The organism is Cytobacillus massiliigabonensis (assembly GCF_900199725.1).
GTDB classification, from domain to species: Bacteria; Bacillota; Bacilli; order Bacillales; family Cytobacillaceae; genus Cytobacillus; species Cytobacillus massiliigabonensis.
Genome location: NZ_LT904903.1, coordinates 404,708 through 462,378, shown reverse-complemented (window position 1 = coordinate 462,378; position 57,671 = coordinate 404,708). Strand labels below are relative to the sequence as shown.

Annotated in this window: 55 protein-coding genes and 1 riboswitch (1 of these 56 cut by a window edge); of the genes, 6 read left to right on the top strand and 49 right to left on the bottom strand. The window is 38.8% G+C overall.

The annotated features are described in order from the left end of the window. The 7 genes from C1726_RS08400 to C1726_RS08370 form a co-directional block, all read right to left on the bottom strand. On the bottom strand, window positions 1-1,888 hold the 5' portion of the coding sequence (locus C1726_RS08400) for an LTA synthase family protein (protein WP_102272733.1). It extends 65 nt beyond the left edge of the window; the window shows 1,888 of its 1,953 coding nt (coding positions 1-1,888); the start codon lies at window positions 1,886-1,888; its stop codon lies off the left edge, out of view. Window positions 1,889-2,138: 250 nt separating this feature from the next. After that, on the bottom strand, window positions 2,139-3,596 hold the full coding sequence (locus C1726_RS08395; RefSeq protein WP_102272732.1) for a SulP family inorganic anion transporter: 1,458 nt from the start codon (window positions 3,594-3,596) through the stop codon (window positions 2,139-2,141). Window positions 3,597-3,816: 220 nt separating this feature from the next. Continuing rightward, on the bottom strand, window positions 3,817-4,233 hold the full coding sequence (locus C1726_RS08390) for a CBS domain-containing protein (RefSeq protein ID WP_180968141.1): 417 nt from the start codon (window positions 4,231-4,233) through the stop codon (window positions 3,817-3,819). A 53-nt stretch (window positions 4,234-4,286) separates the two neighbouring features. Further along, window positions 4,287-4,757, bottom strand: a complete 471-nt coding sequence (locus C1726_RS08385) for a VOC family protein (protein ID WP_102272731.1) — start codon at window positions 4,755-4,757, stop codon at window positions 4,287-4,289. 130 nt (window positions 4,758-4,887) lie between these two features. Beyond that, window positions 4,888-5,751 (bottom strand): AraC family transcriptional regulator, encoded by an 864-nt coding sequence (locus C1726_RS08380; protein ID WP_102272730.1) that lies wholly within the window; start codon window positions 5,749-5,751, stop codon window positions 4,888-4,890. 77 nt (window positions 5,752-5,828) lie between these two features. Beyond that, window positions 5,829-6,251: a fosfomycin resistance protein FosM1 gene (locus C1726_RS08375; RefSeq protein ID WP_102272729.1), complete on the bottom strand. Its 423-nt coding sequence runs from the start codon at window positions 6,249-6,251 to the stop codon at window positions 5,829-5,831. Window positions 6,252-6,255: 4 nt separating this feature from the next. Further along, complete coding sequence (locus C1726_RS08370; RefSeq protein ID WP_102272728.1) at window positions 6,256-6,738, bottom strand: GNAT family N-acetyltransferase; 483 nt, start codon at window positions 6,736-6,738, stop codon at window positions 6,256-6,258. A 294-nt stretch (window positions 6,739-7,032) separates the two neighbouring features. On the opposite strand from C1726_RS08370, the gene C1726_RS08365 reads away from it, so the two are divergent. Further along, the gene (locus C1726_RS08365; RefSeq protein ID WP_102272727.1) at window positions 7,033-7,587 is read left to right on the top strand and encodes a GNAT family N-acetyltransferase; all 555 of its coding nucleotides are present in this window, start codon (window positions 7,033-7,035) and stop codon (window positions 7,585-7,587) included. Window positions 7,588-8,044: 457 nt separating this feature from the next. Here the strand turns inward: C1726_RS08365 and C1726_RS08360 are convergent, their stop codons facing one another. The 15 genes from C1726_RS08360 to C1726_RS08290 form a co-directional block, all read right to left on the bottom strand. Continuing rightward, on the bottom strand, window positions 8,045-8,656 hold the full coding sequence (locus tag C1726_RS08360) for a histidine phosphatase family protein (protein ID WP_102272726.1): 612 nt from the start codon (window positions 8,654-8,656) through the stop codon (window positions 8,045-8,047). A 1-nt stretch (window position 8,657) separates the two neighbouring features. Continuing rightward, a complete protein-coding gene (locus C1726_RS08355) occupies window positions 8,658-9,365 on the bottom strand; it encodes an ATP-binding protein (RefSeq protein ID WP_102272725.1) in 708 nt (235 codons plus the stop codon). After that, window positions 9,362-9,856: an ECF transporter S component gene (locus tag C1726_RS08350; RefSeq protein ID WP_102272724.1), complete on the bottom strand. Its 495-nt coding sequence runs from the start codon at window positions 9,854-9,856 to the stop codon at window positions 9,362-9,364. Before C1726_RS08350 ends, C1726_RS08355 begins: the two co-directional genes overlap by 4 nt. After that, window positions 9,856-10,440, bottom strand: coding sequence for a cob(I)yrinic acid a,c-diamide adenosyltransferase (locus C1726_RS08345; RefSeq protein WP_102272723.1), 585 nt, complete (start codon window positions 10,438-10,440; stop codon window positions 9,856-9,858). The genes C1726_RS08350 and C1726_RS08345 overlap by 1 nt, the downstream gene beginning before the upstream one ends. Window positions 10,441-10,456: 16 nt before the next feature. Then, window positions 10,457-10,891, bottom strand: a complete 435-nt coding sequence (locus C1726_RS08340) for a bifunctional adenosylcobinamide kinase/adenosylcobinamide-phosphate guanylyltransferase (protein WP_102272722.1) — start codon at window positions 10,889-10,891, stop codon at window positions 10,457-10,459. Beyond that, the gene (locus C1726_RS08335) at window positions 10,843-11,460 is read right to left on the bottom strand and encodes a histidine phosphatase family protein (RefSeq protein ID WP_102272721.1); all 618 of its coding nucleotides are present in this window, start codon (window positions 11,458-11,460) and stop codon (window positions 10,843-10,845) included. Before C1726_RS08335 ends, C1726_RS08340 begins: the two co-directional genes overlap by 49 nt. Continuing rightward, window positions 11,418-12,206, bottom strand: coding sequence for an adenosylcobinamide-GDP ribazoletransferase (gene cobS, locus C1726_RS08330; protein ID WP_102272720.1), 789 nt, complete (start codon window positions 12,204-12,206; stop codon window positions 11,418-11,420). The genes C1726_RS08335 and cobS overlap by 43 nt, the downstream gene beginning before the upstream one ends. Further along, window positions 12,193-13,707, bottom strand: coding sequence for a cobyric acid synthase (locus C1726_RS08325; RefSeq protein ID WP_102272719.1), 1,515 nt, complete (start codon window positions 13,705-13,707; stop codon window positions 12,193-12,195). Before C1726_RS08325 ends, cobS begins: the two co-directional genes overlap by 14 nt. Next, window positions 13,622-14,284, bottom strand: coding sequence for a bifunctional adenosylcobinamide kinase/adenosylcobinamide-phosphate guanylyltransferase (locus C1726_RS08320; protein ID WP_102272718.1), 663 nt, complete (start codon window positions 14,282-14,284; stop codon window positions 13,622-13,624). Before C1726_RS08320 ends, C1726_RS08325 begins: the two co-directional genes overlap by 86 nt. Further along, on the bottom strand, window positions 14,263-15,339 hold the full coding sequence (cobD, locus tag C1726_RS08315; RefSeq protein WP_102272717.1) for a threonine-phosphate decarboxylase CobD: 1,077 nt from the start codon (window positions 15,337-15,339) through the stop codon (window positions 14,263-14,265). Before cobD ends, C1726_RS08320 begins: the two co-directional genes overlap by 22 nt. Next, window positions 15,314-16,279, bottom strand: coding sequence for an adenosylcobinamide-phosphate synthase CbiB (gene cbiB / locus C1726_RS08310; protein ID WP_102272716.1), 966 nt, complete (start codon window positions 16,277-16,279; stop codon window positions 15,314-15,316). Before cbiB ends, cobD begins: the two co-directional genes overlap by 26 nt. After that, entirely contained in the window at window positions 16,276-17,745 is a 1,470-nt protein-coding gene (locus C1726_RS08305; protein ID WP_102273240.1) for an adenosylcobinamide amidohydrolase, read from the bottom strand. Before C1726_RS08305 ends, cbiB begins: the two co-directional genes overlap by 4 nt. Before the next feature lie 3 nt (window positions 17,746-17,748). Further along, window positions 17,749-18,726: a FecCD family ABC transporter permease gene (locus C1726_RS08300; protein ID WP_407642022.1), complete on the bottom strand. Its 978-nt coding sequence runs from the start codon at window positions 18,724-18,726 to the stop codon at window positions 17,749-17,751. A 46-nt stretch (window positions 18,727-18,772) separates the two neighbouring features. Continuing rightward, window positions 18,773-19,750, bottom strand: coding sequence for an ABC transporter substrate-binding protein (locus C1726_RS08295; protein WP_102272714.1), 978 nt, complete (start codon window positions 19,748-19,750; stop codon window positions 18,773-18,775). Between the two features lie 114 nt (window positions 19,751-19,864). After that, window positions 19,865-20,052, bottom strand: a riboswitch (cobalamin riboswitch). Window positions 20,053-20,257: 205 nt separating this feature from the next. Further along, entirely contained in the window at window positions 20,258-21,034 is a 777-nt protein-coding gene (locus C1726_RS08290) for a hypothetical protein (protein ID WP_102272713.1), read from the bottom strand. 188 nt (window positions 21,035-21,222) lie between these two features. Between C1726_RS08290 and mgtE the strand changes: the two genes are divergently transcribed. After that, a complete protein-coding gene (mgtE, locus tag C1726_RS08285; RefSeq protein ID WP_102272712.1) occupies window positions 21,223-22,581 on the top strand; it encodes a magnesium transporter in 1,359 nt (452 codons plus the stop codon). Window positions 22,582-22,919: 338 nt separating this feature from the next. Then, complete coding sequence (locus C1726_RS08280; protein ID WP_102272711.1) at window positions 22,920-24,104, top strand: FtsW/RodA/SpoVE family cell cycle protein; 1,185 nt, start codon at window positions 22,920-22,922, stop codon at window positions 24,102-24,104. Between the two features lie 40 nt (window positions 24,105-24,144). On the opposite strand, the gene C1726_RS08275 is transcribed toward C1726_RS08280, so the two are convergent. Continuing rightward, window positions 24,145-25,017, bottom strand: coding sequence for a sulfite exporter TauE/SafE family protein (locus C1726_RS08275; protein ID WP_102272710.1), 873 nt, complete (start codon window positions 25,015-25,017; stop codon window positions 24,145-24,147). 188 nt (window positions 25,018-25,205) lie between these two features. Here C1726_RS08275 and C1726_RS08270 point away from each other — a divergent pair, with 188 nt between their 5' ends. Beyond that, the gene (locus C1726_RS08270; RefSeq protein ID WP_102272709.1) at window positions 25,206-25,643 is read left to right on the top strand and encodes a Dps family protein; all 438 of its coding nucleotides are present in this window, start codon (window positions 25,206-25,208) and stop codon (window positions 25,641-25,643) included. Between the two features lie 141 nt (window positions 25,644-25,784). Next, window positions 25,785-26,411: a pyridoxamine 5'-phosphate oxidase family protein gene (locus tag C1726_RS08265; RefSeq protein WP_102272708.1), complete on the top strand. Its 627-nt coding sequence runs from the start codon at window positions 25,785-25,787 to the stop codon at window positions 26,409-26,411. A gap of 344 nt (window positions 26,412-26,755) precedes the next feature. Here C1726_RS08265 and C1726_RS08260 read toward each other — a convergent pair whose 3' ends face one another. The 26 genes from C1726_RS08260 to C1726_RS08135 form a co-directional block, all read right to left on the bottom strand. Then, on the bottom strand, window positions 26,756-27,799 hold the full coding sequence (locus C1726_RS08260; protein WP_102272707.1) for a siderophore ABC transporter substrate-binding protein: 1,044 nt from the start codon (window positions 27,797-27,799) through the stop codon (window positions 26,756-26,758). A gap of 259 nt (window positions 27,800-28,058) precedes the next feature. Continuing rightward, window positions 28,059-28,826, bottom strand: a complete 768-nt coding sequence (locus C1726_RS08255; protein WP_102272706.1) for an iron ABC transporter ATP-binding protein — start codon at window positions 28,824-28,826, stop codon at window positions 28,059-28,061. Next, window positions 28,823-29,779, bottom strand: a complete 957-nt coding sequence (locus C1726_RS08250; protein WP_102272705.1) for an iron chelate uptake ABC transporter family permease subunit — start codon at window positions 29,777-29,779, stop codon at window positions 28,823-28,825. Before C1726_RS08250 ends, C1726_RS08255 begins: the two co-directional genes overlap by 4 nt. After that, window positions 29,766-30,722, bottom strand: a complete 957-nt coding sequence (locus C1726_RS08245; RefSeq protein WP_102272704.1) for an ABC transporter permease — start codon at window positions 30,720-30,722, stop codon at window positions 29,766-29,768. The genes C1726_RS08250 and C1726_RS08245 overlap by 14 nt, the downstream gene beginning before the upstream one ends. Window positions 30,723-30,995: 273 nt before the next feature. Next, on the bottom strand, window positions 30,996-31,787 hold the full coding sequence (locus C1726_RS08240; protein ID WP_102272703.1) for a serine hydrolase: 792 nt from the start codon (window positions 31,785-31,787) through the stop codon (window positions 30,996-30,998). Continuing rightward, window positions 31,784-32,794 (bottom strand): ABC transporter ATP-binding protein, encoded by a 1,011-nt coding sequence (locus C1726_RS08235; protein ID WP_102272702.1) that lies wholly within the window; start codon window positions 32,792-32,794, stop codon window positions 31,784-31,786. The genes C1726_RS08240 and C1726_RS08235 overlap by 4 nt, the downstream gene beginning before the upstream one ends. A gap of 18 nt (window positions 32,795-32,812) precedes the next feature. After that, complete coding sequence (locus C1726_RS08230) at window positions 32,813-33,754, bottom strand: C40 family peptidase (RefSeq protein WP_102272701.1); 942 nt, start codon at window positions 33,752-33,754, stop codon at window positions 32,813-32,815. Beyond that, window positions 33,711-34,820: a dipeptide epimerase gene (locus tag C1726_RS08225; protein ID WP_102272700.1), complete on the bottom strand. Its 1,110-nt coding sequence runs from the start codon at window positions 34,818-34,820 to the stop codon at window positions 33,711-33,713. Before C1726_RS08225 ends, C1726_RS08230 begins: the two co-directional genes overlap by 44 nt. A gap of 29 nt (window positions 34,821-34,849) precedes the next feature. Next, entirely contained in the window at window positions 34,850-35,770 is a 921-nt protein-coding gene (locus C1726_RS08220) for a S66 peptidase family protein (RefSeq protein WP_102272699.1), read from the bottom strand. A gap of 136 nt (window positions 35,771-35,906) precedes the next feature. After that, a complete protein-coding gene (locus tag C1726_RS08215) occupies window positions 35,907-37,511 on the bottom strand; it encodes a peptide ABC transporter substrate-binding protein (protein WP_102273239.1) in 1,605 nt (534 codons plus the stop codon). A gap of 112 nt (window positions 37,512-37,623) precedes the next feature. Next, complete coding sequence (locus C1726_RS08210) at window positions 37,624-38,622, bottom strand: ABC transporter ATP-binding protein (protein ID WP_102272698.1); 999 nt, start codon at window positions 38,620-38,622, stop codon at window positions 37,624-37,626. Between the two features lie 5 nt (window positions 38,623-38,627). Continuing rightward, window positions 38,628-39,581, bottom strand: coding sequence for an ABC transporter permease (locus C1726_RS08205; protein WP_102272697.1), 954 nt, complete (start codon window positions 39,579-39,581; stop codon window positions 38,628-38,630). Next, a complete protein-coding gene (locus C1726_RS08200; RefSeq protein ID WP_102272696.1) occupies window positions 39,581-40,513 on the bottom strand; it encodes an ABC transporter permease in 933 nt (310 codons plus the stop codon). The genes C1726_RS08205 and C1726_RS08200 overlap by 1 nt, the downstream gene beginning before the upstream one ends. 13 nt (window positions 40,514-40,526) lie before the next feature. Beyond that, a complete protein-coding gene (locus C1726_RS08195) occupies window positions 40,527-41,351 on the bottom strand; it encodes a M55 family metallopeptidase (RefSeq protein WP_102272695.1) in 825 nt (274 codons plus the stop codon). 155 nt (window positions 41,352-41,506) lie between these two features. Then, a complete protein-coding gene (locus C1726_RS08190) occupies window positions 41,507-41,824 on the bottom strand; it encodes a DUF3870 domain-containing protein (RefSeq protein ID WP_102272694.1) in 318 nt (105 codons plus the stop codon). 160 nt (window positions 41,825-41,984) lie between these two features. After that, a complete protein-coding gene (locus C1726_RS08185) occupies window positions 41,985-43,202 on the bottom strand; it encodes an alanyl-tRNA editing protein (RefSeq protein ID WP_102272693.1) in 1,218 nt (405 codons plus the stop codon). Between the two features lie 161 nt (window positions 43,203-43,363). Next, entirely contained in the window at window positions 43,364-44,713 is a 1,350-nt protein-coding gene (dsdA, locus tag C1726_RS08180) for a D-serine ammonia-lyase (RefSeq protein WP_102272692.1), read from the bottom strand. Window positions 44,714-44,842: 129 nt separating this feature from the next. Continuing rightward, window positions 44,843-46,543 (bottom strand): methyl-accepting chemotaxis protein, encoded by a 1,701-nt coding sequence (locus C1726_RS08175; RefSeq protein WP_180968140.1) that lies wholly within the window; start codon window positions 46,541-46,543, stop codon window positions 44,843-44,845. A gap of 181 nt (window positions 46,544-46,724) precedes the next feature. Beyond that, a complete protein-coding gene (locus C1726_RS08170; protein WP_102272690.1) occupies window positions 46,725-47,702 on the bottom strand; it encodes an agmatinase family protein in 978 nt (325 codons plus the stop codon). 2 nt (window positions 47,703-47,704) lie between these two features. Further along, a complete protein-coding gene (hutI, locus tag C1726_RS08165; protein WP_102272689.1) occupies window positions 47,705-48,964 on the bottom strand; it encodes an imidazolonepropionase in 1,260 nt (419 codons plus the stop codon). Between the two features lie 2 nt (window positions 48,965-48,966). Beyond that, a complete protein-coding gene (hutU, locus tag C1726_RS08160) occupies window positions 48,967-50,640 on the bottom strand; it encodes a urocanate hydratase (protein ID WP_102272688.1) in 1,674 nt (557 codons plus the stop codon). A 209-nt stretch (window positions 50,641-50,849) separates the two neighbouring features. After that, entirely contained in the window at window positions 50,850-51,203 is a 354-nt protein-coding gene (locus C1726_RS08155; protein ID WP_102272687.1) for a hypothetical protein, read from the bottom strand. Window positions 51,204-51,261: 58 nt separating this feature from the next. Then, window positions 51,262-51,942, bottom strand: a complete 681-nt coding sequence (locus tag C1726_RS08150; RefSeq protein WP_102272686.1) for a PadR family transcriptional regulator — start codon at window positions 51,940-51,942, stop codon at window positions 51,262-51,264. A gap of 18 nt (window positions 51,943-51,960) precedes the next feature. After that, complete coding sequence (locus C1726_RS08145; protein WP_180968139.1) at window positions 51,961-53,184, bottom strand: MFS transporter; 1,224 nt, start codon at window positions 53,182-53,184, stop codon at window positions 51,961-51,963. 139 nt (window positions 53,185-53,323) lie between these two features. Next, window positions 53,324-54,799: a response regulator transcription factor gene (locus tag C1726_RS08140; protein ID WP_102272684.1), complete on the bottom strand. Its 1,476-nt coding sequence runs from the start codon at window positions 54,797-54,799 to the stop codon at window positions 53,324-53,326. A 203-nt stretch (window positions 54,800-55,002) separates the two neighbouring features. Then, the gene (locus tag C1726_RS08135; RefSeq protein WP_102272683.1) at window positions 55,003-56,256 is read right to left on the bottom strand and encodes a murein hydrolase activator EnvC family protein; all 1,254 of its coding nucleotides are present in this window, start codon (window positions 56,254-56,256) and stop codon (window positions 55,003-55,005) included. A 322-nt stretch (window positions 56,257-56,578) separates the two neighbouring features. Between C1726_RS08135 and C1726_RS08130 the strand changes: the two genes are divergently transcribed. After that, window positions 56,579-57,505: a nuclease-related domain-containing protein gene (locus tag C1726_RS08130; RefSeq protein ID WP_102272682.1), complete on the top strand. Its 927-nt coding sequence runs from the start codon at window positions 56,579-56,581 to the stop codon at window positions 57,503-57,505. Window positions 57,506-57,671 lie beyond the last annotated feature (166 nt).

The following is a 57,671-nucleotide window of genomic DNA, read 5'->3' as shown; positions in this document are numbered from 1 at the left end:
AACCCTCAGGCTCATAGAAACGCAATAGATCCCCATTAACGACTCTATCAGAAAGCGATAATTTATGACTCGCACTTTCCTGTAACTTTTCTGCCTCAGGCAATCTGTCTTCTTCCAGCAGCAAACCTGTCTTTGAATCATAGAATTTCCCATCAATAGCGGTTATCGTCGAACTTACAAAGTTGCCATTTCGGAAAGGGACAAGATCATCATGCTGTTCGGATAGTAGATCTGTTCCGAACTGTACATAATCCTTTGTTTCTATTCCCAGCAAATGAAGAAGTGTAGGGAGTATGTCCATTTGTCCGCCATACTCATGGTTCACTCCGCCTTGCATGCCAGGCACTCGAATAAACAACGGCACTCGTTGTAAACCAGTGCTCTCGAAAGACGTAATTTCTTTTCCTAACACTTTTTCCATTGCTTTATTATGATTTTCTGAAATTCCATAATGGTCTCCATACATGATAATAATCGAATTGTCATATAATCCGGATTCCTTCAGGTAATCAAAAAATTGCTTTAATGCTTCGTCAGCATAACGAGCTGTCTGGAAGTAGCGATCAACTGATTTATCTCCAGTTGTATGAGGGGCAATTGTCGCATCTTCCTCTTTAATCGGATATGGATAATGATGTGTTACCGTCATAAATTTTGTATAAAACGGCTGCGGCAATGATTCCAATAGCGGAATAGATTGCTCAAAGAAAGGCTTATCCATCAACCCATAATCAGCTAAGTCTTCAGGCTTCATATCATAATAGCTAGAATCAAAAAACTTGTTAAAGCCAAATGATTTATAAATTTCATTGCGATTCCAGAAACTTCCTGAGTTTCCGTGAAATACTGCAGACGTATAGCCCAGCTGACCAAGAATAGCTGGTGCCGCTTGGAACGTATTTAATCCTTTTGTTGTAAATGCTGAGCCCGATGGCAATCCATACAATGAATTTTCCAGCATAAATTCTGCATCAGCAGTTTTGCCTTGTCCCGTTTGATGGAAGAAATTATCAAAGTAAAGCGTGTTTCCTTCACTCGTCAATGAATTTAAAAACGGTGTGACCTCTTCCCCATGCAGCTTGTAATTTATCAAGAAGTTTTGAATCGATTCAAGGTGCAAATAGATGACATTCATTCCTTCTGCCTTACCAAAAAATGCCGGATTTGGCTTAGCATAATTCGATTGAGTAAAGTTTATAACTTCTGTAATGTCATTGCTATCTGCCATAACCCTTTGGGCAGATGCTTTCGTGCTTTGAACTGCATCATAAATTGTATAATTGTACATCCCCAAATACTTTACAATGTAGTTTCGATCAAATCCTCTTGTTAATAGCTGAGGACGGTCTGCTTCTGCTAAAGCAAGATTTAAACTTGAAATTCCTAACGCTAATGATAATAATGCAGCTACTTTCCTGCGGCCAATATCTTTCACTTCAATTTTCACAAGTTTAAAAGATAGCAAGCCAATCAAAAGAATTAGATCAATAAAGAATAAGAAATCATATGGTTTTAAAAGAGAAGTAATGCTTCCACTTACATCTCCAAAATTTTGCGTCTGCGTTAAAGTTGGCAATGTAATAAAATCGTTAAAGAACCGATAAAATAATACATTGGCAAATAAAAGAAATGATAATAGAAAATCAATAATCATCAGGAAAATATACTTTTTTCTTCCTTTGAAGAAGAAAGCTAGTCCCAAAAATAATAAGGATGACCCTAATGGATTTAAAAATAAAAGAAAACGCTGCATGGAATTTTCAATACCTAAGTCAAACTGTGTGGATTGTACAATATATGTTTTCATCCATAAAAGAACAACTGCTAAAAAGAAAAAGACCACAAATTTATTTAATATATTTTGATCTTTTTGTAATCGAATATTCATTTTTACACCTTCCCCTATTCTTTGCATTACCGTTTGAACATAACTAAGATCGATTAAACCGAAAACTCAAAGAAAGGTTATTTATAAATTGATTGATTATTTTTTTATAATTTTAACCGCGATAAACAATATATCATGTTTTACTAAAAAAATGAACCATTTTGATCTATTTACCAATATCCAGATTATGTCCTAAACATTGAAGAAATGTCCAAATCTCCAAAAAAAACCACGTGAAATAACGTGATTTTTAATGATTTGCTCCAGCTTTAGGGTGAGTGGCTAATCGATCAATTAAGTTCGAGCTGGGTTTATTTAACCCTGATAATTGGACAGTTACACCATGATCTCTCAGCTTTAAAACGATTTTATCAATCGCTGCAACCCCTGAGTCATCCCAAATATGTGCGTGGGTGAAATCTATTTCTACTTCTTTTACATCTCCGTTATATTCAAAAGAAGAGACAAGTTCGTCCACTGAAGCAAAAAATACTTGTCCTTTAACTGCATATATCTTCTTATTTCCTTCTATTTTTGAGTTTACCTGAACTTTAGAGATTTTTGCGACAAAGAAAATGGCACTTAGAACAATTCCTGCAAATACCCCTTTTGAAAGATCGTGGGTGAACACAGTCGTTACCGTTGTCGTGATCATAACAATGGAATCTGTAATAGGCGTTTTAGCTAATCCTTTAAATGATGCCCAATCAAATGTCCCAATTGAAACCATAATCATCACACCAACTAGAGCAGCCATCGGGATCTGAACAACAATATTTCCAAGAACTAAGATCAAAAACATTAAAAATGTTCCAGCTACAAGAGCAGAAAGCCTTCCTCTTCCACCAGATTTTACATTGATAACAGATTGTCCAATCATTGCACAGCCAGCCATCCCGCCAAATAATCCAGCAACAATATTCGCCATTCCCTGACCGCGGCTTTCACGATTTTTATCACTTGCTGTATCTGTCATGTCATCTACGATAGATGCAGTTAATAATGACTCTAATAAGCCGACAATAGAAAGAGCTAATGAATAAGGAAAAATAATCTTCAACGTCTCAAAATTAAATGGCACATCTGGAAAGAAAAATGAAGGAAGAGCAGACGTTAAATGACCCATATCACCTACAGTTTTCACATCACTCTTTGTCATAATTGCAATTATAGTGATAACAATAATAGCAACTAATGGAGATGGAACAGCCTTTGTTATTCTTGGAAAAAGATAAATGATCGCTAATGCGCCAGCTGCCATTGTATACATAACCCATGTTGCACCAGCAAATTGTTCAAGCTGAGCCATAAAAATTAAAATAGCTAATGCATTAACGAAACCAATCATAACGGATCTCGGAATAAATTTCATAAAACGAGCTAATTTCAACACACCAAATAAAATTTGCAGAATACCGGTCAGAATCGTGGCAGCAAACAAATATTGCATCCCATGGTCAGCAACTAATGTAACCATGAGCAATGCCATTGCCCCAGTCGCTGCAGAAATCATTCCAGGTCTGCCACCTACAATGGAAATCGTTACGGCAATACAGAAAGAAGCATATAACCCGACCATTGGGTCTACTCCAGCAATGATAGAAAATGCAATAGCTTCTGGAATAAGTGCTAACGCCACAACAATTCCAGCAAGTATATCTCCTTTAATATTGCCTAGCCATTGTTCTTTAGTTGTCAGTACTTTCAAATAAACACCTCATTCTTAATCATTTTCCAAAAAAAAATGACTTTGAACTCGCATCAAAGTCGGGACCGTTAAAAACATATTGAATCATATCATATTTACGAAGAATGACAAGACTTGATGAAAGCGCTTATTTATCTGCAATTTTTCAATTTCCTTCGTTTTTCTCCTATATACTATAATAAATACCTAAATAATAAAAAAGAGACACGTAAACGTGTCCCTAGGATAAATCACTTTTTGAAATTTGGGTAAGTGCCTGACCTGCCTTTTGATCAGCTTGTTCACGAATCGCAAGATCTCCGAGGGAGACCATCCCAACCAAATTTCCATTATCAACAACAGGCAGACGCCGAACTTGGTGCTGAGACATTAATTGTGCCGCTTCTTCTAAAGATGATGAAGATGAAACAGTTATGACGTTATTAGACATAACACTTTGAATGGAATCATTTGGAGCCCCATTTGTTAACCCTCGGACAACCATATCCCTGTCAGTAACCATTCCTACCACTTGGCTGTTTTCTACTACTGGCATTGATCCAATATTTAATTCCTGCATTTTAGAAGCTACTGTGCTTAAATTGTCTTGGTTGGAACAGCTTTGCACGTTTGTGCTCATAACATCTCTTACTTGCATTGTACTGTACTCCCTCCATTGGTAATGAACCTTACTGGAGTATTATTTGCAAGTTAAGAATTACTATTCAAATGAATGATCTGTTCGTTCCCCCGAAGAAAATATTGACTGATTACATGTGAAATTTCTCCCTTAAACTTAGGACTTAACTCGCTCCAAACATCAAATAGATTGCCCTCTAAATCACTGAATATAAAGTTTTTTCCTGCATGACCTCTATCCTCTATATCCCCAACCTTCATATCGCTTTTAAGAAATTCCGTATGCAATTCCTCTAAAGCAGATAATCCGTTGACCTCGAACGTAAGTGAAAAACGTTTCTGGCCATGATAATCATAGAAATTAGCCGTTTCCTTATCTTTTGCTCGCACCAGAAAAAAACTTTGATTCGCAAAATTAAGAATGGCCTTATCGTCATCTTTATAGCTAAGCTCCGCCCCTAATTTACTGATATACCAGCTCGATGATCTCTCAATATTTCGGACTGGAATATAGGTGGTTCCTACTCTTAAAATTTTTCCCATTCATCTAAACCCTCCGATTAAAATTGATTTCTATCATAGTTCTCTTCGGACCACACAAAAACCTTTTTCATGACATAAAAAAAAGACTGCACTGAAAACAGGCAGCCTTTTTATAATCCTTGAGTGGTGATTATTTTAAAGGGATCCAAATCTCAGAATATAGATCTGGGCTTGAAGGATCTTCATCTGAGTAAACTTCCAATTCAGGCGTTCCCGCATGCTCATATTGATTGGAAGGGAACCACTCTGAGAAAATTTGCTTCCATACTTTTGGCATTGCACCTGGCATAGGTCCATGCACCTCAAATACCCCCCATTTTGATGCTGGGATTTCTAAGGTTAGAAATTCCTCTGTTGCATCTCCTATATGTTCTGTAGCAACCCAGTAATCAATGGATTGTTCGGACTGCGTTAACCTCTTATCTACGCAGACCCCAAGAATCCCTTTAATTTCCCCATTATTTAACTTTGCTAATTTGCCAACCGTTCCATCCCCATTTACTTCATCCCACATTTTAGGGATTCCCTTTAGATTTTCCTCATTTTTTAATGAAAACTCTCTTTTAATGCCTGCCACTTGAAAACTGTCTCTTTCCACAATTTTGTACCTCATCGGTTCCGCTCCTTTCAAATTCACCTGGATGACCAGGCGGTTATAGCAATTTAGCTTTCCATCGTTCTTTCTCGCTTCGCTAGGTGTAATTCCGTGCTGCCTGCGAAATGCCTTTGAAAAAGCCTCGGGAGTATCATAGCCATACTTAAAGGCTAGATCGATGATCTTATGATCCGTATTGGATAACTCTTGTGCAGCTAAAGACAATCGTCGTCGTCGAAGATATTCACCCACAGAGACATCTGTTAGTATCGCGAAGGTTCGCTGAAAGTGAAATTCAGAAGTGTTTGCCTGCTTCGCAATACTTTCAATTGTAATATCCTCTAATATGAATTCTTCCATATAGTCAATAGCCTTCTGTAATGATTCAACCCAGCCCATTTCGCTCACTCCCTAATGAAATAATAGCAACCGCAATACATTGCTTCCTGTCATTTCATGCTTTGTTCTGACCATTTTTAATTAAAAAACTCCATATGCTTTTTTTCCTGTTGATAATAAGCCAATCGATCCTGTAATGTACCTGTATGGAATTCAAATTTATGCCCATCCGGATCGGTAAAATAAATCGACTTTTTATCTTTTACATCTCTTTCGCGGCCTGTAAGAATATGTACATGTAATTGCTTTAATTTTTCATATACTTTTTCAAAGTCACCTTCCTCTATTGAAAAAGCGATATGTGTATAGGATTGGTTTATTTCATTTCGAGGAATATCTATTTCTTCATTTAGCGCAAGCCATATCCCATTCAAATCAAAATATGCCGTGCTTGTCCCTTTTACTAAAAGCTTTGCATCAAAAACACTCTGATAAAATTTGATAGATTCCTCTAAATTGGATACTGAAAATAAGAAGTGATTAATGCCTTTTATATTCACTCTATCACCTCATAACCGGAAAACTTAGTATGAATTGCTCCCCATTTTTCCCCATCTTCCGGCGTCCTGTATCTTTATAACCGACTTTCTCATAAAGTTTCTGGGCAGCAATATTCCTTTTATTCACCGCTAATACAATTTCATCGCATTTTGCAAATTTCTGATTGACAAAATCTTTTATTTGCTCCATTCCTTTTTTCGCAAATCCTTTTCCCTGGTGAGAGTGATTAATGGAAAATGCCGTTAGTAACATGGCATTGGGATTCTCAGAATACTCTTTTACCCGATCACTTGAATGAAGTACAAAAAAACCAACCGGATCATTATTGTTTAAAATGACAATCGGGTGCCGTTCATGAGTCATTTCTAGAGAATGAATAGGTAATGCAGTAAATTGTTCCTGTTCTTCAGGTAATTCAAATCGGCTTAACGATTCTAAGTATTCAGATTTAAAAAATTGCAAATTAACCTTTTTTATAGAGTGCATAAAGGAGACCTCCTATATCTATCTGATAATACCTATTTTAACACAAGAACATTTGTTTGGCGTTGGGTTTTTAAGACATTTTCAAAAATATATAAATTTTACAAAACCACACTTTTGATTAACTAGTTTGATGTTCATTCATCCAACATGGCGGTTCTCTTAAACGGTTGCTAATTATCTGTTAAAAGATTGTACATTCGTATTCACCTAACTAGTTTTCCGCCATTTTAATGCAAATATTTACAACATTCAAACAGATATTGATACAATAGGTATACAGATAGGAGTGGGAATATGGCAAAAATACTTACAGGTAGAAAAGTAACAATACGTCCTATATTGGATGATGATCTAGAGCCGCTATGGGATTATATTTATGGAACAGAAAATCCAGAATGGAAAAAGTGGGATGCCCCCTATTTCCCTCTTGAATTTAAAGAATATGAAGACTTTAAGAAGGATTTCATCAAGATTCCAGACAATGACCCGGTACCAAGAATGGCGATAGAAGCCCATGGGCATTTGATTGGAACAGTAAGCTACTATTGGGAGCATCGCGAGTCCAATTGGCTGGAAGCGGGAATTGTTATCTATGATCCGCAGTATTGGAATGGCGGCTATGGAACAGATGCCCTCTCTCTCTGGATTGAGCACCTCTTTGCATCGCTTCCACTAGTAAGGGTTGGGATCACGACATGGTCGGGCAACAAAAGGATGATGCGCGCTGCTGAAAAAATCGGGATGAAGCTTGAAGCCCGGCTGAGAAAATGCCGGCTGTACAATGGGGAATACTATGATTCTATTCGAATGGGGATATTAAGAGAGGAATGGGAAGAGCAACACCAATAAGCGATGGTCTTTCTCAAATACGAGACTGTTCTACATTTTTGAAGGCTTCAACATTCATTCCATTGGCGACTGTTTTTTCTCTTTTCTGCTTTTTACAGTCGCCAACCTGCTCTATTGGTTACAATACCTTCTCATTTCCTTCTTTTTCGGTAGCTAATTAACCCTATTGGCTACCGAAACTTTCTTTTCCTGCCTTTTTCGGGAACCAATCAACGCTATTAACGACCTTAACTCCCCTTTTCCTCCTTTTTCGGGAACCAATCAACGCTATTGACGACCTTAACTCCCTTTTTCCTCCTTTTTTGGGAACCAATCAACGCTATTGACGACCTTATCTCCCTTTTTCCTCCTTTTTTAGGAACCAATCAACGCTATTGACGACCGAAACTTTTTTCCCTATCTCTTACGGTCACCAACAGTTTTTATAAAAAAAGACCCGCTTCAATTATGAGCGAGCCTAACGGCAATGAGCCATACATCCTTCCAGTATGAGCTCTTTCTCTCCATTATTATGAAGCTTTACAATCGTAAGACTTGTTCCATGTATAAAAGGCGGATCCCATAGCTGATCAATCGATGCATCTCGGCAGAGCAAGTAGAGTGTTTTCAGCACAACCCCATGTGTAACGACAAGCACATTTCCTGACGGATTTGTGTCCATTAGCTCTTCTAAAAAGCTAGCAACCCGATTCATTACATCAATGAAACTTTCACCTTCTGGATTTTCATACATAGAGGGATGATTCCAGTATAAATCGTGCTGTGCAGGAAATAGTGCCTTAATTTCATCCTCTGTTTTTCCTTGCCAAGCACCTAAGGCAATTTCCATTAATCTCTCATCAGTTTCTATCGGAATATGCCTTTTCCCGCAAACATGCATAGCTGTATCCACCGTTCGCTGACTAGGCGAAGAAATAATCCGCTCGAAAACCGTATCCTTCAGCCTCTCTCCCAATAACAGCGCATCATTCTTGCCCTTCTCTGTCAAATCCGAATCGAGGCGCCCTTGCATTCTTTTTTCTATATTCCATTCTGTTTCACCATGTCTAATAATATATAAATGCAGCATTTTATCCCCTTAACTCGTAAAAATATCGACCGGCAATAGCCATCACTTCATCCTTTTTTTCTACTGGATAAGCTACGATAAAGCATGTAGAAGGACCAGATGATTTAAGAAGGTCCAGGTTCGTATCAATCTCATGCGCGGCAAATACTTTATTTGAAAATAAGCCATTCAATTCAAATAAGATGCCTTTCGATCCGACTGGCATGGCAATAACATCCGGCAGCGCACAAATTTGCTTAAACAGCGACAACGGAGCGGCTTCCTCTTCCCTTTCAACTAACTCATTTCCTACTAATGGAACACCGATTACAGCCAGCCTCGTTTGTTCCGAGTACATAGGCTCACACATATTCTCCCTCGTTTTCCCGAGAACTGTAATCCCAATTGCTGACTGGTTCAAGGAAAAATTACTCTCTGTACTTCCGGTAATAGAAATTCCATCTCGTTCAAGTTCAGCAAGACCCTTCCTAACTCCAACTATCAATGCCTGCCATGCCTCTTCCCCGCAAAAATTCTGCAATGTAACAGCAAATGGCTCAGCTCCCGCCGCCATACATTCCATAACTGCCACTCGAAAAGAGTAATAGGAAACCATATCATAGGGGACCTTTACAGCATCTGCCGCTTTCAGACCGATTGCTCCGCTATTATCACTCGCAATAACAACTGATTCTTCATTATTAAAAGGGATAAAAAGAACATCCCTCATTGGCTTGCCCGCTCCTTAGAAATCATTAATTCAACAACTGGAAAGAGCCGTGGAATAATAAGTAAAGCGATGATTGTATTTAAAACAGAGCCAATAAAAAGAGATGGGACAATCGATAAATAAAATGCTTTTCCCATTAAAAATAAAAATGGCAGCGGCGCAGCAAATGTATTTCCTAAAATAAAGAGAATTCCTGCCAGCCATCTTTTCCCGTTCCGATAAAGGAGAGAAAAAACGAAAGCTAAGAATGCCATTTCAATCGCCACAACAAAATGCAGCGGACCAAGTGGCATGCCGCCTAGAAGTGCAGACAGCAAATGCCCCATCCCGCCGACAATCGCTCCAGATGAACCTCCTAAAAGAGCAGCAGCAAGCAAAGCCGGGAAGGCATCTAATGCCACACTTCCGAGGGGGGCAGGTATCTTTATCGCCGCCCCGATGGCAGTCAATGCAACAAGCAGGCTAATTAATGCCAATTTCCTTGATTTCATTATTTATCCTCCTTGCGCTTCCCCTCACGAAAAACCTTCGCACTGCGGATGTACTCGACATCTTTTGTATTCAAACGGAAGTTAATGACTCTTGCAAGAGCAAAAAAATAATCAGATAAGCGATTAATGTATTTTAGGGAAACTTCAGATACTTCAGGGTCTGCCTTCATCAAGGAAACAACTAATCTTTCCGCTCTCCTTGTAACCGTTCTTGCAATATGAATGGATGCAGATGCAGGCGTCCCGCCCGGCAAAATAAACCTTTCTATCTTAGGAGCCTCTTCAGTGAAAGCATCAATTCTTTTCTCTAAATGCTCCACTGCTTCCATCGTTAACTTTAACTCACGTTTTTTTGTTACATTCGCTAAATCCCCGCCGCAATCAAAAAGCTCATGCTGAATCTTCTCCAAGTCTTCCAAAACGTCTTGAAAAACCGCTGGATCTAATTGTGTCATCGCTTGCCCGACAAAGCAATTTGCTTCATCAACCGTCCCATACGCTTCTACACGAATATCATCTTTGTCTACTCGTCCGCCAATAATGCTTGTTTTTCCTTTATCCCCAGTTCGTGTATAAATTTTCATTCATCCCATCCCCTTTTTATTTGATTTTTTGACTGATCCCATACCAGATTAAGTCGACCTTTTCTGCCGTTTCTGCTATATCTTGATAGACCCAGCCAGTTACATCCCGCCATTTACGTTCTTCGGCAAGCATAGGCACAATTCCTTTTGATATATCCGTACCAATTAAAATTAATTTCCTATTCACTGCTTCTTTCTCCCATTGAATCCAACTTTTCAATAGCATTCGCCATTTTTCCCTTATCTCATGAATCGGTAGTTGACCATTCCATTCCTGAATCCATTTTTCAAGCCCTTCAAGGATCACAAACTCCAGCCAGTTTTCCTTATTCTCAGGAACAGGCTTGCCTTGATAGGCTGAAAACCATAAATGAGGAGCAGCATTCAGTTCGTATTGTTCCTTCACCCATTTGGACTTGCCATTAAAGGCACCTCCTGTAACAAAATGCATCGCTCACCCCTCCTTAATCCATCCCGTGTCCAAATCAGTTCGTATCCTTTCCCATGTGGAATATTCCACTCCCAAAAGTCCTTCACATAAGAAGCATTCTTTGTTAAATAATAGCGAATAACCCCTCCATGTGTGATAACAGCAGCTCTATGAATATTCTCTTCCATTATTCTTTTAACTGCCTTTTCCCAGCCACTTTCCACTCTCTGAGAAAATTCTGCAAAGGACTCTCCTTTAGGCGGTTTAATTGTAAACGGAGCATCAAGCCACTTCTGATAATAGGAATCATCCTTTAAATCATCATAGGTCTTCCCTTCCCATTCTCCAAAATTCATCTCTCTCAGTTCGGCTAATTGAACGGGGTAACAGGTTGGGAAAAGGATCTCTGCTGTTTTAAGACATCTGTTCAAATCACTAGAAAACATAAGCTCATAGTTTTCTGCCCGGCAAACCAGTTTCTCTTTTTCTATTAGGCAAAGCGGTGAATCTGTCCATCCAAGATAGGCATGACGTTTATTTGCTTCCGTCAGCCCATGGCGAAATAATGCAATAGCCACAGTGTCATCCATAGCACAAGCTCCATCCCTTCTACACTCGCACCAAGCACATCCCCTGTCATGCCGCCAAACCAGCTGATAATTTTCTTAGAAAGAATGAACAGGAACAGTGTCGATACAATCATGAAAACAATCATTCCGAATAAAAGTTGATTGAATACTATGCCTGCTGCAGCAAGAAGAATGATATAAATCGGATAAATGACAAGTGTTCTTTTATTCGATGCATTTTTAAACAATGTACCTAACCCTTCTTTTTTAGCTGCTTTTACCTTTAAAAGTAAAACACCCATCACCATTTTGCTAAAAAAAGGGATTGTTACAATGAAAAGATACGTTGCAGGAAGAGCCTGCTGCGCAATTTCATTCATAAAGAAAAACTTGGCGGCGAGCAAAACAATGACAGAAAGGACACCAAATGCGCCTGTTCGCGGGTCCTTCATAATTTCTAGCCTTTTCTCCCGATCTCTATATGAAAAAAAAGCATCGCTCGTATCCATCCAGCCATCAAGATGAATTCCTCCGGTGGTAATGATTCCTGCAAGCCAAAGCACCATAGCTGCAGTTAAAACAGAAAACGGCGTCCAATGAATAATCGCGAAAAACAAAAATGCATAAATTCCGCCTTGTATCAAACCTAGCAGCGGAAAGGTCTTAATCGCTTTTTCAAGATGATCCTTATCCATGGGCAGCTCGATTGGAACAGGAATGGAGGTGAAAAACTGAAAATTAATTAATAATCCTTTAATCCATTTCATTTTTAGTTCTCCAGCTAAAAATAATCTCCTTCAGCTTTTCCCAATTAAGATGTTCCACTAAGTGGGCGGCCAGTTCATCATACTTTTGATCCTTCAGCTCACTAATATGAACGGTTCCCTTCAATGGAAGCCCCTTAGCTTGCCTTAGTCCATTCAGCCATTTATTTCTCCACTCATCATTATGAAAAAGGTGATGCAAGTACGTACCGATGATTTTGCCATCTTTCCCGTAATATCCTTCTTCAGTGCCATTATTTAATAGGAGAAAACGATTTTCTTCCTCTTCATCCAGTTTTGTTTTACCTAAGTGAATTTCGTATCCTGAAATCTGCTGCTGAATGCCTGTTCTCGGATGCAAGGTTCCCTCTGCTCTCACTGTAACCTTCTCTTTTAAAAAAGTAGTTGTTGCTGGGATTAGGCCTAAACCTATTTCCTTTAAACCAGCAACTCCGGTATCAGAGCCCTTATCATCTATTAGTAACTTTCCAAGCATTTGATACCCGCCGCATATGCCAACAATATGCCCTCCCCTGCTACCAAATGTGTTCAGCCAATCATTAAATCCAGCGTTCTTAAAAAATTGCAAATCCCGAATGGTGCTTTTTGTCCCTGGCAGTATAACCGCATCTGGATGACCTATTTCGTCAAGACGGCTTACCCAGCGGATTGAAACATCATCTTCACAGTAAAAAGGCTCAATATCACTATAGTTGGATATATATGGCGGCTTAAGGATTACAATATCAAGAAGACCTCTCTCCATCTTTCCTGAAGAAGCAGGCATCGATAGAGAATCTTCTCCATCAATCATATGATTGTCGATATGAGGGACTACTCCAAGTACGGGGATTCCTGTTTTTTCCTCAAGCCACTGCACTCCATCCTTGAACAGCGAAAGGTCACCGCGAAACTTATTAATGACAATGCCTTTAACTCTTGTTCTTTCCTCTTCCGTTAAGAGAGCCAGCGTACCAACAATACTGGCAAAGACGCCTCCCCTATCAATATCTGCAACCAAAATCACCGGAATATCAGCCATCTGTGCGACCTTCATATTCACAAGCTCTTTTTCTTTTAAATTAATCTCTACTGGGCTCCCTGCACCTTCCATAACAACAACATCAAATTGCTGACTTAAGTGGTGGATGGCGGTTTGAATCGCCTTCAGTCCTTTTTCATAGAATAAATCTCGATATCCTCTTCCAGAAAATGTTTCAGCTGCTTTGCCGAATAGTACAACCTCAGATTGCTGATCAGATCTTGGCTTTAACAAAATAGGATTCATCCATACGGTCGCTTTTATTTTTGCCGCCTCGGCTTGAATCCCTTGTGCTCGCCCAATTTCCTTCCCATCAATGGTTACATAGGAGTTATTGGACATATTTTGTGACTTGAACGGTGCCACCCGAATTCCTTCATTGGCAAAGGCCCTGCAAACCGCTGTCGCAATCAGGCTCTTCCCAACATCTGATGCCGTCCCTTGAATCATGACTCCTTTCATGTCCCTCTGCTCCTTTCATTCGTATCGGAATTCCTGCCTCCACAAGATATGCCTCGTTCGCACTTGCTACTATTCGCTGGTGGAGCCTGCCAAGCATTCTTCCATATGTAAAAACAAGCTCATTATTACTGATCTTTTCATTAAGAACTTCATTACTTACAACAATTAGCACTCTGCAGCTCTTCCTAATATGCTCTACTCCTTCGATAATTGAACACAAGATTTGATCTTGAAAGAGAGCTCCCTTCCATTGATCTTCGTTAGTAAAAAATTCATTATTCAGCAATGTTGTTAAACAATCAAGGAGGACAACATCATTAGAAGTAAAAACGCTAGAAAGCCCATTTAGATCCCTTGACCGCTCCCATGTCTTCCAATTTAAACCGCTCTTAGACCGATCCTCTTGATGACGGGCAATTCTTCTCTCCATCTCAGGATCACTCGATTGCCCTGCAGCAATATAATGGAGACTTCCCGCAGTTTGATTTACGATATTGGCAGCAAGCCGCTCCGCAAATCTGCTTTTTCCGCTCCGAACGCCACCGCTTATGAAGATTAAAGATGACTGCTTCGCCATTCTTCAATCGCCCCCATCAATCGGCTATTGTCTTCAGAACCCTTAATCGCAAACCTTAGCCACTCGCCTCTAAGACCTGGAAAGTTCATTGTGTGCCTTGGAATGATGCCTCTCTCAATTAAAAATTGAAACAGCGGCAGCTGATCCTTTAATGCAGGATCCTTAAGCAAGTAAAAATTAATTTGGGAAGGAGAAAATAGAAACCCATTTTCTTTATAAAATGCGAAAAGACGCTTACGCTCTTGTTTGATCATACCTCTCGTTTTACTCATATGCGATTCACTTTCAAGACACCATTCACCAGCCTTTAGCGCCAGCGCATTTATGCTCCATTGAGGCTGAAGATCCGACAGCTTCTCAATCACTGGCGGAGCTGCTATTAAATAGCCAAGTCGTAATCCGGGAATCGCAAACATTTTTGTCATTGATCGAATAATAAGCAGGTTAGGGTAGGGACCTATGTAAGGAACGATGGATTCATAGTCAATAAGAAAATCATAAAAAGCTTCATCTACAATCATAAGACAGTCATTTTTCTCACAAGCTTTAATTAAATCAAGCACCAGCGTTCTCGGATAAAAAACACCCGTTGGATTGCTCGGATTGCAGAAAAATAAAGCATCCGCCTTTTTCAATTTAGCAGTTATTCCTTCCTGCCACTCCCAGCTATCAGGTTCCAATTGGTAATAGTCAATAGAACAGCCATTGATTCGGCATGCTTCCTCATATTCCGAAAAAGCAGGCTGAACGATCACGACTCTTTTCCCAGCCAGCATTCTTCCGATTAGTGAGATGATTTCCGCGCCTCCATTACCGATCAGCAACTGGCATTCATCGATTCCTTCATTTCTAGCAAGCTTTTTCTTTAATTGATTTCCTTTAGGATCAGGATATTCACTAATAACATCAAAAAGCTGATGCCAGTTTTCTTTCAAAATCCCCGGCGGTCCAAGAGGATTAATATTTGCACTGAAATCTATCTTTTGGTCAGGCATCGATATTTGTAATGCTTCAAATAAATATTGCGGGTTAGCCCCATGTGCAGGCCATTTCAATAAGCATCCCTCCTACCCATAAAAGTATTAGAAAAATAGGAACCGTGCGTGCAACAATTGTATTCGCTTTAAGAATATGATTCTTTTCTAAACGAACAAGAGGGTCACCCATCTTTGCCCGGTTAGAGACAATCCCTTTATAATAATTAATGCCTCCTAACTGAATGCCAAGGATTGCCGCAACAGCTGCTTCTCCCCAGCCGCTATTCGGACTTGGATGCCTTTTCGCATCACGCCAGACAATTTTCCATGCCTCTCTGACATTCATATGTTCAGGTTGATTGCTGGCAAGCATACAGATGGAAGTGATTCTGCTCGGAATCCAATTCACTGTATCATCTAAGCGCGCCGAAGCCCAGCCAAATTCTTGGTACTTTTCATTTCGATAGCCAACGATGGAGTCACATGTATTAATTGCCCGGTACATTAATGCAAAAGGTGCCCCGCCAATCAATGCCCAGAATAATGGTGCTGTAATCCCGTCACTTGTATTCTCAGCGACAGTTTCAATTGCTCCCCTTACGATTTCAGGCTCATCTAGAGTTTCTGTATCTCTTCCGACAATATATGACAGCTTGAGTCTTGCCTCTTCCATATCTCCTTTTTTTAGAGGAGCATAGACGGAAAGAGCAGCCTCTTTCAAGCTTTTCTGTGCGATAGCAGCAGAGATTAAAATTCCTTCTGCCACGATTCCAGCAAGCGGATGAACCAAATAACAAAAACAAACGATTAGAAGGGAGACTCCGCCAACAACAAGCAGAACTATCAGCAGCATGCTGATTCCTTTCCTTCTTCGTGATGTTCCCTTATTCCAGCTTTTTTCGAGTTTATAAATCAAAGAACCGATCCAGCGAACCGGATGCGGCCAATTCACTGGATCCCCAATTATTCGATCTAGTAAACAGGCTAATGTGATAGCAAATAAATGATAAGTGATCATTTCTTTTTCCTTTTTCTAGACTTTTGGATAGCTTTCATTGTACATTCATAGACGCCTTTTCCAATCAATTTTCCTAGCGGTGTAATCGTTCCTGCATAATCCTGTCTCTGCCCATTTTGAGTAGCTGCAATTAATATGCTATCCGTTGAGGTTCCTGTAGCAATTGTTCCTGTTACAGCATCCATAACCTCTAAATCATGCATCGCTTTTGCCTTTGCCTCAGTAGCAGTCATAATACTTTGGATGAAGGATTCTTCTGTTAATTCCCCATTAACAAACACCCATGTATTAATTGTTCCTGGTGTCATTTGAAAGGAATGCTCCTCACTTCGTGCTGCATCAACAGCATTCCCAACTCCTGCAGTCACAACAATAAAGACAGATAAGCTTTCCGATTGATAGCGTTGATAGCAAACATCCTCGGGGTAAACGGCTGTCATCATTCCAACTGTTTCTCCAGGCTCAAAGTTTTGAGATATTAAATACTCTGCCATTTCTTTTCGATGGTCACTGCAATCATAATCCTTATTTACATGCCTATTTACAAATAGTTGATGCCAGCCCGTTCCGGATCCCGCAACTCCAGAAGACATCGTTCGAAGCGGAATCGGACTCTTAAGTGCAATATATTCCTCTGATACTTCTAATAATAATTCATCAATTGTAAAGTCATCTTTTTCCTCGGATAGTTCTTTTGGGAGCAGGACCATTTGCGGTGCAGGTACTTTTGGATGCGGCTGTTTCTGAATTTTTGTTTGATAGACCTTCCTTATTCGTTCCTCACGGAGAACTTCATTTGGAATATGGTTAATATTAATTTCGCCTTCTTCTAATAGCAGCAGCCGATCACAATACAATCCTGCTAAATTTAAGTCATGGAAGATGGAAATGACGGTTAGTCCTTTTACCTTCGTCCATTCCTTCAGTAAATCAAGCAATTCTTTCTGAAAGGAAAGATCTAGGTGATTCGTTGGTTCATCAAGCAGTAAAATTTCTGGTTCCTGCGCGAGTGCCTGAGCAAGAAAAACCCGCTGCCTTTCCCCGCCTGATAACTCATGAATAGGATGCTCTTCAAAATGAGCGATGCCCGTTTGTTCCATTACCTGCCTCACGATTCTTTCATCATCTGGGGACCATGTTTGAAACCAGCCCTTTTGATGTGCATACCTGCCAAGCGAAACCGTTTCCTTGACAGTATAAGAAAAGCTTTGAGATGTATGCTGAGGAAGAACAGCTATGACCTTTGCTAATTCCTTGGCCGTATACGCCTTAATCGGGATTCCTTTTAAAGAAATTGTTCCTTTGGAAAAAGGCAGTATCCCGCTTAGCATTTTAAGCAAAGTTGTTTTCCCGCTTCCATTAGGTCCTAGGATTCCAAACAATTCTCCCCGTTCCAATTCAAAGGAGACATTTTTCAAGACTGAATCACTTGAATATCCGCCTGTTAATTGCTGTACACTTAGCATCATCTACCCTCTTCTTTCCTTTCTTCTATTCATTAATATAAGCCCAAATACAGGTGCGCCAATTAGTGCTGTAATTACCCCAATTGGCAGTTCAGCAGGAGAAATGATCGTACGGGCCACAAGATCAGCCAAAATGAGAAACCCTCCCCCTGTTAGAATGGAGAGCGGCAATAAATGCCTATGGTCGGGTCCCCATAACAGTCTTGTTAAATGCGGAATAACAAGCCCAACAAACCCAATTGTTCCTGAAACGGCTACAGCAGCACCTGTTAATATAGAACCCGCAATTAATATAATCATTTTTCTTTTTTGGACATTTACCCCGATATGCTGAGCTCTCTCTTCCCCAAATGACATCGCATTCAATTCCCTGCTGTTTATGAGCAAAAGAATCGAACCAATGATAAAGAAAGGAAAGATAATTTTAATATATGTCCAGCCTCTCATTGAAACACTGCCTAGCAGCCAGCTGATAATTTGTCTTAATTCCTCACCCGTAAGCGCAATCATAAGTGAAATAAGCGATCCTAAAAAGGAACTAAATATAATACCGGTTAGAATGATTGTTTCCACTTTCATCGAACGGTCAATTTGCCGTGCAAAAATTAATACCAGAAAAATAGTAATAAATGCGAAGAGAATACTGAATAACGGCAAAGTAAACATGCCTGCAACAGGAATGGAGATACTAAAGAATAATGTCAATACCGCACCAACTGATGCTCCAGAGGAAACACCTAATGTATAAGGATCTGCAAGAGGGTTCCTTAATAAACCTTGAAAGGCGGCTCCCGCAATTGCGAGAGACGCCCCAACTAACCCTGCTAAAATAACCCTTGGCAGCCGAATATTTAAGACAATATTCGTATACATCGGATCCATATTTTCATTTGGTGACATACGAAAAATTTCTGCACCGACAATTTTAATAATGTCCATCACCGGAACGGAAACCGTTCCTATTGATATCCCAAGAAGCATCGCAATGAATAGAAAAGCTGCTGCAATTAAATAGGCAGCAAATTTATTATTTAAATACTTCAGGGTAAATAGCTTTTGCAAGTTCCTCTACTCCTTCAACAAGCCTTGGGCCTGTGCGGGTAACCCTATCATTGTCTACATTCACCACTTGCTTATTCTTAACAGCAGTGATATCCTGCCAGCCATCTCTGCTAGTTACATTTCCAACCGGGTCTTCTGTATAATATCCGTGAGTTGTGATGATTACATCCGGATTTCTTTCAATAATGGCTTCTGGATCCATTTGCAGCCAGTCATCTTCTGTTACAATATTCTTTGCATTGATGATTTGCAGCATTTCATCCATGAACGTATTTTTCCCAGGTGTATAAATTTGTGGAGCAGGTGATACTTCAACAAATACAGTTTTCTGATCCTCTGCTTTAATTTCCTGTGCTTTTGCCTTAATATCTTCAAGGTTACCCTTCATCTCGGCAACAATTGCTTCTGCCTTATCTTCTACGCCATTTGCTTTCCCGATCATTTCAATTGATTGATACACTTCATCGAAGTTCATCGCATCATTCACAACTAGTACCGTAATCCCAGCATCTCTAAGCTGCTGGAGACCCTCAACCGAATTGTGTGCACTTGAAGCATGCGCGAGGACAAGATTCGGTTTTAGAGAAATAATTTTCTCTACATTAAATTCCATGCTGCCAATCTTTTCAATTTCATTTACTTCCTCAGGGTAGTTATCGTAATCATTCACCCCAACAACTTGTTCTCCTAATCCTAATCCAAACGTAATCTCCGTATTACTTGGAATCAAGGAAACAATTCTTTCCGGCTTTTCTTCTATGACAACCTCATTATCAAGCGCATCCTTGATCGTAACTGGAAATGCTGATTCTTCTTTTGTTGCTTGTGACTCCTCACCTGAGGGATTTTCATTTACCTTTTGATTGTCTAAACTTTCTCCACACCCAGCTAACAAACCAACTGCCAGCAAGAGTGCAAATAATAGTGAATAAAGCTTCTTCATTTTCTCTTTCCTCCTAAAACTAAAAAACATCTCCACAATTGATATGGAGATGTTTGAAAAGGCATATCTTCAAAAGAGGTATGAGTCCAGTCAAACACCTCCTATCCTCGTAGGGCGTGGTGTAAAAGATCAGGCAGGTCTCCTGGCTCATGGTCATTGCTTTTCTGCGCCTTCCCATACATGCTCGTACAGTGGCAATTGCAGTAGCTCCCATTTACAGTGGCGGGACCGCGTTGGAATTACACCAACTTCCCTTTTAAGTCTTCAATTCATTGAAAGACACCTATCTTTAAATTTATATATAATTTTCCGCTAATTCCGATTATACACGATACTTTTTAGTATTTGCGATAAATTTATGATTTTGTCCAATAAAAATGTGTTTTGTCCAATATATTCGAAAGAACGGCGAATATAATATATTTTTTGTCCAATATATTCGAGAGAACGGCGAATATAGAAGGTTTTATCGGTCCATACGGTTTATAAAAAGGCCGGCTGCCTTTCTTATCGGCCGTAAATTTTCCATTCCCGTGATTTTTTATCAAAAACAAGCTTGGCTTCACAAGGTTCTTTTACAATATTCTCATATTCTTCGTACATATCGTCCATATTTGAAAAGTCACCAATGGTCCATATCGGTATTTCTATTCTTGTACGATTTTGTTCGATATCTTTAATGGATAAAAGAGCACCCTCTCTCATCAGTGGTTTCAATAGTCTGAGTATATCGCTTGAAATCGGCGGATACGACCTTTTCTTCTTTAACCCAAGCAATGACTTTTCAACCTTAGTCTGCCCCATTTTTTCTGGAATGACTTCACCTAATAAGGAATAAAAATTGCTGAAATCTCTGTAATATGTCTTATTGTACCAACCATCATCATGTGCCAAATAAACATAGTGATTGCTCAGATGATTATAAAAAGGCAGCTTTAGATGTTCTTTTAAATGACCAAGGTAAAGGAGCTCAGCTATTGCCTGACTCGGCAGTTCATTTAATGCCTCTTCCTCCTCAAAATCAATCCAGCAAAAGTCGCCATAGCCATAAACATCGTCTTCCATAAGCTTTTTCAATTTTTCTTTTGGTACAAACTCATGCAATGTATGCATATTAAAATCTCCATCATCATAGCGATGCTTCAGTAATAGGAGATTATTTAGTGTGGAGAACAGCGAATGGGCAAACTGGGCAAACTCAATACCATAGGTAATTGTATAGTGTTCACGTTCATTTATATGAATATAAATAATATCACGAACCCCTTGATTCCTCTTTTTCAATGGTGAAACCTCCGTACAGTTAAGTAACTAATCATAATGATCATATCAAAGTATAGCTTATTATTAATCTAATAATGAATATTTTTATTTATATTAACCATAACACATTTTATTCTGCGGCAAAATTTTTTATAATAAGCGTGGCATTATAATATAGATAAAGGTCCGGCGGAAGGAGTGTGAGAAGTTTGATACACAGCATGACAGAAAATCAGATTACTCTTCACATTATAAAAACATTAAAAGAGAATAAAAAAAAGGATTTTGAATTAATTCTCGATGAACTGCAGCCATATGATATCGCACATATTTACGAAAACCTGCCGGAAAAGCATAAAACTCGCTTTTTACTATTTATGAATATAGATTTAATTGCTGATTTACTCGAAGAGCTGAATAAAGATCGGCAGCTTGAAGTATTAAATAAACTGGGGATTGAAAAAACAGGGAAAGTCCTTGATTTAATGGACAACGATGACTTAGCTGTTCTCTTAGACGATTTATCACCAGAAAAAATCGCTTCTCTTCTTTCCGGCATGAAGAAAAGTGAATCTGACATTGTTCAGGATATTATGAAGTATCCCCCTGAAACAGCGGGGCGTTTAATGACAAACCGCTTCGTATGGATAAGGGATTACTATTCGGTAATCGAAGCTGTTGGAAAACTGAAGTCCTTTGCCGAATTTGCTGAAACAATCAATTATTTATACGTGATTGACCAAGACAGGAAGCTTGTTGGGGTTGTTTCTTATCGGGATCTCCTTATCGCAGAACCAGATGAACCCATTCGAAATGTAATGTATGAACGTGTGATATCAGTAACAGTCACAACCGATCAGGAGGAGGTAGCTAGACTAGTTGAAAAATATGACTTTCTGGCTATTCCTGTCGTAAACGACGATCATGTCCTGATGGGAATTGCGACAGTTGATGATATTATTGACGTCGTTATTCAAGAAGCAAACGAAGATATTGAAAAACTTTCAGCATCGGGAAAATCGATTGATTTTGAAACAAAGGCTTTTGTAGCTGCTTATCGAAGGCTCCCCTGGCTGATTTTACTATTGTTCATCGGATTAATATCGGGAAGTATTATCGATGGATATAAGGATGTTGTTCAAAAAGTAGTCGCACTCACGTTTTTCATGCCAATGATTTCAGGAATGACTGGGAACACCGGAACACAATCACTCGCTGTTGTTGTTAGAGGACTTGTATCAAATGATATTGATAAAAAGGTCATTTTTAAGCTTATCATGAGAGAATTTGGTGTTAGCTTAATAATTGGTACGATTTGTGGAATCTTAATTTCACTTATTGCTTTCTTCTGGCAAGGAAATGCTGTATTAGGTCTAGTTGTTGGCAGCTCCCTGTTTCTGACATTAATCATCGGAACACTTGCGGGGACAATTATACCAATCATTCTATATCGGTTGAAGATTGATCCTGCCGTGGCATCTGGACCACTCATTACAACATTGAATGATATTTTCTCACTTGTCACCTATTTTGGAATTGCTACGATGTTTATTAATCACTTGATGTGAAAAGTTTAGGAAACCATCTCTCTTCTTATTACGTCTTATATAATGTGATTAAATTTACTAAAAAGGAAAACGAAATACATTGAAAGGCTTTTTTTTCTTTGTTACGATGATAGAAAAGCAGAAGTGGCTTGATCATCGCCGTACAAACACAGAAGGGTCGCCCGATATGATATAGGAAACACGAAGAGCGATAGCGCATTCGTGCTTGACTTATCTTAGGAAGGGGACCTGTAGTTTGATAGGCGATAGGCTACTTACGCTAGACAATTCTCCCACTCTAATGTTTGTATTTTCCTATCTGAGAGCAAAGGAATTGAACGGAAATAGGTGCATGGTAAATGAATAAGCCAAAAAAAGTTGCGGAACGATTTGATTGGACACTATGTCTGCTGTTATTTTTATTTTTCCTTATTAGCTGTGTTGCTATTTACAGCGGCCAAGCATCAGGACAATATGAAGGAAACTTTGTACTTGGACAAATAAAAAACTATGCTGTAGGTATTTTTATAGTTGCTGTTGTCATGTATTTTGACAGCGAACAAATTAAACGGCTCTCTTGGGTATTTTATGGGATTGGCATTTTACTACTTATCGGGCTATTTGTACTTCCAGATAGCATTGTTCCTGAGAAAAAGGGTGCATCTCTCTGGTATGTCACTCCATTAGGGCAAATTCAGCCATCTGAATTTGTTAAGGTCTTTTTAATTATTGCTTTAAGCAAGGTTGTCGTTAGTCACCATGAAAAAATTACAACGAAAACGGTAAAAACGGATTTCCTCCTTCTCCTCAAACTCGGAATCGTTACAATCGTGCCTTTAGGATTGATTATAGTTGATGATTTGGGTACGGCACTTGTCATCATTGCGATCTTAGTCGGAATTATTATGGCGTCTGGCATCACTTGGAAGATTATCGTTCCAATGTTCGGAGTAGGAGGAGTTTTTGCTGGAATCATTCTTTATATGGTTATCTATGCCCCTAAAATTCTTGAAAAATATGTTGATACATATCAACTCTTTCGGATTTATTCCTGGCTTGACCCAGTAAGCCATAAACAAGGGGCAGGTCTGCAGCTCTATAATTCATTGCTTGCTATTGGATCCGGGCTTATTACTGGAAAGGGCTTTGGCGACAGACAAGTTTATATACCTGATAGCCATACAGACTTTATCTTTAGTGTAATAGGCGAGGAATATGGCTTTATCGGCGGCAGTATTGTGATTAGTTTATACTTCCTGCTTATTTATCACTTAACCAAAACAGCACTTGATACGAAGGATCCCTTCAGTACGTATATTTGTGTTGGTATCATAAGTATGATTACCTTCCATGTTTTCCAAAATGTCGGGATGACTATACAGGTATTGCCAATAACCGGAATTCCTTTGCCGTTTATCAGCTATGGGGGCAGCTCCTTAATGGGCAATATGTTTGCTATGGGTCTAATCTTCAGTATTAAGTATCACCAAAAATACTATATGTTTGAATCCGATGCAAACTATGTTGCGAAAAAAACCAGTTAATCCAAAAGGAGAAGGGACCCCCCTTCTCCTTTTGGATTTTTTATTTATTTGCTGCCCATAACCTTTTTTTCATTCTTACTTTTATAATCGATCTTATAAAGAAGATTACAGCAAAAACCGCTAAAAGAATAAGGCCAATATAGCTTAATTCCACTAGTTTCATTACCACACTTACCAATGTTGCTAAATATAACGCACCAAGCAATAGGCTAATTTCTCTGTTTTCATAATATTTAATAAGTCTTACACCAATTTGTGAACCAATTAACCCACCTGCTACTAATACAAATCCAATTCTATAATCAATAGAAATTGTAAAAGCGTAAGACAGAAACCCCCACACAACAATTAACAGCACAGCAAACATACTCGAGCTAACAGCTTCCTTAGGAGCTATCCCTAAAAAGGTAATAGCAAGGGGCACGATGATGAATCCTCCGCCAACTCCAAGTGTTGTGGAAATAAAACCAGCAAACAAACCGATTAAGACCATTTTAACAATGGCAGGTGAAGTGGAAGGAAGCTTCCCTTTTGCTTGATTTCCTTTTCCTTGCTTTAGCATCTTTAATGCAAAATAGGCAAGAAGGAAAATGTAAAAAATCGGAATGGCTAATTCATCCCATCCTTTCATTTCAAGAAAGAAGACAAACGGCTTGGCAATTTGTGTAGCTGCCATCCCACTGGTGCCTAAAATCAGCCCTTCTTTCCAAAGAATACTTTTCATACGAATATGTGCGATTATGCTCGAAAGCGAAGTACCAATTGTAAACAATAAGCTTGTCGAAATTGCTGCAAGAGGAGAAAAGCCCAATAACATAAGCATCGGTGTTAAAATGAATCCTCCTCCTACACCAAAAAAGCCTGCTAATACACTGATGCATCCTCCTAATAAGAAAAATGAAATTAATTCCATAAAGAACTCCTAACTTGGTGCATTTTCTTCCTATTGTAAGTTATTTTTCTCATACATGCCTTTAATATTAATTGAGAGGCAAAATATTTAGTTATCGCTAACGCTTATTTATAATAATTATAACTTAGTATTGATTTTAATTTTATATCTGTTATAATGTAATTATAATAAAAGAGGGGGAATGAAGAATGGAAAAATTATATTCAGCATTAAATGTACAAGTTGCTAACTGGAGTGTCCTTTATACTAAGCTGCATCGCTACCACTGGTTTGTAAAAGGACCGCTATTCTTTACATTACATGAGAAATTTGAGGAATTATACAACGAATCTGCAAGTGTTGTGGATGAAGTAGCTGAACGTCTCTTAGCAATCGGCGGTGAGCCCGCAGCCACTATGAAGGAATACATTAACATTGCAACCATCGAAGAAACAAAGGGTGAAACAAATGCAAACGAAATGGTTTCAAGCCTTATCGATGACTATAAACAACTTAAATCCGAATTAAAGGAACTTGCCGAGCTTGCCGAACAATATGAAAATGATGTCATTAACGACCTGGCAGTTGGCCTGCTTGTCAAGCTTGATACACATATCTGGATGCTAAGTGCCTACTTAGGAGAATAATAGAAATAGCAGAAAAAGTCAGTGAATTTTGTCACTGACTTTTTCTTATGTTAAGGTAGAAAGGAATTAGCATCCTAGAAATCATATTGTTAGAATCAAAGAATATAGATTATTAAATTAATATGAAAGGAGAAATAACTTATGCATTTTAAACATACTGTTACTTCTGAGGATGAACTTCGCTCATTATTAGGGACCCCTAGTAAGACAGTCGCAAATAAAACAATTTACCATTTAGATGTTCATTGTAAGGAATTTATTTCTAAGGCTCCTATCATGTTCATTTCTACATCAGATTCTTCAGGACATTGCGATACGTCACCTCGTGGAGATGATGCTGGTTTTGTACATATCATCGATGATCACACCTTCATCATTCCAGAAAGGCCAGGAAATAAACGAATGGATTCATTAAGAAACATCTTATCTAATCCATATATTGGCATCCTTTTTGTTATTCCAGGATTAGAAGAAACATTAAGAATCAATGGGACTGCAAAGATTATAAGAGATACCGATATCCTTGAAGAAATGAATTCTCATGGCAAAACTCCCATGCTTGGCATCGCTGTGCAAGTAGAAGAATGCTACATTCATTGTGCTAAAGCATTTAAACGTTCAAAACTTTGGCAGCCAGATTCTTGGCTGCAAAAGTCCGCCCTTCCCTATCCGCCGAAAATCCTTGCTGATCATATCAATATGCCTGATATCAACAGCGAAACGATAAAAGCAGCGCTAGAAGAAAGCTATTCCAAGCGTCTATATTAAATTAGAAAAGTGCAAGCGTGGTTATCGCCGTACAAACGCAGAAGGGCTTCCCAATCCAGCTGCGGCTCCTAGCCCCTCGAGGTCATAAGCTTGTACTGCTCTGTGTCAAACTGCGCCACGCTTCAGTTCATCTTATGCTTATTGGGGCTGTACAGTCGCCTCGCCCCTTAAAGACTGAGATAAAGGAAACACGGTTTGTAGTAGCGAACCGATGTTGACTTATCGTAGGGAGGAGATATAGGCGATAGGACGCTTACACTAAACAATACTCTACCTTCAAAGTTAACTTTCTTATCTCAAAATAAAAAAGACCTGACTCCATACAAGTCAGGTCTTCTTATTGCCTATTTTAATTCTGCTATAACCTCATTAATTTTCGCAAGCTCAGACTCTATTCCGCCTCCACTTAAGTACCAAAGTGGACCATCTAAATATACGATACGATTATTTTTGTATGCATCTGTTTTCTTAATGATTTCATTTTCCATATCTGTTTCGATGTTTGATTTTTCACCTATGGCTGCAGTACGGTCAATAACGAATAATACTTGTGGATTAAATTCCAAAATTGCTTCAAATCCAAAGTTAGAACCGTGAGAAGAAGATTCGATATCTTCTGTTACTGGTTTAAAGCCATAGTTATCAAAGATATATCCGTAACGAGAGTTTGTTGAGAAACCAGATAATTTCCCTTCATTGTACATCGTAACTAAAGAAGTTTCATAGTTACCAGCTACTGCTTTGACTTCTTCTAATGCTGAATCGATTTTAGCTAATTGCTCCTTAGCTTCTGCTTCTTTGCCAAACATTTTAGCTGCTATATCTACAGAAGCTTCGAATGTGTTCCAGTAATCATCTTGAGACGTACCAACAAATACTACAGGAGCGATTTCTTTTAATTCTTCATAAAATGCAGATTGACGGCCAGAAATAAAGATTACATCAGGATCCATTTCAGCGATATCTTCAAGTAATGGCTCCTTTAATGTACCAATATTTACAAACTTATCAGAAGAGTAATCTTTAAGGTAAGATGGCAAGCTAGTATCTTTAGGAACCCCAGTAATTCCTTCAACACCAAGAGCGTCTAATGTATCTAAGAAACCATAATCAAACACTGCGATTTTTTTGGGCATTTCTTCGAATGTAACATCATCAAAAGTAAATTTCTCACTGCTGTCTCTTCCCTCAGTTGAAGTAACTGTTGGAGAAATTGTCATTGGATAAGCAGCAGCTTGATCCTCCGCTGCGGAATTATTTTCTTTCGCTTGATCTTCAGCTTGAGCAGTATCCTTCGTCTCTTCTTTTGAAGCTTCTTCTTTATTGCCGCAAGCTGTAAGCATTAGAGACAAAGCTAAAAGTGCACTTGCAAACTTCCATTTTTTCATGTTCGTTCTCCCCTTTTATGTATTAACACTCTCTTATTATTAATGATTATCATTATCACTGATAACAATTCTCATTATAGGTTCTTTACACACTCTCGTCAATACCATTCTATAAACTTTTTTGGAAATTTTTTATAATGATTAATATAATATTTTATTAACCTTTTTGACTCATGGTATTTTTCCAAAAAAACACCTAGAGAAAACATTAAACTAATAACCTTCCTCTAGGCATGCTCTTTGTAATTATATAATTGGTTTAAGCATGTGAATTAAAGTAAACACAAATGCGGCATCCATTTTGTTCTTGAATTGGAATATCCATATCGTAAATTTCACGCAATGCATCTGAATTAATAATCTCATTTGTTGGCCCGTTTTTGACTAGCTTACCGTCCTTCAAAGCGACAATACGATCTGAATACACGGAAGCGAAGTTAATATCATGTAATACAATGATAACTGTTTTACCAAGTTCATCTACAAGCTTACGTAAAATCTTCATAATTTGAACAGAATGCTTCATGTCTAAATTATTTAAAGGCTCATCAAGTAATACATAATCCGTATCCTGGGCAATAACCATCGCAATAAACGCACGCTGTTTTTGACCGCCAGACAATTCATCTAACAATTTATCTTGCATCTCTGTTAAGTTCATATATACTAGCGCTTGATCAACGAATTTTTCATCCTCTGCTGTCAGACGTCCCTTCGAATAAGGATATCGGCCAAATGCAATAAGCTCACGTACTGTTAATCGTACATTTAGGTAGTTTGATTGCTTCAAAATGGAAACGCGCTTCGCAAATTCAGATGATTTCCACTTTTTCACATTCCCTTGATCTAGTAATACTTCCCCAGTATCTGCTTCTAATAATCGGCTCACCATAGAAAGAAGTGTAGATTTACCTGCTCCATTCGGTCCGATAAACGATGTAATCGTACCTGGCTCAATTGTGACAGACACATCCTCTACAACAGGCTTTTTACCAAATCGTTTCGTTAAACCCTTGATTTCAATCATCCTGCTGCCCTACTTTCCTTTAATAATAAGTAAATGAAGTAAATACCACCAATAAAGTTAATAATCACACTTAACGTTGTACGTAATTCAAATATATGTTCAACAAGGAACTGACCGCCTACTAATGCAATGATTGCAATTAAGCTTGCACCCAAAATCAATATAGAGTGCTTATAAGTAACTAAATATTGATAAGATAGATTCGCCACGATTAAGCCAAAGAACGTAATTGGACCAACTAAAGCAGTTGATGTTGCAATTAATACCGAAGATAAAATTAATATTTTCATTACCATCCGGTCATAGTTAACACCAAGGTTCATCGCATTTTCACGACCGAGTGACATAACATCCAGCTTACCCATAATGCGATAACCGTAAATAAACGCAATCAGTAAAATACCAATTGAAATATATAATAAGTCAGCCTTTACGTTTGAAAAGGTCGCAAATAAGCGATTTTGCAGACTTAAATATTCAACCGGATCAATCAATACTTGTAAAAATGTTACTAAACTTCCTAAAAGCGTTCCTATAATCATCCCAATTAATAGAAGCAAATAAATAGGATGCTTATCCGCCCGGAAAAGGAAACGATATAAAATGAGTGCAAATAAAACCATTGCGAAAATTGCTGCACCAAAATTCAAATATTTATTTAACACCCATACCGACATGGATCCTGCAAAGAAATAAATTAACGTTTGTACAACTTCATACATTGAGTCAAGACCCATCATAGAAGGTGTTAAGATACGGTTATGTGTAATGGTTTGGAACACGACCGTCGAATACGCGATCGCAATCGCTGTTACTACCATTGCAGTAACGCGAATCATCCGCCTTGGAAATGCGTAATCAAAACCGCCTTTTATATCATAAAATCCGTATAATAAAATACAAATAATTGCTAACACCGCTAAAAAAATCAGCTTTGTACTATTTTTTCGCATATGCTCTCCCCCTAAATAACATAATTAAGAAGATCGCACTACCGATTACTGCCACAGTCACATTAACCGGGATCTCATAAGGGTGAATAACAATGCGTCCTATAATGTCACATATTAATAGAAATACAACCCCTAATACTGCTGTATGTGGAATAGTTTTGCGTAAATTATCACCTAAATAAAGAGAGACAATATTTGGTACAATTAAACCTAAAAACGGAATCACTCCGACAGTTAGTACGACAGTGGTAGAAATAATCGCTACAAGGATAAGACCTATATTCAGCACAAGTTTATAACTTAAGCCTAAGTTTTTTGCAAAATCTTCGCCCATACCTGCGACTGTAAATTTATTCGCATAAATATAAGCTAAAATAACCGCTGGGACACTTACATATAACAGTTCATAGCGGCCAGCAATAACTAATGTGAAGCTCCCCATTAACCAAGAAGAAATATTTTGAAGAAGATCAGCTTCATATGCAAAAAACGTTGTAATAGATGACAAGATATTCCCATACATTATTCCAATTAATGGGACAAAAATAACATCCTTAAATTTAATACGATCTAAGATTTGCATAAAAACAAATGTACCTGCTAAAGCAAATACGAAGCTAAAAATAATTTGCTGCGTATACGTTACATTTGTTAAGAACAGCATCGAGATTAAAATACCTAGTTTTGCGGCATCTAACGTACCAGCAGTCGTTGGCGATACAAATTTATTTCGGCTTAAAGACTGCATAATTAAGCCTGCAATACTCATTCCAGCTCCCGCCAGTATAATCGCCATTAAACGAGGCACTCGACTAATTAAGAAAATTTGTGTCTCGTCCGATTGCCAATCGAGCAAGTCACTTACCTTAATATCAATCGCACCTATAAATAGCGATACAAATGACAGGACTATAGTTGCAATAACTAACATCCATAGTTTCATATGTAGCCCTCATAATATGTTTATTCTCAGCATGACAATAAAAATATGATTATCATTCCAAGTGAAAAATTCCGAGTATATCCCCGATTATCCCCTAATTCTTTCCTAGGGTATTATTTTAGAATTATTCTAATTAAGAATCATTCTCACTAAAAGCCAAAAAAAATATTGATAATGAATTTCACTATCAATCTTAAATATAGTTTAACTAAATTACTGGAAAAAAGTCAATAATTTATTATATATTCACTAAATGTTCATAAAACAATTTTCTTAGCTTATTAAATATTGTGAGATTAATTGGCCAATAGATGATAATGTCTGCCTTCCGTCCTTAGGAGCTCTTAACTGATCAATTAAGACAGCAGCATACACACTTTTTTTCTCGTATTCTATAATCGCACAATCATGCTCAATGCCAAATAATTCACCTGTTTTATTCGCAACCTTGAATGCATCTAAATCAATCTGATCAGACAGCTTATTTTGAAATTGCTGATTTTCCATAATCTCCTTAACCTTGCTCGCACTCTCCTTAGATAAAATCCTATTTTGACCGATCTCCTTTAAGCAGGTAAGCATATCAGATGCAGTCGTATAATTATCTATCCCGTTCGTCAAAGCAGTAAAATCCATCATTTTTCGATTGAGCTCCGTATGCTGCAAATTCAGTTCCCTCATGCCCTGATTAATTTGATCCATTCCGATAAGATCAATTAATAGATTTGTAGCTAAATTATCAGAAACAATAATCATTAACGTCATTGCATCCATTACTTTTAACTCTAAATCTTTTGATAATGCCTGCAATACCCCTGCTCCACCTACTTTTTCAACTGATGCAATCTGGATAGACTGCTGTAAATTGAGAGTACCTCTTTCAGCTTGCCGGAAACATTCGATCAGGATCGGAACTTTAATTAGACTAGCCGAAGAAAACTTTCCTTCACTATTTATCTCAATTCGTTTATCCTCGGCTTCAATAATTAGACCCACTCTGCCCCTACACTTGGAAGCTTCCGTATACACGTTATCTTTAAGCTCATCAAAATTAATCTTCTTCATTTTATTCCCATCGCTTGTGAATACTTTTGACGGCCATCAGTATCTTTATTATACAAATGACAGGCCACAAAGTGATCCGCCTCTGCCTCCTGCCATTCGGGCTTAACTGTTTGACATGCATCCATTGCCAAAGGACAGCGGGTTTTAAATACGCAGCCGCTCGGTGGATTGATTGGACTAGGAAGCTCTCCTTTTAATATCATTCGTTCTCTTCTGTCCTCTACATCCGGATCAGGAATTGGAATGGCTGATAATAGCGCTTGTGTATATGGATGAAGCGGATTTTTATAAAGGTTTGTACTTGCTGTTTGTTCAACAAGATTACCTAAATACATGACCCCGATTCGGTCGCTTATATGTTTGACCATCGATAAATCATGGGCAATAAATAGAAAGGTTAGCCCCTTTTTTCTTTGCAAATCCTTCAGCAGGTTGACAACTTGTGCCTGTACGGAAACGTCAAGAGCAGAAATAGGCTCATCCGCAATAATAAATTCGGGATCAAGTGATAATGCTCGTGCAATTCCAATCCTCTGTCTTTGACCGCCGCTGAATTCATGCGGATAGCGATTGGCATGATCCCGATTTAAGCCTACATCCTCTAATAATTGATAGATTCGCTCCAAACGCTCCTTCTTATCTGGATATAGCCCATGGACCTCCATGGGCTCAGAAATAATCTCTCTTACTGTTGAGCGGGGATTTAACGAGGCATACGGGTCTTGAAAGATCATTTGCATTTTTCGCTGGAAAGCAAATCGCTCCTTCCCAGTCATTTTATGAACATTTTCTCCTTCATATATGACTTCTCCCTCAGTCCGGTCATACAATCCAATTATTGTTCGTCCAGCCGTTGACTTCCCGCATCCAGACTCACCAACAATTCCAAACGTTTCTCCTTTCTTAATCTGGAATGAAACACCATCTACTGCCTTTAATATCCGCTCTTTCCCCAATGAAAAATGCTTTTTTAGATTCTTTACTTCTAGCAGTGCATCCTTACCCATTCTATTTCCTCCAATCATTTACCAAAAACGCCTTGCTGCACATAATTCCTTTTCATAAATCGTATCCTTTAATTCAATTATTTCAATGCATTTTCCTGTATTAGGTGAATGAATTAACTTTCCTTCTCCATAATAAATCCCCACATGATGAATGCTTCCTTTCCCCTCCTCATATGCGAAAAACAAGAGATCTCCTGGCTCTATTTCAGCAAGTGCAATCTCCTTTCCTGCTTGAGCCTGATCATGTGCATCACGAGGAATGATATAGCCATTTGCTTTACACATCGAATAACTAAAACCAGAGCAGTCATAGCCAAAGCTGCTCATCCCACCCCACAAATATGGCAATTGAAGAAATTGCTGACCAGCTGAAACTATATCTTTGCCGCTTCCTTTATAGATCTTTTCAATGGAATCATAAGTACTGACGTCCTCTGCTCTAAGAAAGCCCTCTCCTGTTGGTGTTTGAACTTGAATCCAGTTCTCGTCTCTGCTAATAAGCGGAAGGATTGTTTGATAGCTTAATGCAAATTGCGGCTTTCGGTAATAAGAATAAAGGGCTGCTCTTTTTTCGGAAATCACAGCGACCGGGCTTTCATTTAATGCCCAATCTTCCCGCAAAATTAATTGGTCCTTAGGCATCCAGCCAGGATATCCCCTTTGATCTTTAGAGGAAGACTGACTTGGAACAATAACATGAACCCAATCTCCCTTTTCTTCTATTACATATACTTCTTCTCCATATAAAGCCTGTGACTGCACTAAGTTTTTATTACAAAGCTCTAAACTAGTTTCAAATGTTAATCCATTTAGCCATGCCTCCATATTAACAGGATGGCCAATTGCATTCTGATCTAGTTTTCTTGGTGAATCATTCGAAGTCCACACAGTAGCGACTGCGACATCAACTAGCCATTTAGGATTTTTCTCCAATTGCAAGACCTCCTTCAATATGAACATTCGTTATTCCTAAGCCAGGCTCCTTCGGAAGAGCAATCCTTCTTCCGCTATATTTTATTCCGCCTTCAATCACTTCCTTGGCTAGCATTAAGGGAGCATCAAAATCAAAACGTGTAATGTTTTTCTTACTGGCAGCAAAATGTGCCGCCGCTGAGATGCCAATTCGTGTTTCAATCATACTTCCTACCATACATTCCATCCCGCAAACTTCTGCGAGCTGATTAATAATTTGTGCTTGGTAGATTCCTCCTGATTTCATTAATTTAATATTAATTAAATCAGCGCTTCTCGACTTGATGACATCAAAGGCTTGCTTAGGTGTAAAAACACTCTCATCTGCCATAATTTGTGTTTCTACATTGTCAGTTACTTGCTTTAGTCCTTCAATGTCCCACGCCTTCACAGGCTGTTCCACCAGTTCAATATTTAAATCAAGACTTTCCATTTTTCGAATCGCCTGAATGGCCTCCTTTGGCTTCCAGCCTTGGTTGGCATCAAGGCGGATTTTTATTTTCTTGCCCACCCTGCTCCGAATTTCACGAATACGTTCAATATCTGTTAAAATATCATCTTTTCCTACCTTGACCTTTAAGACGTCAAATCCTTGCTGGACATAGGAAACTGCATCTTCCCCCATTTCCTCTGGTCCATTGACACTTACAGTAAAATCCGTTTCAATTACATCTTTATGTCCACCTAGATACTGATATAATGGCAGCTTGCAAAGCTTAGACAAACAATCATATAGAGCCATATCGACTGCTGCCTTTGCACTTGAATTCCCTATCAAAATTGCTTGGATTCCTTGAAAAATTTCTTCATAGTTTCTTAAATTTTGATTTTCTAAAAATGGTTTTAACACGTGATGAATAGCTGATTCTATGCTTGATAGGCTCTCCCCTGTTATCACAACTGTTGGAGGAGCTTCCCCCCACCCAAACGTCCCATCCTCACATGTGATTTTTACAATGATTGATTCAGCAGTATGAACGGTTCTCAATGCCGTTTTAAATGGCTTCATAAGTGGTATTGCTACCCTGTAAGTTTCAATTTTGTCTATTTTCATTTTCTCCCGCCCTTTTTGAACACTTCCTGTTATTGAACTCCGCTATCAATCATTAATCGTTTTTCAGATGTGTCCATTTCTGCCTGAACACCTAAAGGAATAGAAATATGCGGAGAGCAGTGCCCAAATTTGAATCCTTTAAGTGCAGGTTTGTTTGCTAATTGAGTATAATGAGAGATTACTTCGTCAAGCTCCAATGACAGCTCCCTTTCAGGGACACAATTATTAAAGTCTCCAATGATTAGGCCCGCTGCATCGGCAAGCTTCCCAGCCATATGCAATTGGTTTAGCATCCGATCGATAGACCTAGGTTCTTCATTAATATCCTCTATTAGCAGCAGCTTCCCTTTCGCATCAATTTCAAATGCTGTCCCAATCGTGCTTGCAAGCAGAGATAAATTTCCTCCAGTGATCTCTCCGCTAGCTTTTCCATCAATTAATACTTCCACCTGGGATAGGTCATTTGGATACTGAATCGAGGTTGGTTCAAACAATTGCTTGAAATATTCCTTTGATAGAGGATCTGCATCGGCCTTTCCAATGTCTGATGCAAGCATCGGTCCATGAAAGGTAATAATCCCCGTTTGCTGCCGGATAGCGGTATGCAAGAAAGTAATATCACTATAGCCCCAGAATATTTTAGGATGATTTTTAATCATCTTATAATCTATTTGTGAAGCAATTCGTCCAGTGCCATATCCTCCACCTGCACAAATGACAGCCTTTACTTCACTATCCATAAACATAGTATGTAAATCAGCTAGCCGGTCCTTATCCTTTCCAGCCAAATAGCCATACTGGTCATACACATGCTTGCCAAGCTTTACTTTCAGGCCTAATCCTTCTAAAAATGCAAAGGAACGCTGTAAATTCTCCTGATTTGGCGGACTTGCAGGCGCAATGATGCCAACCGTATCTCCAATTCTTAACCTTTGTGGTTTTACTCCCATGCTGTCACTTCCTTTGTTTTATTGATCTTTCTTTACATCCATATTCAGTAATAAGAATAAATAAAGGTCGTCTACTTGATTCTCTTTTTAAAAAGGGATGTTCAAGCGAACATCCCCATTTTAGATACAAGTTTTCTTAATTTTTATCTGCCCATTTCAGTTCCAAATAGCCCACTGGATGGCGTACGATACCTGTGACAGCCTCATTTTGTAAATACACTTGATTATAGAAATGAATTGGAATAATTGGCATTTCTTCAAATAGAATTTTCTCCGCCTTATACATCATTTCATATCGCTTCGTTTCATCCGCTTCATTTTTTGCATCTTTAATCAATTGGTCATATTCCGCATTGCTCCAGCCCGTACGATTCATTGAATGTCCCGTTTGGAAGTTTTCCAGGAAGTTGATTGGGTCAGCGTAGTCAGCAAGGAAGGAGCTGCGAGAGAGCTGGAATTTCAAAGCTGTTTGTTCCTCAGCAAAAACATTCCATTCCATGTTAGCCAGCTTCACTTCTACACCTAAATTATCCTTAAACATCTGTTGAAGCGCTTCAGCAATTTTCTTATGCGTATCACTCGTACTATAAGTTAACGTCACTTCAGGAAGCTTTTCATATCCTTCTTCTTCCATCCCTTTTGCAAGAAGTGCCTTTGCTTCTTCAATGTCTGTTTTTACAAGATCTCCAGCTGTTTCGCGGAAGTCATTTCCTGCTGGATCATTAAAACCGTAAGCAACAAAACCATAAGCAGGCTTTTCTTTATTTTTTGTTACAAAGTCTACAATTTGCTGCTGATCAACCGCCATTGCAAATGCCTTACGAATATTTAAGTTCTGGAAAGGCTCCATTGTTAAATTAAACCGATAGAAGTAATCCCCTGCCTGATCACCAACCTGCACTTTCCCTTCTGAGAATAGCTGCTCACTTAAATCAGCTGGTATATCAGAAACATCTAGATTTCCAGTTTGATACATTTGATATTCTGTATTTGTATCATCGACAATTGCCCAATGGACTTTGTCTAGCTTTACAGTACCCGCATCCCAGTACTGGTCATTTTTTTCCATTAAAAAGTGGCTGTCATGCTCCCATTCTGCTAGATTAAAAGGACCATTTCCAACAAATGTTTCCGCCTCGGCAAACCACTGTGGATTTTCTGCTGCAACCTTCTCATTAATTGGGAAGAATGCCGGGTTTGTGATCACACTTAAAAAGTATGCCTGCGGGCTCGTTAATGTCACTTCAAATGTTTTTTCATCTACTGCTTTCACTTTTACATCATCTGCAGATCCCGCTCCAGTATTAAATGCTTCTGCACCCTCGATAAAGTAGCCTAAGAAGGCTGCAGGAGAACCTGTCTCAGGGTCTAATAAACGCTTCCATGCAAACTCAAAGTCACCAGCAGTTACACTATCGCCATTTGACCATTTAGCATTTTCGCGAATATGGAATGTATAGGTTTTTCCATCTTCAGACACATCCCATTTTTCAGCGGTCGCAGCTTCAGGTTCATGGTTTTGACCTAAACGGGTTAAGCCTTCCATTAAATTATTTAACCCGCTCCATGAGACGGAATCGAAACCAATCGGAGGATCAAACGAGGTTGGTTCCATCCCATTATTAAGATAGAGAATCTTTTCACTCACTGCCTCTTCCTTTGTACCTTCTTCTTTATCTGTTGGTTTAGGCTCATTCCCTGTTTCCTGTTTGGCTGTACACGCTGCCAGCACAAAAATCATTAAGCACGTTAACAACAAAGATACATACTTCTTCACGCCACTTCCCCCTCTTTTTTATGTTTCTAGCATTTCTAATTTCAGCTATATGATAATGGCTGAAAAAAAGAACAAACTACTTGATACTAGCAAGCATTTTTATGGCGCGCTCATCCTGCAGCCAGCAATCCACGTGATGCTCCTGGCTTAGACGAGTCTTAAATGGATATTTCCGATCACAAACCTCCATGGCATGTGCACATCTGGCTGTAAATGGACAGCCTGTCGGAGGTGAAAATAAATCAGGAGGTGAACCTCCTATCGGCACAAGCTCTGTTTCTTCTATATCAAGGCGTGGAACAGAATTTAACAGCCCCTTCGTGTAAGGATGCTGAGGATTATAAAAAATCTCCCTCCTTGATCCTGCTTCCACTATTTTTCCTGCATACATAACGGCCACCCGATCCGCAACCTGTGCGACCACACCAAGATCATGGGTGATGAGAATAATGGATACGCCTGTTTTACTTTGAATTTCTTTAAATAAATCTAGTATTTGTGCTTGGATCGTCACATCTAAAGCAGTTGTTGGTTCATCAGCAATTAAAACTTCAGGCTGGCAGACAAGTGCCATCGCAATCACAATCCGCTGTCTCATCCCTCCGCTGAATTGGTGGGGATAATGCTTTAAACGTTCAACCGGGTTTGGTATCCCAACAAGATCCAGCATTTCAAGTGCCGCTTTTTTTGCTTCCTGCCTTGTGATCTGTTTATGCTGTAAAACCCCTTCAATGATTTGTTCACCTATTGTGATTGTTGGGTTCAAAGCTGTCATCGGGTCTTGGAAAATCATTGAAATATCCGCCCCGCGGATATTTCTCATTTGCAGTTCTTTCACAGCTGTTAAATCCATTCCTTTAAAAAGTATGGAACCATGAGTAATTTTACCAGGCGGGTTTGGAATCAGACGCATAATACTTTGAGCGCTTACGCTTTTCCCGCAGCCTGATTCACCAACAATCGCTAATGTTTCCCCTTTATATAAATCAAAGGTAACGCCACGAACAGCCTTAACTTCTCCACCATAGGTTTTAAAAGAAACATGGAGTTTTTTTACCTCAAGAACTTTTTCCATGCTGTTTACCTCCTCAGCCTCGGATCGAGCGCATCCTGCAGCCCATCCCCAAGTACATTAAATGAAAACATTGTCAGAGAAATGAAGAAGGCTGGGAAAAAAAGACGCCACCAATGTCCTGATAGAATCGTTGACAATCCATCACTCGCCATGGAACCCCAGCTTGCAAATGGCGGCTGGATTCCTAAGCCAAGAAAGCTCAAAAATGCTTCTGCGAAAATTGCCGATGGAACCGTTAATGTCATTTGGACAATAATCGGACCCATTGTATTTGGCAGTAAATTTTTCTTTATTATTCGTGAGGTTTTCGTCCCGAAGGTTTTGGATGCCAGCACAAATTCGTAGTTTTTAATTTGAAGAACCTGTCCTCGTACAATCCTGGCCATTCCAACCCACCCCGTTACAGATAAAGCAAATATAATGGTAAATAAGCCAGGGCCCATGACCACACTAATTAAAATGACGACGAGCAAATAGGGGAGACCATATAATATTTCTACAAATCTCATCATTACATTGTCTGCCTTACCGCCTTTATATCCAGCAATTCCTCCATAAACGACTCCAATTAGAAAATCAATTAATGCAGCAACACTTCCGACAAATAAGGATATTCGTGCCCCAAGCCAAGTTCTTGAAAAAACATCCCTTCCCAATTCATCCGTCCCAAACCAATGCTTACTGGAAGGAGGGAGATTTTGATTGGCAAGCTTTTGCTCTGCAGCATCATGCGGCGATATGATCGGTCCAAAAATGGCCATCAGTATAAGGAGAATAAGAAATGTCAGTCCTGCCATGGCTAATTTATTCTTCAAAAGGCGCCGCCATGCATCCTGCCAATAGGACAAGCTTGGTCTTACAACTGCTTCTGCTTCCGTTTGATCCTTTGCTTTTGGAACAAACCATTCATCAGGAATATTTGGTTCAATATGATGTTCATTCGGTTTCCTTAGTTCCATTAGCTTCCCTCCTTTTTATGCAGCTTGATCCGAGGGTCGAGGATGCCGTAAGCAATATCTACTAGAAACAGCATCATAATAAGAATCGCGCTGTAAAATACCGTTGTTCCCATAATGACCGGGTAGTCGCGCTGGTTAATGCTCTCAACAAAATATTTGCCCATTCCTGGGATCGCAAAAATCTTCTCGATAACAAAGGTACCAGTCAAAATACTTGCTGCGAGAGAGCCGAGCACGGTTACAACAGGCAAAAGGGCATTCCTTAAAGCATGTTTAAAGATAATTTTTACCGGCGAAAGCCCTTTAGCCTTCGCTGTTCTTATATAGTCTTGCGTAAGAACCTCAAGCATACTGGAACGGGTTAATCTCGCAATAATCGCCATCGGTCCGGTTGCGAGAGCTAAAGTTGGGAGAATCATATGCTTTGGGCTTACCCATGTGGCTACAGGCAGGATTCCCCAATTAACAGCCACCTGCTGAATCAGAAGAGTAGCCATAACAAAGTTTGGAATGGATATGCCGAGCACCGCTATCGTCATCGCCATATAATCAAGAAGCCCGTTATGGCGAAGTGCAGCTATAATTCCTAGCGTAATTCCCGAAATAACTGCCACAATAAGAGTAACAAGCCCCAATTCGAATGAAACAGGAAATCCTCTTCCAAGCATTTCATTAACCGTTTGAGATGATTTTTTGATAGAAGGTCCAAAATCAAAAGTAACAACAGATTTCAAGTACAATCCATATTGGACAATAAGCGGTTCATCCAGATGATAGTATTTTTCCAAGTTTTTCTGAACGGTTTCATTTGTGGCTCTTTCCTCATTAAAAGGAGACCCTGGCACCGAGTGCATGAGGAAAAAGGTTAGTGTAATGATTAGCCAAAGGGTTACAAGCATGGCAATGAGGCGTTTTACAATGTAAGCTGTCATTAATTAACACTTCCTAACAGAATGATGTTCTCATTGCTAATTCAATCATTACAAGCATGGCTCGATATGCCTCCAGAATATCCCTCGCCTGGAAACGCACAATCGTTGTATTTTCTTCTATTTCTGTACCAGGCATTAAATGTGCCCATTCTGCCTGCCCATAGTTGGCAAATTCAATTCTCAAAAGCGGATGATCTGGTGGAATCAGCGGTTTCACTAGATCTTTATTCTTTAATGCGGCTAAAGTCTTTTCTTTTAGAAGTTCTCCTGCCTTAGCCGGTGTCAATGATTTGACAGCTGAACGGGTAATTGTTTCCTTTACAATGGCAGTAGTCACGTTCGGGATAAGCTGTTCTGCCTCCAAGGCTGCACGGTCATCCCCTGCTACGAGAAGAACAGGTACACCATAATAACCTGCAACATAAGCATTGAATCCCATTTCACCAATTGCCACATCATTGATATACATATTTCGAACACCAAAAATCATTGAATGGGACATAACACCTAACATAGAAGCCCTCGCATGATAGCCAATAAACATGGCGCCTGAATAAGAAGAATCAAGCCCTTGGACCATAGAGTATGGCTTCACATCCCCAACTATTACCTTTGCCTCCGGATGAAGCCTTTCAATTAATAGATTATTCATTTTTGAATGGCTATCATTCACTAGTACCTCTTTACAGCCTTCACTATAGGCAGCTGTAATCACGTGATTCGTTTCATCTGTCATAATTAAACGGCTGCGCTCGTAGTTATGTTTGGAAGAGTCTACATGCGTATGATCAGCAAGTCCTGTAATTCCCTCCATATCTACTGAAACATATAGCTTCATTTACATCCCCCCTGTTATTTCATATACTATTTTCCTAGAATCTATTCCTATATTTTGAGCAAGATATCTATTAAATAAAAAAACCAGCTGTCAGAGATAAAACACTAATCTCTAACAGCTGGATTTCATCTGCGATAAACAGAAAAAGCAGCTAATTATTTATTCTTTATTTGCAAATATTTTATATGGGCATTCTTAAACGCAACTATTAATGCTTTTTGTGAGGATCCAAAGTAGCGCTGCTCAATTTCTTCGGTTAATCGATCCACTTCCAAAATAGACATGCCAACAAATAATGAATGGACAAAACGCGTAGTTAAGTCAATGGTTGATGAGCATTCTGCATCAATAATCTTGTCTGTTTTTCTATCAATGACAAGACCTACAAAAAAGGCGTTATATTGCTGCATGATAGGATTGTTGGAAGAAGTTTTGCTATCCCCGATAACATAAACAGTGCCTTGCTGATACATGAACGTGCCTCCTATAGAGCCAAGGATATTACATGAGGTATTCATGTGAATAACATAAACATTCAATGTAATGCATAGCTCTTATAAGAATTGTAATATAACAGAGGTAGGCTTGACAACTACTTTATTTGACTTTTCTAAATATTTTATTAATTCCTCGTTAAGAAGGAAGGCTTATATCCTGCTCCATATATGCTAATCCTTGATGGAATAATTGCTCTGCGGTTATCAGCGCTTCTCCTCCACCTTGGGCAAACAAATCATTTCCACCGCCCTTCCCATTTAGTAATGGCAAAAGTTTATTTGTTATTTCTTTCATGCTGCCATTTGGTGTCTTTCCTTTTGCACAAACAAACTGCAGTTTTTCTTCTGCTGCATTCACGAAAAACACGACAGCCTCCTCTGATTGGACTGTCACCGCTCGAGCTAGCTTCTGTATTTCCTGTATTGATCGATTGTTAAATTGTTTACCTATCATTATGCCGTTGCTTGAAGATTTTCCGTTCGCAAGGAGATCCTTCGCTTCATATGCTACAAGCTCATCTTTCAATTCCTCGATAGATTTTTCAAGCATCTTTTTGTCTTCGATTATTTTTTTCGCTGTGTCCGCAAGATTTTCTTCAGGTGCGTTCAGTATACTCGTCAATCGTTTGATTTCTTTTTGCTTTTGATGAAGCTGGTTGAATACGCGGTCACCACAAACAAATTGCACACGGATCTTTTTCCGCTGTTTCTCCCAATCTAAAATTTTGATAGCCCTTACCTCCCCAGTTGAATGGGGATGTGTTCCTCCACAGCCGTTGTAATCAAAATCAGGAATAATAACGAGACGGATATTTTCGGTGACTGAAAGCTGCTTTCTTAGACGGTAGGAAGATAGCTCGTCCATACTAACCCATTTCGTTTCAATCGAGCGGTTTTCTAAAATGATTTGATTGGCTAAACCCTCTGCTTCTTCCGCTTGTTCGTCTGTTAACTCCTCAATATCCAGGTCAATCGTTAACACTTCATTCCCTAAATGAAAACTAACGGTGGCAAAACCAAATATTTCTTCAAAAGCTGCCGACAGGATATGCTGGCCTGCATGCTGCTGCATATGATCAAATCTTCTTTCCCAATCAATTTCGCCAGTTATTTCTCCAGGGCCGTTTAACGGTTTCTCCAAATAGTGACGGATCTCCCCATTTGTTTCCTCCACATCAGTAACCTTTATCCGATTTAACGTACCTGTATCATGAGGCTGCCCTCCACCAGTTGGATAAAAGGCTGTTTTTTCTAAAACAGCATACAGTCTTCCTTGTTCATCCTTTTGCTGTTCCTTTAAATGCGTTGTAAATGATTTTATGTATGGGTCTTGATAATATAGTTTATTTTTCACAGACGTTGCCCCCGATTAATATGAAATTTTCTATGTAAATAAATGTTTTTGGCAGAAATCTAATTTATTTTGCAAATTCATTACCTAATTTTGCAAAAGTCAATTTATTATTGCATTATTTTAATTTATTTTGCAAAAATCGGCTATTTTTTTGCAAATCTCTATTTATTTTTGCAAGCCCTGTCTTTTCCTCTTCCATAATATTGCTTCATCTCCTCTTCGGGAACCATGCTGCCGCCTGTCCCCCAAACGATATGTGTAGCATTTATCAACGAGGCATCCTGCTTGTAAGTCCCTCCCGCTTGCGCTTTCAATAGTTTTACAGGTCCTGCAAACCCTGCAAGAGCGGATGGTTCAAGATAAATACCTTCCTTATCAGCTAGTATAGTCAGCAATGTAAATAATTTATCATCATCTACTGTGTAGTTCCCGCATATTTCTTTTTCAAGGAATTTCCCAACAAAGCCTGATGGTCTGCCAACCGCAAGTCCATCAGCCTCCGTTAAATTATCTAAGCCAAAGTCTTGAACTGAAACCTGATCATGCATTCCTGTCATTAAGCCAAGGAGCATGCATGGGGAGTGTGTTGGTTCTGCAAAAAAACAATGCACATGCTCTTTAAATACTTGCTTTAGTCCGAAGGTTACACCTCCAGGTCCGCCTCCAACACCACATGGGAGGTAGACAAATAGCGGATTTCCCTCATTAATCCGAATATTCATATCCTCCAGCTGTTTCTTTAAACGAATCGCTGCAACAGAATATCCTAGAAATAGATGACGGGAGCTCTCATCATCAACAAAATACATGTGAGGATCTCCGGCAGCCTGCTTTCTTCCCTGTGCAACTACCGCACTGAAATCTGAATTATGCTCGACTACGTGGACTCCTTTTTCTCTAAGCAAATCCTTCTTCCACTTCTTTGCATCTGCAGACATATGTACATATACGTTAAAGCCTAGCTTTGCGCTCATGATGCCAATGCTTAAACCTAGATTTCCTGTTGATCCAACTGCAATTGAATATTGGGAAAAGAAGTCCTTAAATGTTTGATCTGCAAAGACTGAATAGTCATCCTTCAAGGATATCTTTTGATGCTCCAATGCTAGGTCTTCCGCATATTTTAATACTTCATATATGCCTCCCCTAGCTTTAATGGATCCTGAGATTGGCAGATGACTATCACATTTCAGCAAAAGACTGCCTGGCAATTCAAAGTGATAGATTTGCTCCAGGCTCCTTTTCATTTGTGGGACAGACATAAGAGGGGACTCTATGAATCCGCCGCTGTCTTCTGTTTCAGGAAAAACTTTTGCGATATAGGGTGCAAATCGAACGAGCCGCTCTTCAGCATCCAAAATGTCCTTAACTGTAAGTGAAGATGACTCGGAAATTGTTTGATACATCGGGTTTGTCCAAAAAACTTCCTTAAAATTTATGACTTCATTCAATAACGGGAGCTCTTTTTTCCATTCCACAAGTGTTCTTCCTAAAATAATTTCATCAGACATTTTGGGCACCTCTATTCAAAAATGATAATCTATTAATTCAAATTTGCCTGAAAGGAGTTTATTTTTCAAGTAAGGATAAGCAAATAAATAAAAGCAAGCGATTAGATGGGTTCGCTTGCTTGTTTCTCTTTATATTTTAAACCGATTTGCTAGTTTCTCCATCTCATTTGCTGTATGAACAAGCATTTGAATGGCTGCTGACACTTCTTCCATAGACCCCGTCTGTTGCTCAGATGAAAGAGCAACATCCTGCATTTGGCTAGATATCTCCTTTGATATGGTTGCGATATTGACAATCTGCCTATTTGCAGCACCTATTTCCTCCTGAATATCAACTGTCGATGAAAGGACTTGCTCAACTTTTTCACTTAATCCTTTCGTTGATTCCTTTATTTCATTAAAAGAGTGACCTGCATTTTTCACCTTTTCTATTCCAATCTGGACAATCTTATTTCCTTGCTCTGTTAGTTGAACCGCTTCTGTAGTTTTGCTTTCAATCTCAAAAACAATTGTTTTTATACTTTCAATACTCTTTGATGTTTCCTCGGCTAAGGTGCGTATTTCTTCTGCCACAACAGCAAAGCCCTTCCCATGTTCGCCAGCTCTGGCACTCTCAATTGAAGCATTTAGAGCAAGCAGATTCGTCTGTTTAGACACATTCATAATGATATTCAAAATTTCTTTCACTCTAACCGATTTTTCCTTCAGCTCATGCATCGTCTTAGAGACATTTGTTGAACTTAGCCGGATATCGTCCATCTGTTTAATTGATTCTCCAATAATTACATTCCCATTTACAGCATAATCAGAGACTTCATGCGAGTTTTTTGTAGTGATTTTTATCCTTTCTGCTATTTCATTCGTTTGGACGGCAATTTTTCCAAAGATAGCCTGTATATGTTCAGCTTCTATAGCTTGATGATTAGCCGCTTCAGCAACGTTTTGGAAGGTGGCTGATATTTCTTCTACGATATCTACCACTTCTGAAGTGTTGACGGACAGCTCCTCAGTAGATGATGCGACTTCTTTAGAAGTTGATGCGGTTTGAATGAGAGCACTTTTTAGATTTTCTACCATAATATTGAAGTTTTCATTTAAAGCTCGTATTTCTCCTGTAGCTTTAATAGTGGCTGCATCTTTACTTAGATCCCCTTCTGAAATTCTCTTTGTATATTCTGTCAAATGCTTTAATGGCAGAATCGTCTTCCTTACATATAAAATAATAATTGTTCCAGCTGCAAGCAATGAAATGATTCCAACAATGATGGTTGATGATACCATGCTCCAGGTTCTTTCTGTTAGAATCTCCGCATCGAAATCAATCGCACTAATTGCAACAATTTCACCTTGCATATCATGATTTTTAAAAATAGGTGCATACCCGGTCAAGCGTTTCATGCCCGAATAATCGTAAACATCTGAGAATACTGGAGCCTTCGTTTCGAGTAATGTATTCAAAATATCCTTATCAACAGGTGTCATATCCCCAACCTTGATTCCTTGTTTGTCCGATTTTTCATCAGGAACAAGCACTTCTCCCTTGATTGACATAATATATTGGTTTTCAAAAATGGGCTTATGTGCAGTAGTCCAGTCTATCTTTTCACCAAGCTCTAAAGCTTCTGAAGATGTAAGTGAATTTAGACTGTCAATATCATTTTTTGTTAAAAGACCGGTAGTAATATTCGCACATCCAAACAGTTCAATGCCAGCTGATTCCTTAACTTTTAAATAGGTCATTCGATAATTTGCAAATGAAATAACCGTCAAACTTACGAAGATAACAACAGACACAAGACCAATCAGCTTAGTTAGAATGGATCTTTTCAAAGTAACCCTCTTTTCCACATTTAACATAGTAAAAATTTCCTGCTCTGATTATAAATGATTCATTCTACTCAAACTGTTATAAAAGTCACTACTTTTAAAAAAGTTTGGATACTTTTATCGGATTTTGTCGAATATTTGGATAAAAAAAACACGAGGGTGTTTTCACCCCCGTGTTTTATCATTATAGACTGTTAGATTGACAGGCAATGCCCGTAACAAACTGCAGCCATGCATATACACCTGTTTTGACAGTTTCTCCAACGATTGTGTCCTTGCTTGGATCTAAACAAACAAAATCAATATGCCGTACCGCTGAGTTCTTTCCTATTTCAAGCAGTACATCGAATAGCTCTGATGCAGTAAGACCTCCTGGTGTAGATGCCGGGACACCTGGTGCAACAGAAATATCGAGCACATCCATATCCACTGTTACATATATGCGATCCACCTGCTTGGCAAGGCGCTCAAGGGCATCCTGAATAGTTTTTACTACCCCATCTTTTCGTGCCTGCTTTAATGTCACCATTTGAATCTTATGCTCTTTAGCATAATCGACTAATGGCTTCGCGTTAAAATACCCATGTAAACCGATATTTATTACATTTTCACCCTTGACCGCATTTCCATCAATCAATTGCCTAATTGGTGTTCCGTTCGCAGGCCCTAATTCTGCCGGATCTCTTACATCTAAATGAGTATCTAGCTGTAAAATGCCTATTGTATCTTCTGGAAAGGCATCCTTTACTCCCCTAACAGCACAGGCAGTTGTGGAATGATCGCCGCCAATCATACATGTTAAAACATTAGGATAATCTGAGACTAATATTTTAGTAGCTTCCTGAATACGCTGGTGGGATAAAAGGATATCTGTCGTATGCATCACCACATCTCCTGCATCCCCTACACGAATAGATGTTAAATCAATATCCTCATCCAAATTATAAGTAGCATAGCCTTTCCACATTTTCCGGAATTCCGTCGGATAAAGGGATGCTCCTGAAACACTAATAGATGAACGTGAAATAGGCGCTCCGTAAAGAATGAGGTCAGGTGATTCAGCGAATTTTTCTAATGGCTGAACCCAATGATGAACATATGTTGGTTGCTCTTCCTTTTGATTCCATGACCATTCAGGCTTTTGCAGCCAATTATTTTTCATTGTTATCCCACCACCTGAACACCTTTTTTCCAAACCTTTTTAACATGATTAACACCGAATAAATATTGTAATTCCTGATAATTCTTCACGTTCCATAAAACGATGTCCGCTTGTTTTCCAGCCTCTAGTGAACCTACCAGATCCTGTCGGTTTATGGCACAAGCAGCATTATATGTTGCCGCTGTCAGCGCCTCGGCGGGAGTTAGTCTCATCGATATACAAGCTAAATTCATCACGAGCGGCATCGATGTTGTTGGCGAAGACCCTGGATTACAGTCTGTTGAAATAGCTACGGCAACACCCTCATCAACCATTTTCCTGCCTGCTGCTGCCCCTTCACGCAAATATAGAGCTGTTGCCGGAAGAAGGCAAGCAATTGTTCCCGCTTCCGCCATTGCTTTGATTCCTTCATCCGATGCTTTTAACAAATGCTCAGCTGAAATTGCCCCAACTTTTGCGGCAAGTTCTGCCCCTCCGTATGGCTCAATTTCATCCGCATGAATTTTTGGCGTCAAACCAAGCTTTTTCCCCGCTTCTAAAATTCGCTCCGATTGCTCAGGGGTATACACACCCATTTCACAAAAGACATCATTAAATTCTGCTAATTTTTCTTTAGCAACCATCGGAAGCATATCATTAATGATATGCTCGACAAACTCGTCTTCTCTTCCTTTAAATTCTGGAGGTACCGCGTGTGCACCCATAAAGGTCGGAACGAGATCAATCGCATGCGATTCCTGCAATCGCTTCATCATCCGCAATTGCTTAAGTTCTGTCTCAAGGTTCATTCCATAACCGCTTTTTCCTTCAACCGTTGTTACACCATGCCGAAGAAAAGAATCAAGCCTTCGGGATGTCTGCTCAAAAAGCTCTTCTTCGGTTGCTTCACGTGTCATACGTGTTGTTGCATGAATACCGCCGCCAGCATTCATAATCTCCATATAGGTCGCACCTTCAAGACGCATTTCAAATTCACGCTCACGGCTTCCCCCGTATACGACATGCGTATGAGGATCGACTAATCCTGGAGTGACTAAATGTCCTGTTGCATCAACAATTTCTGCTTCATGAGCCCTTGAAGCGTAGCGTTCATCTAGCTCTATCGTTGTTCCGACAGCTTGAACCTTTCCATCCTCCAGCCATAAGCTGCCGTCCTCAATTAATCCTAACTCAGACATGGCTTCCTTTGAACGTGGACCTTTGCTGTTTAATGCAAGTGTAGCAAGCTGCGATATATGTTTAATCCAAACTGGTTTCTTCATTATTACTCATTTCCTTTATTTAGCATTGGGATGTTAACCCCTTTTTCACGAGCTGTATCTATCGCTAAATCATAGCCTGCATCAACATGGCGAACAATTCCCATTCCTGGATCTGTTGTTAATACGCGCTCAAGACGTGCTTCCGCTTCCTTTGTTCCGTCAGCAACAATAACCATTCCCGCGTGCATGGAGTAACCCATTCCAACTCCGCCGCCATGATGCACAGATACCCATGTTGCGCCACCGACTGCATTGATCATCGCATTCAAGATCGGCCAGTCTGCAACAACATCTGAACCATCCCTCATGGCTTCAGTTTCTCTGTTTGGCGAAGCAACAGAGCCTGAATCGAGGTGATCACGGCCAATGACAATTGGCGCTTTCAATTCTCCGCTTGCAACCATATCATTAATAATTTTTCCAAAACGCGCCCGCTCCCCATAACCTAGCCAGCAAATGCGGGAAGGCAATCCTTGGAATTCAATCTTTTCTTGCGCCATGCGAATCCAGTTGCATAAATGCTCATTGTCGCTAAACTCGCGTAAAATGACTTCATCTGTTTTATAAATATCCTCTGGATCACCTGAAAGTGCTACCCAGCGGAAAGGTCCTTTTCCTTCACAAAATTGCGGGCGAATATATGCAGGAACAAATCCAGGGAAAGCAAAGGCATTTTCTACCCCTTCATCCTTTGCAACCTGACGGATATTATTGCCGTAATCAAATGTAACCGCACCTTTTTCCATCATTTCAAGCATGGCTTCAACATGTTTTGCCATAGAGGCTTTTGAAAGCTTCACATATTCATTCGCATTATTTTTTCGAAGTTCTGCCGCTTCTTTTAAAGACATTTTTGAAGGAACATATCCATTTAGAGGATCATGTGCAGAAGTTTGGTCTGTAAGTACATCCGGAATGAAATTACGCGCAATCATTACAGGAAGAATATCTGAAGCATTTCCGATTAGACCAATGGATAGCGCTTTGCCAGAAAGCTTTGCTTCCTGTGCCAATCGAATTGCTTCATCAAGGGAGTCTGTTTTTACATCTGTATATCTTGTTTCAATGCGGCGATCAATCCGACTTTCATCCACATCAATACCAATGCAAACCCCGCCATTCATCGTAACAGCAAGCGGCTGAGCCCCACCCATTCCGCCGAGACCAGCTGTAACCGTGATTGTATGTTTAAGTGTACCATTGAAGTGCTGCTTAGCTAGTTCCGCAAATGTTTCATATGTTCCTTGCACAATTCCTTGAGATCCAATGTAAATCCAGCTGCCAGCAGTCATTTGTCCGTACATCATCAAGCCTTTTTTATCAAGCTCATGGAATGTCTCCCAATTTGCATAGGCAGGGACAATATTCGAATTCGCAAGCAAGACACGTGGGGCATCCGCATGTGATTTAAAAATCGCTACCGGTTTTCCAGATTGAACAAGCAGCGTTTCATCATTCTCCAACTCTTTCAATGATTTTACAATCCCATCAAAGCATTCCCAATTACGTGCCGCTTTCCCAATTCCTCCATAAACAACAAGATCCTCTGGACGCTCTGCCACATCTGGGTCCAAATTGTTCATTAACATACGAAGTGCAGCTTCCTGCAGCCATCCCTTCGTATTTAAATCTGTTCCACGGTAACGTACAACCTTATCATTCGAAATCGTTTTCATTTCAAAATCCCTCCCTTTTCTATATTTTTATTTTATAATGAAATTTCGGATAATTTATTATAAATTAAGAACTTTTTTATATTTTATTGCAGTTATTTTTATTATAACGTCTATTTTTATGATAAAATTCAGTTTCTTTTCATTTTAAATGATTTTAGGATAAATATAGATGAAGGGAGTTTTGAGATCCGGTTTTTCATGGCTACTGATTATTCTTTTTCGAGAAATGGGATGTATGTAGTTCTCATGGCTTCCGTTTTTTCTTTTTTTCTTGTAAATGGGTTGCATGAAGCTCTTATGGCTACCATTTTTTCTTTTTCTCTTGTAAATGGAATGCATGAAGCTCCCATGGCTACCATTTTTTCTTTTTCTCTTGTAAATGGGATGCATGAAGCTCTTATGGCTACCATTTTTTCTTTTTCTCCTGTAAATGGAATGCATGAAGCTCCCATGGCTACCATTTTTTCTTTTTCTCTTGTAAATGGGTTGCATGAAGCTCCCATGGCTACCATTTTTTCTTTTTCTCTTGTAAATGGAATGCATGAAGCTCCCATGGCTACCATTTTTTCTTTTTCTCTTGTAAATGGAATGCATGAAGCTTGATAGAATTAAATATCGTATTTATTCATCATCTATTAAATCTGAAAAATAATGCAAAAAAGTATCTTTAACATCAGTAAAAGTTATACCTTCTTCTGAATGGCTTTCTGTATTTGAATCTTTTGTTAAAATATGTTCGTCCTGATCCCACAAATGTTTGCATCCTTCTACTAATTGAATGGTATCCTCGCACCATTTAATATATTGCAGTTCTTGTTCAATTCCACGCTTTAATACTGCCGAACTTACTATGATCCTAGGCTTCATAATATTTCTTTCTTTTATGCTATTCCACTTTTCCTGAATAATTTCTTTCATCTTTTCTAACCTATACTGACGTTCTTTTTTATACATATTAAGCTTTAGCAGAACCTCATCAACTGGAATATTATCCATAAAAAATGTTTGCATGAGAAAGGCATCTTTTAGTTTCGGTTCTTCAATTGGTCCTATTAACCATTCAACCAAACTATTTCTTCCACTTTCTGTAATTGAGTATACTTTTTTGTCAGGCTTTCCTTCCTGTTGAATCAATCTGCTACTAATCAGTTTCTCTTTTTCTAGCTTGTTTAATTCCGGATAAATTTGCGAAAGATGAGAATGCCAGAAAATACTCATAACATCATCAAATTCTTTTTTTATATCGTACCCGCTTGCTTCCCATTTACTCAATAAGCCCAGAATTCCGTACCGTAATGACATTTCATTCACCCTTCCTAATCAAACAGCATTCATATTCTTACTCTCTTTTATATAACCTTTCCCCAGCTTTGGAATAAAATAGATCCCCAAAATACCTATAATTATTAACACCCCAGAAATTCCAATAATCGTTGTCAGCACCCCTAAGTAATCTATCATGATTCCCACTATGAATATACCTGGCAATGCCATTGAACTTGAAATCATATTATAAAAGCTAAAGGTTCTCGTATAATTTTGTTTAGAAACAATTTCTTGCAGATATGTAACAAATGAGACATTAAAACAGCCTAAAGCGATGCCCTGTAAAAAGAAAAGCGGAAGAATGACAACCCAATTAGTTACAAAAAATAGACTCCCTATACTAACACTCAAAGCAAATAATGGCGGAATTACTAACCACTTTCTTTCAATTTTTTTATATAGCTTAGGTACGACCATTGCACCTAAGGCTATCCCAAGAAGTGACGCAGTACCAATAAAACTTAGATTCTCAACTCCGACCGATAAAACATCATTCAAAAAAGTGATTAATAATAAATCTATTGAGGCTGCAAAAAACATCGCTAAAGCTAAAAAAGTAAAAAGAGGCTTCAGCTGGGAATGCTGACCAATATAGCTTATCCCTCCCCTTATTACTTTCCATTGACTTTGTTTTTCCATTTGCTCTTTCTTCACTATTGGTTTGACACGCTTAATAAAAATAAGCGAGACCAAAAGCATGCATACAGATATTATTAATAATGAAGAAGGCGTGTAGGTTAATTTTATCATTAAAGCAGTAAACACCTGTCCAACAATTTTAACAGCAGTAAATCCTAATTGTAATAGACTGTTAGCTGCTGCGCGATTTTCCTCTTCAACAATATGCGGCAAAAGAGATTGATTAGCTGGAATAAAAAATAGTCCTAATATGCTTAAGATTACTAAAAGAAGATATACCCATTGATAGGCTAAAAATGGAGCAGTTACTAAAAAGAGGACCAGCATGATAACTTGAATAAAATTTGAATAGCCCATTACTTTTTGCAGCGTCTTATTTTCAATCCAAGCGCCAATAGGAATGGCGAAAAGTGTCATGGGAAGGTAAAATGCCACATAAAAAAGCGTAAAAGCACTGCTAGAATTGGATTGAATTTCTATCCATTTTAATAATGAGAAAAAAATAACTGAATCTGAAAGAATACTTAACACTCTGCTTACAAATAAATTCCGAAATGCCCTATTGTTTTTAAGTAACATTTTAGAACCGCCCTTCCAAATTGTTACTTTTATTATATTTAATTCGATTATATATGTAAACATTTATATATAATAATTTATATATTACTGAAAAAAATAAGCCGTACGTATACAGCTCATCCAGTAAAAATATCTTTTTTCATCGTTTAATCCCTGTCCGAAAAACTAAAGGTGTACAGCCTGCATACTGTTTAAACTTTGCATTGAAGTACGTTTGATGAGCATAGCCGATTAATCGTGCTACTTCATCTAATGAAATATCTGTTTCCTGCAGCAATCGCTTTGCCTCACGAATTCTTACTTGATGAAGATGAGTGCGGAAGGTTTGTCCAGATTCAGCTGAAAAGCGCCTGCTAAGCGTACTTTTATTCATACGCAGTCCTTCTGCACATGCTGCTAAATTCCACCCAGCATCCCAATAATTCGATTCAATCATTTCCTGTACTTTCTCCACAAGTGTTCGAGGGCCATCTTGTATTTGCTCTTGGACCTGAATAAGCAATCTCTGTATAAATGTTAGGAGCTCTTTAACAATTTGATAAATAACAGACTGATGAACAATTTGCTTAAAAACCTCATGATAGCCCGCTTCAAGAGCCACACTATGAAGATTATATGCTTTCATATGTCTCCGGATTTGAGCGAGTACACTCGTTAATCGGATTCGAACCATTTCCGGGTCTGGATAAGGACGGTCATATGTTAAAAATTCGCGCTCAACCCACTCTCTTATTGCTTTTATATTCCTAGTTTCCAGCATCTCAATCCATTGGCGCTGCTCGAGTGGCGTAAGAAATGGATCCATCTCTAAAGGCTCTGATTGCTTATTTCCCTCTAAAATAATATCATAGCCTTCAAAAAAGACCCTTTTTGTCAATTGTCTCGTTTGCTGACATGTATTCTTTAGCGATCCTCCGGAGGAATCGATATTAATGACAATTGCCAGCGGTTCATCCATTCTCTCTTTCCACCTTGATAAGAAAGAATGGTAAATTTCCCTAATCGATTCTATTTTTTCATTTTCCTGTACGCATAAAATAAAATCAGATAATGCAAAAAGCTTATGCTGAACTGGAAAGGAATAACGCTGCAGGGCATCATAGACAAACGGCAGCGTCTCATTGTTCGGTGTCAAAAAGGCAACCATTGTTATTGGATAAGATCTATTCTTATCTAACAAAAATAAATCAGGGTAATCAATGGCATACGTGTCTACTTTATCTCCTGCCTGATTCGAGAAAAAATATTGTTCATTTCTTGTTTGATAGCGGATTTGCTGAATATGCTTTTTCAAATCATCAGGCGATATCGGACGAAAAATAACATCCTCTGCACGAAAACGGAGTGCACGGTAGGCAGTTTGAAAAATCCGCTCAGAGGATAGGCCTAACCAGCGAATTCTATACCGTTGAAGCAGCTCACAGAATCCTTCACTGCCCTGCATCCAACTGTCCATATCCAAAATAACAAGGTCCGGTCGCTCATTTTGCACTGCTCCTGAAAATGCTTCCAGTGAATCCCATACAGTCAAACGTATACCAGGAAGATGCGATTCAATCATCCACCGAATTCCTTGTGCCTCTAACGTATCTTTTGCCATCATATGAATATTCATAGTATCTCACCTCAAAAACCATTACTAATCAAACGTTTGATTAGTAGATATGTTCGTATTTTTTCTTAATCAAACGTTTGATTAAGGGCTATGTTCGCATTTTTTACTAATCAACGGTTTGTTTAAGAAGCATACTTACAGTAAATAGAATAGCAAATTAGAAAAAAGCACTACACCTAAATGGTGAGTGCCTTTTCTATAGCTTAATAGTTTACATATCTAAGAGGGTTAACAGAGTTCGATCTGCTTCCATTCCATGGTCCGTGATGGATCTCAAAGTGTAAATGCGGGCCAGTTGAATTACCCGTATTCCCCATATACCCTAGCAGCTGTCCTTTTTCTACGCTTTGTCCATTCGACACTGAGAGGGATTCCATATGACCATATACAGTTGTCATGACTTGTCCATTAATAACATGTGTAATCATAACGACATTCCCATAACTATTGTCATAATTCGCTTTAATTACTGTTCCAGCTGCGGAAGCAACAATTGGAACAGCTTCCGTTCGTCCGCCTTTGCCAATATCAATACCTGAATGCAGTCTGCCCCATCTTTGTCCATAATGAGATGTCAGTCTGCCTGTTGCTGGGTTCATAAATGCTCCATTTGTAATTGCTGGAGGAGCACCAACCGTGTTCCCTTGTTTTTTCGCTTGTTCCTCTAGTTCACGCTGTCTCTTCTTCCACGCTGCTAGCTCACGTTCAATTGCTTTTGCCTGTGCAGCAAGAATTGCCTCTTTATCTTCAAATTCAAGAAGCTCTTCATGCATATGCTGTTCTTCTTTTTCTAATTCTTTATAAAGTTTGCTTCTTTCAGCTTTTTGGCCATCAAGCTTCTTCTTCATTCCTTCAAGATCAGCCAATTTTTTATTTAGTTCTTCTAATTGTTTCTGTGCTTCCGCTTCTTTTTTATCAAGCAATGCCTTATCTTCTTGATGCATGCGTAGTAAATCACGATCTGCTTCCATGAACGAAGTTACCGCACTTACGCGGTTAATAAAGTCACTAAAGCTTTGAGCACCTAATAATACATCTAAGTAATTAATGACTCCGCCATTTTCTTGGATGGAACGGATGCGTTCCTTTAATAGCTCGTCTCTTTTTCTAATCTGCTCCTTAAGGATTGCAATCTCTTCTTGGAGTTTCTTAATTTCCTCTTTTGCATCTACAATTTGTGCTTCTTTTTCTTTTATTTTGTTTTCCGTATCTGCAATAGTAATTTCTATCTTATCCAGCTCTTTTTGAACAGCTGATTTTTCTTCCCCTATTTCTACTAGATCTTCTTTCTTCTGATCAATCTCTGATTGAACATTTGAACGTTTTTCTTGTATTTCCTTCTTTTTATCCTCTAGCTGCTTATTTGTTACTGCATAGGCAGTGTTTGACATAGGCATGAGTAAACTGCTGCTGCCTAATAAGATTCCTATTCCTAGAGCGAGAAATTTACGTTTCAATTTGATCCATGTCTCCTCTCTATTCCTTAAATTTATCTATGTACTTTAAGATTCTATTACTATAGAAGAATACACCTCATTTGTCTATTTTTGGCGGAATTTTACGGGTGATTTATGAGGCAGATTGTAGAATGCTGTATATTATTTTGGGAAATTGAGTCATAATTTGTTGGTTATTCACATCTTTTATATTATAGCATTGTCATTTCTAAATTTAATCACCAAAATTATTACATTTATATTTCAATAGATTTCATCACTTGTACAAAGTGGGAATATTTCATAGAATAGTTGTAAATCTTTTGATTGGAGGATGCTGCCTATGGTGATTAAACCTCGTTATGAGTCAGAGGAATTAAAGCTTTATCGGATTTTGAATAGGCGGATGGAGTTATCTGATGAAGAAGTGCAGCATTATTGGAGCCTTGAAAAGGGATATGAAGGAGAGCTTCAATTTGATGCGTGGCTTGCCGACCTGCCAGGATCAGAGAATTGGTTAATCCTAAATGATTTAATGCTTGAATGCAATCGTTCTACTTTTCAAATTGACTCGCTCCTGCTAGTTGACGAGACTCTCTATTTTTTCGAAGTTAAAAATTATGAAGGAGATGTTTATATCGATGGAAATGGAAGATGGCTTACATTAGCAAAGAAGGAAATCAAGAACCCTTTACTCCAATTGGAACGAAGTGAATCCTTACTTAGGCAATTGCTTCAAAACCATGGTATTAAAACACTTATTGAACCCTATGTAATCTTCATTAATCCCCACTTTCAACTCTATCAAGCTCCCCTCGGTCAACCAATTATTTTTCCCACTCAATTGCAGCGTTTTTCGAAAAAGTTACCAAAGTCATTAATAATAAAAGATCAAAATATTAAGTTTGCTCATCAATTAGTTGCACTTCATTTAGAAGAATCTCCTTACAAAAGATTACCTAGATATACTTACGACAATATTAAAAAGGGAATTAGTTGCGTTTCCTGTAAATCATTGAATGTTAATTACGAGATGGGTACACTAATATGTAATAATTGTGCTTACAAAGAAGAAGTGGAGGCTGGTGTTTTGCGAAGTGTAAACGAGTTTAAACTTCTTAACCCTGATAATAAAATAACCACTGCTTCTATTCATGAATGGTGCAGAATAATTGAATCAAAGAAAACTATTCGACGAATCCTATCAAAGCATTTTATACTTGTGCCTCAGGGGAGAACTTCTTATTATGCTGAATCTCATTTTATTTAAACTTTGTTTTTCAAAAATATAATTTTCGTTACCATTGTTGTCCTTTTTCTCTGTTGGCGGGCACATTTCCTTGCTTTTCGTTCCCACGCTTGCCCTTTTTCTCTGTTGACGGGCATGTTTCCTTGCTTTTCGTTCCCGCGCTTGTCCTTTTTCTCTGTTGGCGGGC

What these genes read in the sequence shown, in the direction of transcription:
- C1726_RS08210 (WP_102272698.1), bottom strand. Translation starts at nt 38,622, where the DNA reads ATGGAAAAAGTTCTTGAGGTAAAAAAACTCCATGTTTCTTTTAAAACC.
- C1726_RS08390 (WP_180968141.1), bottom strand. Translation starts at nt 4,233, where the DNA reads ATGCAAGTAAGAGATGTTATGAGCACAAACGTGCAAAGCTGTTCCAAC.
- C1726_RS08265 (WP_102272708.1), top strand. Translation starts at nt 25,785, where the DNA reads ATGCATTTTAAACATACTGTTACTTCTGAGGATGAACTTCGCTCATTA.
- C1726_RS08150 (WP_102272686.1), bottom strand. Translation starts at nt 51,942, where the DNA reads ATGTCATTACGGTACGGAATTCTGGGCTTATTGAGTAAATGGGAAGCA.
- C1726_RS08260 (WP_102272707.1), bottom strand. Translation starts at nt 27,799, where the DNA reads ATGAAAAAATGGAAGTTTGCAAGTGCACTTTTAGCTTTGTCTCTAATG.
- C1726_RS08230 (WP_102272701.1), bottom strand. Translation starts at nt 33,754, where the DNA reads ATGTTCATATTGAAGGAGGTCTTGCAATTGGAGAAAAATCCTAAATGG.
- C1726_RS08205 (WP_102272697.1), bottom strand. Translation starts at nt 39,581, where the DNA reads ATGGAACTAAGGAAACCGAATGAACATCATATTGAACCAAATATTCCT.
- C1726_RS08235 (WP_102272702.1), bottom strand. Translation starts at nt 32,794, where the DNA reads ATGGGTAAGGATGCACTGCTAGAAGTAAAGAATCTAAAAAAGCATTTT.
- C1726_RS08345 (WP_102272723.1), bottom strand. Translation starts at nt 10,440, where the DNA reads ATGAAAATTTATACACGAACTGGGGATAAAGGAAAAACAAGCATTATT.
- C1726_RS08305 (WP_102273240.1), bottom strand. Translation starts at nt 17,745, where the DNA reads ATGCTAAGTGTACAGCAATTAACAGGCGGATATTCAAGTGATTCAGTC.
- C1726_RS08320 (WP_102272718.1), bottom strand. Translation starts at nt 14,284, where the DNA reads ATGGCGAAGCAGTCATCTTTAATCTTCATAAGCGGTGGCGTTCGGAGC.
- C1726_RS08370 (WP_102272728.1), bottom strand. Translation starts at nt 6,738, where the DNA reads ATGCACTCTATAAAAAAGGTTAATTTGCAATTTTTTAAATCTGAATAC.
- C1726_RS08350 (WP_102272724.1), bottom strand. Translation starts at nt 9,856, where the DNA reads ATGAAATCAAGGAAATTGGCATTAATTAGCCTGCTTGTTGCATTGACT.
- dsdA (WP_102272692.1), bottom strand. Translation starts at nt 44,713, where the DNA reads ATGTCTGATGAAATTATTTTAGGAAGAACACTTGTGGAATGGAAAAAA.
- C1726_RS08380 (WP_102272730.1), bottom strand. Translation starts at nt 5,751, where the DNA reads ATGGGCTGGGTTGAATCATTACAGAAGGCTATTGACTATATGGAAGAA.
- C1726_RS08300 (WP_407642022.1), bottom strand. Translation starts at nt 18,726, where the DNA reads ATGCTTCTTGGGATATCAATAGGAACGGTTTCCGTTCCGGTGATGGAC.
- C1726_RS08295 (WP_102272714.1), bottom strand. Translation starts at nt 19,750, where the DNA reads ATGAAGAAGCTTTATTCACTATTATTTGCACTCTTGCTGGCAGTTGGT.
- C1726_RS08225 (WP_102272700.1), bottom strand. Translation starts at nt 34,820, where the DNA reads ATGAAAATAGACAAAATTGAAACTTACAGGGTAGCAATACCACTTATG.
- C1726_RS08140 (WP_102272684.1), bottom strand. Translation starts at nt 54,799, where the DNA reads ATGAATATTCATATGATGGCAAAAGATACGTTAGAGGCACAAGGAATT.
- C1726_RS08325 (WP_102272719.1), bottom strand. Translation starts at nt 13,707, where the DNA reads ATGAAAGGAGTCATGATTCAAGGGACGGCATCAGATGTTGGGAAGAGC.
- C1726_RS08195 (WP_102272695.1), bottom strand. Translation starts at nt 41,351, where the DNA reads ATGAAGCTATATGTTTCAGTAGATATGGAGGGAATTACAGGACTTGCT.
- hutU (WP_102272688.1), bottom strand. Translation starts at nt 50,640, where the DNA reads ATGAAAACGATTTCGAATGATAAGGTTGTACGTTACCGTGGAACAGAT.
- C1726_RS08170 (WP_102272690.1), bottom strand. Translation starts at nt 47,702, where the DNA reads ATGAAAAATAATTGGCTGCAAAAGCCTGAATGGTCATGGAATCAAAAG.
- C1726_RS08335 (WP_102272721.1), bottom strand. Translation starts at nt 11,460, where the DNA reads ATGGATGACACTGTGGCTATTGCATTATTTCGCCATGGGCTGACGGAA.
- C1726_RS08190 (WP_102272694.1), bottom strand. Translation starts at nt 41,824, where the DNA reads ATGTATCAGCAAGGCACTGTTTATGTTATCGGGGATAGCAAAACTTCT.
- hutI (WP_102272689.1), bottom strand. Translation starts at nt 48,964, where the DNA reads ATGAAGAAACCAGTTTGGATTAAACATATATCGCAGCTTGCTACACTT.
- C1726_RS08200 (WP_102272696.1), bottom strand. Translation starts at nt 40,513, where the DNA reads ATGACAGCTTACATTGTAAAACGCCTCATTGCCATGCTTGTAACCCTT.
- C1726_RS08145 (WP_180968139.1), bottom strand. Translation starts at nt 53,184, where the DNA reads ATGTTACTTAAAAACAATAGGGCATTTCGGAATTTATTTGTAAGCAGA.
- C1726_RS08365 (WP_102272727.1), top strand. Translation starts at nt 7,033, where the DNA reads ATGGCAAAAATACTTACAGGTAGAAAAGTAACAATACGTCCTATATTG.
- C1726_RS08130 (WP_102272682.1), top strand. Translation starts at nt 56,579, where the DNA reads ATGGTGATTAAACCTCGTTATGAGTCAGAGGAATTAAAGCTTTATCGG.
- C1726_RS08385 (WP_102272731.1), bottom strand. Translation starts at nt 4,757, where the DNA reads ATGGGAAAAATTTTAAGAGTAGGAACCACCTATATTCCAGTCCGAAAT.
- C1726_RS08155 (WP_102272687.1), bottom strand. Translation starts at nt 51,203, where the DNA reads ATGGTAGCCATGGGAGCTTCATGCATTCCATTTACAAGAGAAAAAGAA.
- C1726_RS08340 (WP_102272722.1), bottom strand. Translation starts at nt 10,891, where the DNA reads ATGCATTTTGTTACAGGAGGTGCCTTTAATGGCAAGTCCAAATGGGTG.
- C1726_RS08215 (WP_102273239.1), bottom strand. Translation starts at nt 37,511, where the DNA reads ATGATTTTTGTGCTGGCAGCGTGTACAGCCAAACAGGAAACAGGGAAT.
- C1726_RS08240 (WP_102272703.1), bottom strand. Translation starts at nt 31,787, where the DNA reads ATGAAGAAGATTAATTTTGATGAGCTTAAAGATAACGTGTATACGGAA.
- C1726_RS08250 (WP_102272705.1), bottom strand. Translation starts at nt 29,779, where the DNA reads ATGCGAAAAAATAGTACAAAGCTGATTTTTTTAGCGGTGTTAGCAATT.
- C1726_RS08220 (WP_102272699.1), bottom strand. Translation starts at nt 35,770, where the DNA reads ATGGGAGTAAAACCACAAAGGTTAAGAATTGGAGATACGGTTGGCATC.
- C1726_RS08355 (WP_102272725.1), bottom strand. Translation starts at nt 9,365, where the DNA reads ATGAGGGATGTTCTTTTTATCCCTTTTAATAATGAAGAATCAGTTGTT.
- C1726_RS08270 (WP_102272709.1), top strand. Translation starts at nt 25,206, where the DNA reads ATGGAAAAATTATATTCAGCATTAAATGTACAAGTTGCTAACTGGAGT.
- cobS (WP_102272720.1), bottom strand. Translation starts at nt 12,206, where the DNA reads ATGAAATGGATTAAAGGATTATTAATTAATTTTCAGTTTTTCACCTCC.
- C1726_RS08275 (WP_102272710.1), bottom strand. Translation starts at nt 25,017, where the DNA reads ATGGAATTAATTTCATTTTTCTTATTAGGAGGATGCATCAGTGTATTA.
- C1726_RS08280 (WP_102272711.1), top strand. Translation starts at nt 22,920, where the DNA reads ATGAATAAGCCAAAAAAAGTTGCGGAACGATTTGATTGGACACTATGT.
- C1726_RS08245 (WP_102272704.1), bottom strand. Translation starts at nt 30,722, where the DNA reads ATGAAACTATGGATGTTAGTTATTGCAACTATAGTCCTGTCATTTGTA.
- C1726_RS08255 (WP_102272706.1), bottom strand. Translation starts at nt 28,826, where the DNA reads ATGATTGAAATCAAGGGTTTAACGAAACGATTTGGTAAAAAGCCTGTT.
- C1726_RS08360 (WP_102272726.1), bottom strand. Translation starts at nt 8,656, where the DNA reads ATGCTGCATTTATATATTATTAGACATGGTGAAACAGAATGGAATATA.
- cbiB (WP_102272716.1), bottom strand. Translation starts at nt 16,279, where the DNA reads ATGATCACTTATCATTTATTTGCTATCACATTAGCCTGTTTACTAGAT.